Annotated in this window: 56 protein-coding genes (2 of these 56 running past the window's edge); 44 read left to right on the top strand and 12 right to left on the bottom strand. The window is 61.2% G+C overall.

Annotated features, from left to right (window positions below; all coding sequences use genetic code 11):
- The 11 genes from ICL81_RS00475 to infB all read left to right on the top strand — a co-directional run.
- Positions 1 to 545, top strand: the final stretch of a protein-coding gene (locus ICL81_RS00475; RefSeq protein ID WP_188033050.1) for a sensor histidine kinase. 961 nt of this gene lie to the left of the window's left edge; only the last 545 of its 1506 coding nucleotides appear in the window; its start codon lies beyond the left edge, outside the window; it ends in the stop codon at positions 543 to 545.
- A gap of 38 nt (positions 546 to 583) precedes the next feature.
- Complete coding sequence (locus ICL81_RS00480; protein WP_188033051.1) at positions 584 to 2350, top strand: proline--tRNA ligase; 1767 nt, start codon at positions 584 to 586, stop codon at positions 2348 to 2350.
- Positions 2351 to 2842: 492 nt separating this feature from the next.
- Positions 2843 to 3136, top strand: coding sequence for a WXG100 family type VII secretion target (locus tag ICL81_RS00485; protein WP_188033052.1), 294 nt, complete (start codon positions 2843 to 2845; stop codon positions 3134 to 3136).
- A 114-nt stretch (positions 3137 to 3250) separates the two neighbouring features.
- Positions 3251 to 3556 carry a hypothetical protein gene (locus ICL81_RS00490; RefSeq protein ID WP_188033053.1) on the top strand — a complete coding sequence of 102 codons (306 nt, stop codon included), beginning with the start codon at positions 3251 to 3253 and terminating at the stop codon, positions 3554 to 3556.
- Positions 3553 to 5550: an alpha/beta hydrolase gene (locus tag ICL81_RS12105; protein WP_188033054.1), complete on the top strand. Its 1998-nt coding sequence runs from the start codon at positions 3553 to 3555 to the stop codon at positions 5548 to 5550. The genes ICL81_RS00490 and ICL81_RS12105 overlap by 4 nt, the downstream gene beginning before the upstream one ends.
- Positions 5551 to 5578: 28 nt before the next feature.
- Entirely contained in the window at positions 5579 to 6295 is a 717-nt protein-coding gene (locus ICL81_RS00500) for a hypothetical protein (RefSeq protein ID WP_188033055.1), read from the top strand.
- Between the two features lie 200 nt (positions 6296 to 6495).
- Complete coding sequence (locus ICL81_RS00505; protein ID WP_188033056.1) at positions 6496 to 6924, top strand: hypothetical protein; 429 nt, start codon at positions 6496 to 6498, stop codon at positions 6922 to 6924.
- Between the two features lie 301 nt (positions 6925 to 7225).
- Positions 7226 to 11446: an FtsK/SpoIIIE domain-containing protein gene (locus tag ICL81_RS00510; protein WP_251381578.1), complete on the top strand. Its 4221-nt coding sequence runs from the start codon at positions 7226 to 7228 to the stop codon at positions 11444 to 11446.
- Between the two features lie 107 nt (positions 11447 to 11553).
- Positions 11554 to 12549, top strand: a complete 996-nt coding sequence (nusA, locus tag ICL81_RS00515; protein WP_188033058.1) for a transcription termination factor NusA — start codon at positions 11554 to 11556, stop codon at positions 12547 to 12549.
- Between the two features lie 140 nt (positions 12550 to 12689).
- Positions 12690 to 12947, top strand: a complete 258-nt coding sequence (locus ICL81_RS00520; RefSeq protein WP_188033059.1) for a YlxR family protein — start codon at positions 12690 to 12692, stop codon at positions 12945 to 12947.
- Positions 12948 to 13021: 74 nt separating this feature from the next.
- Positions 13022 to 15865, top strand: a complete 2844-nt coding sequence (infB, locus tag ICL81_RS00525) for a translation initiation factor IF-2 (RefSeq protein ID WP_188033060.1) — start codon at positions 13022 to 13024, stop codon at positions 15863 to 15865.
- A gap of 436 nt (positions 15866 to 16301) precedes the next feature.
- Here the strand turns inward: infB and ICL81_RS00530 are convergent, their stop codons facing one another.
- Positions 16302 to 17042: a DUF805 domain-containing protein gene (locus ICL81_RS00530; RefSeq protein ID WP_188033061.1), complete on the bottom strand. Its 741-nt coding sequence runs from the start codon at positions 17040 to 17042 to the stop codon at positions 16302 to 16304.
- Between the two features lie 179 nt (positions 17043 to 17221).
- Here ICL81_RS00530 and rbfA point away from each other — a divergent pair, with 179 nt between their 5' ends.
- Entirely contained in the window at positions 17222 to 17743 is a 522-nt protein-coding gene (rbfA, locus tag ICL81_RS00535) for a 30S ribosome-binding factor RbfA (RefSeq protein WP_188033062.1), read from the top strand.
- 404 nt (positions 17744 to 18147) lie between these two features.
- On the opposite strand, the gene ICL81_RS00540 is transcribed toward rbfA, so the two are convergent.
- Positions 18148 to 19056, bottom strand: coding sequence for an A/G-specific adenine glycosylase (locus ICL81_RS00540; RefSeq protein WP_188033063.1), 909 nt, complete (start codon positions 19054 to 19056; stop codon positions 18148 to 18150).
- 77 nt (positions 19057 to 19133) lie between these two features.
- Between ICL81_RS00540 and truB the strand changes: the two genes are divergently transcribed.
- From truB to ICL81_RS00570, 6 genes are all read left to right on the top strand, one after another.
- Positions 19134 to 20165 carry a tRNA pseudouridine(55) synthase TruB gene (truB, locus tag ICL81_RS00545; RefSeq protein ID WP_353055371.1) on the top strand — a complete coding sequence of 344 codons (1032 nt, stop codon included), beginning with the start codon at positions 19134 to 19136 and terminating at the stop codon, positions 20163 to 20165.
- A complete protein-coding gene (locus tag ICL81_RS00550; RefSeq protein ID WP_188033064.1) occupies positions 20162 to 20527 on the top strand; it encodes a hypothetical protein in 366 nt (121 codons plus the stop codon). The genes truB and ICL81_RS00550 overlap by 4 nt, the downstream gene beginning before the upstream one ends.
- Positions 20528 to 20577: 50 nt before the next feature.
- Positions 20578 to 21024: a hypothetical protein gene (locus ICL81_RS00555; protein WP_353055372.1), complete on the top strand. Its 447-nt coding sequence runs from the start codon at positions 20578 to 20580 to the stop codon at positions 21022 to 21024.
- A gap of 3 nt (positions 21025 to 21027) precedes the next feature.
- Complete coding sequence (locus ICL81_RS00560; RefSeq protein ID WP_188033065.1) at positions 21028 to 21969, top strand: bifunctional riboflavin kinase/FAD synthetase; 942 nt, start codon at positions 21028 to 21030, stop codon at positions 21967 to 21969.
- A gap of 89 nt (positions 21970 to 22058) precedes the next feature.
- Positions 22059 to 24200: a DEAD/DEAH box helicase gene (locus ICL81_RS00565; RefSeq protein WP_188033066.1), complete on the top strand. Its 2142-nt coding sequence runs from the start codon at positions 22059 to 22061 to the stop codon at positions 24198 to 24200.
- Between the two features lie 60 nt (positions 24201 to 24260).
- Positions 24261 to 25274 (top strand): ATP-dependent 6-phosphofructokinase, encoded by a 1014-nt coding sequence (locus ICL81_RS00570; RefSeq protein WP_188033067.1) that lies wholly within the window; start codon positions 24261 to 24263, stop codon positions 25272 to 25274.
- Between the two features lie 77 nt (positions 25275 to 25351).
- On the opposite strand, the gene ICL81_RS00575 is transcribed toward ICL81_RS00570, so the two are convergent.
- Positions 25352 to 25627, bottom strand: coding sequence for a mycoredoxin (locus tag ICL81_RS00575; protein WP_188033068.1), 276 nt, complete (start codon positions 25625 to 25627; stop codon positions 25352 to 25354).
- 216 nt (positions 25628 to 25843) lie between these two features.
- On the opposite strand from ICL81_RS00575, the gene ICL81_RS00580 reads away from it, so the two are divergent.
- The 4 genes from ICL81_RS00580 (at position 25844) to ilvA (ending at position 30004) form a co-directional block, all read left to right on the top strand.
- Complete coding sequence (locus tag ICL81_RS00580; protein WP_188033069.1) at positions 25844 to 27142, top strand: inorganic phosphate transporter; 1299 nt, start codon at positions 25844 to 25846, stop codon at positions 27140 to 27142.
- A complete protein-coding gene (locus ICL81_RS00585) occupies positions 27139 to 27435 on the top strand; it encodes a hypothetical protein (RefSeq protein WP_188033070.1) in 297 nt (98 codons plus the stop codon). The genes ICL81_RS00580 and ICL81_RS00585 overlap by 4 nt, the downstream gene beginning before the upstream one ends.
- A 122-nt stretch (positions 27436 to 27557) precedes the next feature.
- The gene (locus ICL81_RS00590) at positions 27558 to 28763 is read left to right on the top strand and encodes an AI-2E family transporter (protein WP_188033071.1); all 1206 of its coding nucleotides are present in this window, start codon (positions 27558 to 27560) and stop codon (positions 28761 to 28763) included.
- Positions 28760 to 30004, top strand: coding sequence for a threonine ammonia-lyase (gene ilvA, locus ICL81_RS00595; protein ID WP_188033072.1), 1245 nt, complete (start codon positions 28760 to 28762; stop codon positions 30002 to 30004). The genes ICL81_RS00590 and ilvA overlap by 4 nt, the downstream gene beginning before the upstream one ends.
- A 70-nt stretch (positions 30005 to 30074) precedes the next feature.
- On the opposite strand, the gene ICL81_RS00600 is transcribed toward ilvA, so the two are convergent.
- Complete coding sequence (locus tag ICL81_RS00600) at positions 30075 to 31742, bottom strand: BspA family leucine-rich repeat surface protein (protein ID WP_188033073.1); 1668 nt, start codon at positions 31740 to 31742, stop codon at positions 30075 to 30077.
- Positions 31743 to 31959: 217 nt separating this feature from the next.
- On the opposite strand from ICL81_RS00600, the gene ICL81_RS00605 reads away from it, so the two are divergent.
- From ICL81_RS00605 to ICL81_RS00635, 7 genes are all read left to right on the top strand, one after another.
- Positions 31960 to 32631 (top strand): response regulator transcription factor, encoded by a 672-nt coding sequence (locus ICL81_RS00605; RefSeq protein WP_188033074.1) that lies wholly within the window; start codon positions 31960 to 31962, stop codon positions 32629 to 32631.
- 3 nt (positions 32632 to 32634) lie between these two features.
- Positions 32635 to 34014, top strand: a complete 1380-nt coding sequence (locus ICL81_RS00610) for a HAMP domain-containing sensor histidine kinase (RefSeq protein ID WP_188033075.1) — start codon at positions 32635 to 32637, stop codon at positions 34012 to 34014.
- Positions 34011 to 35009, top strand: a complete 999-nt coding sequence (locus ICL81_RS00615) for a TAXI family TRAP transporter solute-binding subunit (protein WP_188033076.1) — start codon at positions 34011 to 34013, stop codon at positions 35007 to 35009. The genes ICL81_RS00610 and ICL81_RS00615 overlap by 4 nt, the downstream gene beginning before the upstream one ends.
- Before the next feature lie 275 nt (positions 35010 to 35284).
- Positions 35285 to 36031: an amino acid ABC transporter ATP-binding protein gene (locus ICL81_RS00620; protein WP_188033077.1), complete on the top strand. Its 747-nt coding sequence runs from the start codon at positions 35285 to 35287 to the stop codon at positions 36029 to 36031.
- A 53-nt stretch (positions 36032 to 36084) separates the two neighbouring features.
- Positions 36085 to 36990: a glutamate ABC transporter substrate-binding protein gene (locus tag ICL81_RS00625; protein ID WP_188033078.1), complete on the top strand. Its 906-nt coding sequence runs from the start codon at positions 36085 to 36087 to the stop codon at positions 36988 to 36990.
- A 77-nt stretch (positions 36991 to 37067) separates the two neighbouring features.
- Positions 37068 to 37724, top strand: a complete 657-nt coding sequence (locus ICL81_RS00630) for an amino acid ABC transporter permease (protein WP_188033079.1) — start codon at positions 37068 to 37070, stop codon at positions 37722 to 37724.
- The gene (locus ICL81_RS00635) at positions 37721 to 38629 is read left to right on the top strand and encodes an amino acid ABC transporter permease (protein WP_188033080.1); all 909 of its coding nucleotides are present in this window, start codon (positions 37721 to 37723) and stop codon (positions 38627 to 38629) included. The genes ICL81_RS00630 and ICL81_RS00635 overlap by 4 nt, the downstream gene beginning before the upstream one ends.
- Before the next feature lie 87 nt (positions 38630 to 38716).
- Here ICL81_RS00635 and greA read toward each other — a convergent pair whose 3' ends face one another.
- Positions 38717 to 39202, bottom strand: coding sequence for a transcription elongation factor GreA (greA, locus tag ICL81_RS00640; RefSeq protein WP_188033081.1), 486 nt, complete (start codon positions 39200 to 39202; stop codon positions 38717 to 38719).
- Positions 39203 to 39352: 150 nt separating this feature from the next.
- On the opposite strand from greA, the gene ICL81_RS00645 reads away from it, so the two are divergent.
- On the top strand, positions 39353 to 40000 hold the full coding sequence (locus tag ICL81_RS00645; RefSeq protein WP_188033082.1) for a hypothetical protein: 648 nt from the start codon (positions 39353 to 39355) through the stop codon (positions 39998 to 40000).
- Positions 40001 to 40009: 9 nt separating this feature from the next.
- Here ICL81_RS00645 and ICL81_RS00650 read toward each other — a convergent pair whose 3' ends face one another.
- Positions 40010 to 40414, bottom strand: a complete 405-nt coding sequence (locus ICL81_RS00650; protein ID WP_188033083.1) for a DUF4307 domain-containing protein — start codon at positions 40412 to 40414, stop codon at positions 40010 to 40012.
- 93 nt (positions 40415 to 40507) lie between these two features.
- Between ICL81_RS00650 and mca the strand changes: the two genes are divergently transcribed.
- The 3 genes from mca to recQ are packed head-to-tail and all read left to right on the top strand — an operon-like array spanning position 40508 to position 43538.
- A complete protein-coding gene (gene mca / locus ICL81_RS00655; protein WP_188022895.1) occupies positions 40508 to 41374 on the top strand; it encodes a mycothiol conjugate amidase Mca in 867 nt (288 codons plus the stop codon).
- Positions 41371 to 41637 (top strand): hypothetical protein, encoded by a 267-nt coding sequence (locus tag ICL81_RS00660; protein ID WP_188033084.1) that lies wholly within the window; start codon positions 41371 to 41373, stop codon positions 41635 to 41637. The genes mca and ICL81_RS00660 overlap by 4 nt, the downstream gene beginning before the upstream one ends.
- Before the next feature lie 8 nt (positions 41638 to 41645).
- A complete protein-coding gene (recQ, locus tag ICL81_RS00665) occupies positions 41646 to 43538 on the top strand; it encodes a DNA helicase RecQ (protein WP_188033085.1) in 1893 nt (630 codons plus the stop codon).
- 4 nt (positions 43539 to 43542) lie between these two features.
- On the opposite strand, the gene ICL81_RS00670 is transcribed toward recQ, so the two are convergent.
- Entirely contained in the window at positions 43543 to 44346 is an 804-nt protein-coding gene (locus ICL81_RS00670) for a hemolysin III family protein (protein WP_188033086.1), read from the bottom strand.
- A gap of 111 nt (positions 44347 to 44457) precedes the next feature.
- On the opposite strand from ICL81_RS00670, the gene ICL81_RS00675 reads away from it, so the two are divergent.
- Entirely contained in the window at positions 44458 to 45243 is a 786-nt protein-coding gene (locus ICL81_RS00675; RefSeq protein ID WP_188033087.1) for an isoprenyl transferase, read from the top strand.
- A 27-nt stretch (positions 45244 to 45270) separates the two neighbouring features.
- A complete protein-coding gene (locus ICL81_RS00680; protein WP_188033088.1) occupies positions 45271 to 46566 on the top strand; it encodes an amidohydrolase in 1296 nt (431 codons plus the stop codon).
- On the opposite strand, the gene ICL81_RS00685 is transcribed toward ICL81_RS00680, so the two are convergent.
- Positions 46563 to 46853 (bottom strand): hypothetical protein, encoded by a 291-nt coding sequence (locus tag ICL81_RS00685; RefSeq protein ID WP_188033089.1) that lies wholly within the window; start codon positions 46851 to 46853, stop codon positions 46563 to 46565. The genes ICL81_RS00680 and ICL81_RS00685 overlap by 4 nt on opposite strands.
- 364 nt (positions 46854 to 47217) lie before the next feature.
- On the opposite strand from ICL81_RS00685, the gene ICL81_RS00690 reads away from it, so the two are divergent.
- Positions 47218 to 47781 carry a purine-nucleoside phosphorylase gene (locus ICL81_RS00690; protein WP_188033090.1) on the top strand — a complete coding sequence of 188 codons (564 nt, stop codon included), beginning with the start codon at positions 47218 to 47220 and terminating at the stop codon, positions 47779 to 47781.
- 18 nt (positions 47782 to 47799) lie between these two features.
- On the opposite strand, the gene nrdI is transcribed toward ICL81_RS00690, so the two are convergent.
- The 4 genes from nrdI to ppa form a co-directional block, all read right to left on the bottom strand.
- Complete coding sequence (gene nrdI, locus ICL81_RS00695; protein WP_188033091.1) at positions 47800 to 48240, bottom strand: class Ib ribonucleoside-diphosphate reductase assembly flavoprotein NrdI; 441 nt, start codon at positions 48238 to 48240, stop codon at positions 47800 to 47802.
- Positions 48241 to 48301: 61 nt separating this feature from the next.
- Positions 48302 to 48967 (bottom strand): hypothetical protein, encoded by a 666-nt coding sequence (locus ICL81_RS00700; protein ID WP_188033092.1) that lies wholly within the window; start codon positions 48965 to 48967, stop codon positions 48302 to 48304.
- 88 nt (positions 48968 to 49055) lie between these two features.
- The gene (locus ICL81_RS00705) at positions 49056 to 49796 is read right to left on the bottom strand and encodes a glucosamine-6-phosphate deaminase (RefSeq protein WP_188033093.1); all 741 of its coding nucleotides are present in this window, start codon (positions 49794 to 49796) and stop codon (positions 49056 to 49058) included.
- Between the two features lie 157 nt (positions 49797 to 49953).
- The gene (gene ppa / locus ICL81_RS00710) at positions 49954 to 50448 is read right to left on the bottom strand and encodes an inorganic diphosphatase (protein WP_188022884.1); all 495 of its coding nucleotides are present in this window, start codon (positions 50446 to 50448) and stop codon (positions 49954 to 49956) included.
- A gap of 102 nt (positions 50449 to 50550) precedes the next feature.
- Between ppa and tilS the strand changes: the two genes are divergently transcribed.
- From tilS to ICL81_RS00750, 8 genes are all read left to right on the top strand, one after another.
- Entirely contained in the window at positions 50551 to 51588 is a 1038-nt protein-coding gene (tilS, locus tag ICL81_RS00715; RefSeq protein ID WP_251381582.1) for a tRNA lysidine(34) synthetase TilS, read from the top strand.
- 38 nt (positions 51589 to 51626) lie between these two features.
- Positions 51627 to 52181: a hypoxanthine phosphoribosyltransferase gene (hpt, locus tag ICL81_RS00720; protein ID WP_188033094.1), complete on the top strand. Its 555-nt coding sequence runs from the start codon at positions 51627 to 51629 to the stop codon at positions 52179 to 52181.
- Between the two features lie 216 nt (positions 52182 to 52397).
- The gene (gene ftsH, locus ICL81_RS00725; protein ID WP_188033095.1) at positions 52398 to 54446 is read left to right on the top strand and encodes an ATP-dependent zinc metalloprotease FtsH; all 2049 of its coding nucleotides are present in this window, start codon (positions 52398 to 52400) and stop codon (positions 54444 to 54446) included.
- A gap of 12 nt (positions 54447 to 54458) precedes the next feature.
- On the top strand, positions 54459 to 55043 hold the full coding sequence (gene folE / locus ICL81_RS00730) for a GTP cyclohydrolase I FolE (protein WP_353055373.1): 585 nt from the start codon (positions 54459 to 54461) through the stop codon (positions 55041 to 55043).
- Between the two features lie 2 nt (positions 55044 to 55045).
- Entirely contained in the window at positions 55046 to 56317 is a 1272-nt protein-coding gene (folP, locus tag ICL81_RS00735) for a dihydropteroate synthase (RefSeq protein WP_251381584.1), read from the top strand.
- Positions 56314 to 56862, top strand: coding sequence for a 2-amino-4-hydroxy-6-hydroxymethyldihydropteridine diphosphokinase (folK, locus tag ICL81_RS00740; RefSeq protein ID WP_188033096.1), 549 nt, complete (start codon positions 56314 to 56316; stop codon positions 56860 to 56862). Before folP ends, folK begins: the two co-directional genes overlap by 4 nt.
- Before the next feature lie 10 nt (positions 56863 to 56872).
- Positions 56873 to 57400, top strand: a complete 528-nt coding sequence (locus tag ICL81_RS00745; RefSeq protein WP_188033412.1) for a DUF3180 domain-containing protein — start codon at positions 56873 to 56875, stop codon at positions 57398 to 57400.
- 10 nt (positions 57401 to 57410) lie between these two features.
- Positions 57411 to 57671 carry the 5' portion of a PH domain-containing protein gene (locus tag ICL81_RS00750; protein WP_188033097.1) on the top strand. The gene runs 258 nt beyond the window's last position, so the window shows 261 of its 519 coding nt (coding positions 1-261); its start codon is at positions 57411 to 57413; the stop codon falls past the right edge of the window.

The following is a 57671-nucleotide window of genomic DNA, read 5'->3' on the forward strand; positions in this document are numbered from 1 at the left end:
GCGCCCGCAGCGAGGAAGCCAAGCAGGTGCTTGGCCAGGCAATGCGCCGCGTTGCTGCGATTGCGGTGGTACACGATACGCTTTCGACCGGTCTGTCACAGATCGTCGACTTCGACGTCGTCTTCGATCGCGTGCTTGGCCTCGCGGCCGAGGTCGCGTCGCTACACAACACGACCGTGCAGCTCAAGCGTGTCGGCAAGTTCGGCGAGCTGCCCTCTGAGTACGCGACCCCGCTCGCGCTCGCGCTCACCGAGATCGTGACTAACGCGGTCGAGCACGGCCTTGCTGGCCGTGAGGGCGAGGTGTTCATCAAGGCGGATCGCACCGAGGAACGCCTGGCAGTCGAGGTCATCGACTCCGGCACCGGCCTTCCCGGTGGCACCGTTGGTGACGGCCTCGGAACGCAGATCGTGCGTACCCTCATCGAGGGTGAGCTCGGCGGCTCGATCGTGTGGGGCGCTGATGTTGCTGGCGGCACCCGCGTCGCAATTGAGGTGCCGCTGCACTGGCTCGCAGCAGAGACGCGGCCGATTCCCACGCTGTAGCGTGGTGTGGGGGTCGTTCTGAGAGGTACGATAGACGGGTGATTACCCGGCTCAGCTCATTCTTTCTGAAGACCCTCCGCGAGGACCCTGCAGACGCAGAGGTCGCAAGCCACAAGCTCATGGTCCGTGCAGGATACATTCGTCGCCAGTCGCCGGGTGTATTCGGCTGGATGCCTCTGGGCCTGCGTGTTCGCCGCAAGCTCGAGAACATCATCCGTGAGGAGATGAACGCAGCTGGTGCGCACGAAGTGCACTTCCCTGCACTGCTGCCGCGCGAGCCTTACGAGGCAACCGGCCGCTGGGAAGAGTACGGCGACGCGCTCTTCCGTCTCCAGGACCGCCACGGCGCAGACCACCTGCTTGCTCCCACGCACGAGGAAGCCTTCACCACGATGGTGAAGGACATCATCTCGTCGTACAAGGAGCTGCCGGTCACCCTGTACCAGATTCAGGACAAGTACCGCGATGAGGCTCGTCCCCGCGCAGGCCTGCTGCGTGGCCGCGAGTTCAGCATGAAAGATGCGTACTCGTTCGATGTCTCTGACGAGGGTCTCGCTGCAAGCTACGAGAACATGCGCGATGCATACGAGCGCATCTTCACCCGCCTGAACCTCGACTACGCAATTGTTGCGGCTGACGCCGGTGCAATGGGCGGATCGCGAAGCGAAGAGTTCCTGCTCCCCATCGAGATCGGTGAGGACACCTTTGTGCGTTCGGCTGGCGGCTACGCCGCAAACGTCGAGGCATACAAGACTCCGGTTCCCGCTGAGATTCCGTTCGACGGCCAGCCCGAGCCCGTGGTCTATGATTCGCCGAACACTCCGACGATCGACACCCTCGTCGCGCACACCAACGCTGTGCTGGCACGTGTGGACGGCCGCGAGTGGACCGCTGCTGACACGCTCAAGAACGTCGTGCTCGCAGTGACCGATCTCGAGGGCAACCGCGAGGTCGTCGTTATCGGCCTGCCCGGTGACCGCGATGTCGACATGAAGCGCGTTGAGGTTGCATTCCCCAACTGCGAGGTTGAGCCCGCAACAGCCGACGACCTGAAGAAGCACCCCGGCCTCGTTCCCGGCTACATTGGTCCGTCGCTCGACGGCGCTGCTGTGCTCGGCGAAGAGGGTTCGACCGGCGTTCGTTACCTGCTTGACCCCCGCGTTGTTTCGGGCACCTCATGGGTGACCGGTGCAAACATCGCTGAAAAGCACGTTGCGTACCTCGTTGCAGGCCGCGACTTCACCGCAGACGGCGTTGCAGATGTTGCAACCGTTCGCACCGGCGACCCCGCACCCGACGGAAGCGGCCCGATCGAGACCGCACGTGGCATGGAGATCGGCCACATCTTCCAGCTCGGTCGTAAGTACGCTGAGGCGCTCGGCGCTAAGGTGCTCGATGAGAACGGCAAGCTTGTCACCGTCACCATGGGTTCGTACGGCATTGGCGTGACCCGCATCATGGCGATTCTCGCTGAGCTCAACCACGACGACCGCGGCCTCATCTGGCCCCGCGAGATCGCTCCCTTCGACGTGCACGTTGTTGCAACGGGCAAGGATCCCGCGATCCAGGAGATCGCGACCGAGCTCGCAGAGAAGCTCGATGCAGCTCGCATTGAGGTTATCTTCGACGACCGCCCCAAGGTTTCGCCCGGCGTGAAGTTCGGCGATGCCGAGCTGCTCGGTGTTCCCCGCGTCGTCGTCATCGGTCGCGACGCGGCTGAGGGCTTCGCTGAGGTTTGGGACCGTGCCGCTGGCACCAAGGAAAAGGTTGCCATCTCGGAGGTTCCCGCACTGTTCGGTGCGTAAGCCTTTCGGCTCTTACTAGGAGCGCGCTCACCCTTCGGGGTGGGCGCGCTCTTTGCTTAGTTCGGGCGGTCGCGGGTGCGGTTGCGTTGCTCTTGGGGTGATCTGTACTTCGGGTGAGTGAGATTGGCAGCGCGTAGCGCTCAACCCCTCGAAAAGGGGCGTTTCTCTCGAGACGGATAGTTGCATGCAACAAAAGCGGGTCTGTTCGAGAGAAAGGGGTGTTTTCGGCGTAATTGGCACGCTGAGGTGCGCAGGATTGGCTCAACGCTGAGGCGTTCTGCGCTGCTCACAGGTGGGTCGGAGTTCCCCGGAGACGAGTTATCCACAAATTTGACTTCGCGACTTCAAATGTCAGTGGCTTCCACTAACGTCGACGACATCAGCACTACTCCCTGGCGGGGATGGCCGGTGAGCATTGCTGAAGCGTCGCACTGACGCGAGACCACTTTTGGCTGACGGGGGCGTTGCCAAGCCACTTGAAAGGAACGCCCCATGGCAAATGTCACAGTCTCCTACGACGAGCTCAATGCAGCGGCCGGCCGGCTCGATGCTGGCAAGACCGAGATCATCGGCAAGCTGAGAGAAATGCAGCAGCAGATCCAGTCACTCGTGTCTTCAGGCTTCGTCACAGATAGTGCTTCGAAGCGATTTGAGTCTTCCTACGCTGAGTACACAGCATCAACGAACACCGTCGTTGAGAAACTCACCGAGATCCGCCAGTTTGTTCTGAGCGTTGCGCAGGCCCATCAGGAGATGGACGCGCAGATTGCAGCTCGCATTCAGTAGTTCCTCACTCTTTAGGGGTCGCTGGTGCATGCCAACCGTTGGACTACGGACGGCTGCACTGGTGACCCCGCAGGTGATTGTGAATGACAACTTCTTCCACATGGAGGTATTGAAATGGTTCTGCTCAACATCGGGCTGAACGACCTAACTGAAGCGGGAAACAAGCTGGTGTACGGCGGCAACCTGATGGTGCAAAACAACGTCCCCAGACCTCAAGACCTCGCGACCGGCGTGACAGGTATCGGCGGCGAAATTACAAGATTCTTGCTTGCGCTGCAGGTAGCGCGAGCGGCTCTTGCAGATGCTGCGAAGACCACCCACGGCGAGATCCGGGAATTGTGCGGTGAGCTGACCTCACTCGACAAGGAATTTGCAGGCGTTCTAGCGACGGGATTTGCGCTGAGGGGTGACGAGAAGTGAGCATCGTCCTTCCGAACATCCGCCAGCACCTCGGCCCTTCACCCATTAGCGGCAGCACGGCTGAGATGGAGGCGGTGCAAAAGTTCATCACTGACGTGGAGCGCGACGCGTCTGGCTACGACGCTGCGGTGCGTTCTGCGGCAGAGTGGCTTTCCCGTCAGTCGTCCGAGTCTGTTGAACGACTCCGCGTGAGACTACAAGACACACTTTCTTCCGGGGCCAAGCGGGTGATCACGAGCACTACCGATGCCAAGACTGCAATTCGCACCTACGCCGCCGAGGTTGAGGCCGTTCACCGGGAAGCCCGCGCGGTGATGATCGACACCGAGATGGCGTTCTCCTACATCCGCAGGGCGGAAGCGAAGCTCTCTGAGATCGCCTACGAGATCGGTCGGCCTGGCCTGGTGCCTACGTATTGGAAAGAAATCCCAAACCCATTCCCACAACCCCGGCTTGATTCTCGCGGTGATGCAATGGATACGGCAGAGCGGGAGGCGATGATCTCCCAAATGTGCAATATGTACGAGCACTCCTGGACGGTCGCGGCCAGCGAATGGAAGCAGGCGGTTGAAACTGCGACAGGGGCGCCCAGTAAGTGGGGTGCGCTTTGGGAGCGCAGACGAAATGCAGAAGACAAGTTGCGAAGGTTATTGCAAGACACCCCAATTGGGCACCTGATAGGGCTAAGTCAGAACTGCAAGGGCCTACAAGCAAAACGAACAATTGCACTTGGGTTGACCAGCGAAGTCTGGGGCGGGGTCGGAACCCCCGCCGAGTTCGAGATTGATTACCCGTCGTTAAGGGACCTCTTTGGCGGAGAACCTGGAGTGGCCTGGTGGGACTCACCGCCGGCACCCGAAGTCGTCATCTCCTGGTGGTTAGGTCTGACTGTCGAACAGCAAGAGTTTCTCATTCGCGAGCGGTCAATGGTTATTGGAAATCTTCCGGGCTTGTCATTCGTCACAAGAGATAGGGCGAATCGCGAAACCTTGCGAATTATTGCTGCGAACCCGGCAGGAATTTCGGCAGATACCGCGAGACTGTTATCCGGTCTTCAAACCGCCGTTGAAACGAAGCTCTCGGGACGTCTGGCCGGCGTCGAAAGGCACATCGTTTCCCTAAACACACTTGTTGACCCGCCTTGTGCAGCAATGAGCTTGGGAAACCTAGATCATGCGGAACGTATTACGTGGTTGGCAGCTGGCATGGAAAGTAATGCTCCCGCCGCGATTCGAAACTGGAACCAGGTGGGTCGCAACGTATTCGAAGAGCAGAATAGACACTCATCAACTGCTGGAGAACATGCTGTCGCTGTTTGGCTGGGGTATGACACCCCGGCCTTGGGTGATTCAGCGAGCTCCGCAGGAGTATTGGGGTCGGAGAAGGCCTTTGCCGGGGCGCAACGACTTGCAGGTGAAATTGATGGCACTTACCGGAATTCGAGTCATGCTTCGACGCGAAATCTAGTTGTAAATGTAGGTGCTCATTCCTACGGCGTGAACACCGCGTCGATCGCGCTCACACTCACGAAGAGACCAGTGGATTCGTTCACAACATTTGGTAGTGCAGGCGTAGACATGCGTTATGTGGCGAATCTTTCATCTTTGCATGTGCAAGAACGCGAGCCCGGTCAGCCCGCAATCTACGCAGTACATGCGGAGGGCGACGATATTGCTCCTGTAGGGGCCGCATTTTCGGGCCGTAAAACCTTTACGGAACAGCCGCAACGGATACTCGGCTTAGAAGGACCGGCAAGTATGCCTGGAGTACTGGTGTTTTCTGCTGAGGGCGTTGAAAGCCAAGGGCTTCGAAGTACGGACGGTCATGCGGTCATCGGTGATGGCAACGACAACGGGTTCATGGGACATAGCGCGTCTGACGGGCACGGGTATCTGGACCGAAGGACGCAGTCTCTTAACTCGTTTGCGCGCATTACGTCTGATCCAAAAGGAGCTGAAGTAACTGGCGGATTCAAAAGGTCAATCGGAAAGTGAAAGCAAGCTTACGAAAGAAAGAGAATCTATGACGAAAACACTCTTTAGATACCTATGCGTTGGGCTATCCGGGCTTGTTCTTTTTTCTACGGCTTCTTGCTCGGATGCTGGAAATGAGAAGTACTGGGGAAACGGCGCAACGTCAGTTGAACAGAGGCGTTGGATCGGAGCGCAATTTGAATTAGTAATTGGGGTGATCGGTATCGAACGTGGTTGGGTCCAAGGGTACGATCCGCAACTTGTGGAGTGGAGAAACGACGCTGCATCACGCGGGCGGATTCTTGATTCTTTTGGCCCAGGGACGTGCTCGAAAAGATTTAGTGACGATATTGAACGGATGAACTTCATCGGGCTACTCAAGAACAGCGAGTTTGTTGGTGACGCAAGTGACGCTCTACGAAACGTCGAATCCCTGCTAACAGCCTCTGGCTGGGTAGCGAAGTATTCAGAGGGTCCGAGCGTGGGGGAAGCTGTTGTTAGGGCAATCCGAGATGATGGCGCGGGAATCGATCTTCACTCTCTGAAACGCGGCTTGACGCTGTCGGTGACCTCGCCGTGTTCATCGATGCCCTACGACTTCGGCGGTCTAGACCGCGACACAGTACCGAGCGTTCTGGATCCGGTGGTGAATGACTTCCGCAGGCTTCCCAACACGAAGGAAGAGCGCGCGGCTTGGAGCCCAATGCAGAGAGACCCCAAGGAAGAACAGCTAAACCGCGAGCTCGAAGAGGAGCCGAAGCGATGACGCGTCAATTCAAGTTATGGCGGGCAGCTCTGGCGCTCCTTCTCTGCTCGAGCGCCCTGACATTTTCAGGCTGCAGCGCCGCCGAAGAAACGAGCGAGACACGATGGCCCACTGACACCGAGCTAGTAGATCTCAGACGGTGGATGGGAGGCACGTACGACTCCTTGGTTTCGGCGACTGGCATCAGCGACGGGTGGACTGTGAGCTCCTCAACCGGTGACGTTGCGTGGGACGGATCGCTGGAAAACAGGCTGCGTGCGCTTGATGCGTTGCGTCCGGTCGCATGTGAGATGCCCTACGGAATGACCGAGAGCCGGAACCGACTTCATGAGAAGCTCACGTTGGCTGGCGACGGGGTTGACTATGTGGAGTCAGCAGAACGCATGTTTGCGTTTCTCGAAGCAGACAGCTGGCTCGTGGTGTTTTACAACGAACCAGAGCCCGGCCAGTGGGAATACGAAGCATCGGTTGACGGAGAAGCCACAATCAGAATTCACGTCAGTGAAGAATCACTCTTCGTCACCGTGGATTCACCGTGTTCTTCTGCTCTTACGATGTTGGATCTCAACGAGATCGACCGTCAGCCGAGTGTGATGGACGCTGACTCGCAGCGAGGCGTCAGAACGTGAGATCGAATGACACAAACTGGAGTTTAGATCGATGAAGCTCCAGACAACGGTAGTGACGCATGACGGAAACCCTCGCGACATCAGTATCGAATTCGCGGCGACGAGTACAGCATCGGAGGTGAGCTCCGCGCTAATTCGCACAGGTATGACCGGCAACTCTGAGTTGGAAAGGATCGCGCTTCACAATGCCGCACCGCTCACGTTGAGTGTGCGCGCTGCTGGACAGGCAGGGGAGTGGATCTGCGATCCACATTCCCTCATGAGCGGGATGACAAACGCCTTGGGCGCAACCATACGCCCGATGCTTGAGCAAGCGGTCCGTGTCGATGCGGTGCGCGAGATACAGCCCGTAGGCGAAGCGGAAGTGCTCAACGGTGAGCAGCAGGGCGCAAAGTTCAGTCTTGTGCCTGGGGCAAACGTGATTGGACGTGAACCTGGGAGCAGAATTCGGCTGCTTGATCAGAGCGTCTCGCGGAAGCACGCGGTGCTGGAAGTAATGAACATGGGCAGCATGGAGCTACGTGACCTTGGTTCCGCGAATGGCCTTCTCATCGAAAATCAGCAGGTAAAGAGCGTCCGAATTGAAGCGGTCACCAATGTAGAAATAGGCACGATCAGTCTGCGGATCACGCCCTGGGGAGCGCGACCTGTCGCTGCCTATCAACAGGCGCATGAGCCGCACGTGCGAAGCCCCCGCGTGGAACAGAGATTCCCTGATTCGGAACGTGAGCTGCCGGCGGCGCCGAAACCGCCTGAGCCGATGCGCGTGCCAACCGTCGGCCTAATTGCGCCCATTTTGTTGGGAGGGGCGATGTTCGCGTTTACCAAGTCGCCACTCAGCCTTGTCATGATGGCGTTCTCCCCGCTGATGATGCTGGGAACCTGGCTCGACAATAGGTCTACTGGGAAGCGTAGGTTCAGGCGGCAAAACAAACAATTCACCGTTGAGCTTGGACTGGGGAAACAGGAACTACAGGACCTTGCGATAGAGGAGGTCGCAACAAGAAATGAGGAACACCCAAAGAAGCAGATAACAGATCACGCTGTGGCAGTGCGTGGTGAGTATCTGTGGACACGGAGGCCTGAACACGAAGCCTTTCTTTCGGTGAGGCTCGGAGAAGGAATGCTGCCGAGTCGAACACAAGTGAAGCTACCGAAGCGGAATGAAGCCCCGGCAGAGCTCTGGAGCCTGCTCAAGTCTGTGAATGATGCTCACGAGGATGTGGGCCCGGTTCCCGTCGTGGAGAAGCTCACCGTGTGCGGGGCGTTAGGGGTCGCTGGTGAGCTGGCCCATGTGACGCGAATTACACAGGCCCTGGTCACTCAACTCGTGACGCTCCACTCGCCGTTGGAGGTCGGGGTAGTGAGTTTCATCGATGAGCGGATGGAACAGGGTTGGTCGTGGCTGAAATGGATACCCCACACTCGTGCAGCTGAACAAGCACTCGGGCAGTGGCCACTGACTGCGGTGAGAGGTAGTGACGAGAAGAAGGCAACGCTTGACCTCATCTCAACCGTCGAGGAGATCATTGAGCTCCGAAAGGCGGAGACCCGGTCTAGCGGTAGCGCCCGTCTGCTCCCCGCACTGGTGATCTTGGTGCTCGGTGACCCGGGGACAGCGCGAGCACGTCTCATCGGGATCGCTGAGTGCGGACCCAGCGTGAGTGTTCACGTTATCTGGATGGCGGAGAGTTCAACCCAGCTGCCTGCAGCCTGCCGAACGTTTGTCACGGTAGATGCGCAAGGTGCCCGCGCGCACTTTGTTCAGGAACACAAGGTGGTCGCGCTCACGGGAGTCGAAGAGCCAGAACCCCAGGCAGCACACACGCTTGCGCGCATGCTCGCACCCATAGTGGACGCCGCCGGGATTGACCGGGTAAGCGTTGAACTGTCAAACAAAGTGAATCTCAGAGACATCATGCAGCAGGACATTCTGAGCGGGCCGGCCCCCATACAAGTTGCATGGCATCTTTCGGGGAGCCTGCACAGCAGCTGGGGAAGCCACCGTGCAGGCCAGACGGTGGCGCTCGCCGCAACTGTGGGGCAGGGGCCGGCGGGGCCGATCCGCCTCGATTTGAAAGCGGACGGCCCGCACGCCCTGGTCGGAGGGACAACCGGTGCCGGGAAGTCGGAGTTCCTGCAGACATGGATCATGAGCATGGCAGCGACGGTGAGTCCAGAGCGGCTGAACGTCTTGTTGGTCGACTACAAGGGTGGGGCGGCGTTTGCAGAATGCGTGGATCTCCCGCACACGGTGGGACTCGTGACCGATCTCAGCCCGCACCTCGTTAGGCGGGCACTCACCTCGCTCCGGGCGGAACTGCGGAAACGGGAAGAGCTCCTCGCGGAGTACGGAGCCAAAGACCTCGCTGCGATGGAACGCGAGGGGAACCCGGCCGCGCCTCCGGCACTGGTCATCGTTATTGACGAGTTCGCTGCGCTCGCCGCAGAGATCCCGGAGTTCATCGACGGCGTAATCGACATCGCTCAGCGCGGAAGATCTCTCGGACTGCACCTCATCATGGCGACCCAGCGTCCGGCTGGCGTGATCAATGACAACCTTCGTGCAAATACCAACCTGCGGATCGCGCTCCGGATGGCCGACGAAGCCGACAGCAGAGACGTGGTTGGCACAACAGAGGCAGCGCTCTTTCCATCAGAATTCCCGGGGCGGGCGATGCTGAAAACCGGACCCGGTCGTGTGACCCACTTTCAGAGTGGCTACCTGGGCGGGACCGCGAGCGAAGCCGACAAGCAGGAGATCATCATTCGCTCTTTTGGCACGAGCGAGGGTGAGCCGTGGCCGATCAGCCCGGAAGAACGGCGGACGCGGAAACGACGAAAGCAGGCACGAGATATCGAGCGGCTTCGTGATGCGATCATCGACGCGAATCGGGACGAGGGGATCGCGCCGCCGAGGAGACCGTGGCTTGACGAACTACCTAATCGATTGACGCTTCAACAGCTACAGCGGGTGAGAGTTGCCGAATCCGCGTTCGAGAGTTACAAACCTGGCGACAAGCCCCTGATTGGGCTGTGTGACGACCCCGAGCAGCAAGCGCAGTATCCGATCGCGCTGCACTTCGAGGCCGAGGGGAACCTTGTGTTGTACGGGGCGAGCGGCGCGGGCAAAACCACGGCGTTGGTGTCGATCGCCGCGGAACTCAGTGATGCCGACGGCGCTACCCCAGTCGAGATCTACGGGATCGACGCGAGCAACGGAGGGCTCGCGTTACTCGCGACGCTGCCAACGGTTGGTGCAGTTGCGCCGCTGCATGACGAGGAGCTGGTCGAGCGGATCCTGCGCAGGCTCACGGAGTACATCTCCGATCGCGGAAACCGATTCGCCGCGGCGCGTGCGGCCTCGCTCTCGGCCTATCGGACGGCGCGACCGGCGGATCGGTTACCCCGGGTGTTCCTGCTCGTTGACGGCATTGCGGCCTTCCGGCAGGTTACAGAGCGTGACAGCGAATCTGCCAAAGTTATGGATGCGCTCGAGAAAATCATGATGCATGGACGCTCGGTGGGTGTGCACGTGGTGTTGACGGCGGATCGGCCGGCAAGTATCCCGCATCGACTCTCATCCCACGTGCAGCAGCAGTTCACCCTGCGCCTCGCAAACGCGATAGATTACGCCGCCGTCGAGGTGAAAGGGGATGCGCTTGAGGACTCCTGCCCTGGGCGTGCAATGGCCGCTGGCGATACCCGGCTGTTTCAGCTCGCGCTACCCGTGGATGCGCTCGAATTACAAGAGTTCGACGCAGAAATACGTCGTCGAGCAGAGCGCCTGCTCGCCGCGGGCATTGAGCCGGTGGCTCCGGTGAAGAAGGCGCCGACCGAGCTCCTACTGAAGGACCTTGGGGACTGGGTGCCCGGGAGACTTGTGCGGGAGGAACGGGCAGGGATCGGATTGCGGGTGCGCGAACTGTCGCTCGCGACGAAGCCGACCCGTGGGCTGGCGGTTGTTGCGGGCGGGAGCGGGCACGGCGTCTCCGAAGCGGCACTCGCTTGTGTGGCCGCGGCCGCCACCGAATCACAAGAAACCGCGCTGCTCACATTCGCGCAGCCCGGGCTCGCGCACCGACTCCGTTGGGACCGAGTCGTCTCAGGTGCAGACGAGATAGCAACCGTGGCACGAGAACTCGCAGACGAGTGCGCAGTTGATCAAGCCAGCAAAGGACGAATCATCGTGATTGAACGATCCGCGCTCGCTGAAGGCACCGCCGCGCTGGCACCGCTCGCGGCGCTCTGCCAAGCCGCTAAGCGCGCCAAACACGCCAACATATTGGTGATTTGTGAGTTTGAATGCGGATCCGCGGGCGGAGTCTGGGAACTCGCGCAAGTGGTGAAACAGCCGACCTGGGGCGTGCTGTTGCGACCGGAGGAGAACGAGATGCAGCATCCGTTCGCAGGGCTGGGGCGCGTGCCGAAAGGGGAGTATCCTCCAGGCCGCGGGCTTGTGATCGAAGACGGCAAGACCTATGCGGTGCAACTCGCCCGCGCCGCACCAAGCATCGATTGACCAGGCAATGAACAGCGCGGTGCGGTAAGCTGAACGATCTGCTCGGGTGCGGTGGCGCATCCGAGTGACATCTGAATAGACATTTGAATATTTCATAGGAGGCCACGGTGAAGATCGAACTCGTCACTCTGCGACAGATCGAGCGCGAGAAGGAAATTCCCTTCGGCGAGCTGGTCGAGATCATCGAACAGGCAATCCAGCAGGCATACCTGCGTCACGCTGAAAACCAGAAGCTCCCCATCCCGGACGAGCGCGACGTGCGCGTTATCCTCGACCGCAAGAGCGGCGAGATCTCGGTGAAGGTTCCCGAGCTCGACGCTGAAGGCAGCGTCATCGGTGAAGCGTTTGTGACCGCAGACGAATTCGGCCGCGTCGCTTCGAGCGCGGCAAAGCAGGTTATCAACCAGCGACTCCGCGATCTTTCTGACGATGCAGTGCTCGGTCAGTTCAAGGACAAGGAAGGCCAGATCCTTTCGGGCGTCATTCAGCAGGGCCCCAACCCCCGCATGATTCACGTAGACCTTGGCGACGTCGAGGCAATCATCCCTCCTGAGGAGCAGATTGCAGGCGAAGAGTACACCCACGGTTCGCGCATCCGCGTCTACGTGACCGCAGTCGCAAAGGGCCAGAAGGGCCCGCAGGTAACCGTCTCGCGCACCCACCCGGGGCTCGTTCGTCGCCTCTTCGAGCGCGAGGTTCCCGAGATCGGTGAAGGCCTCGTTGAGATCGTTTCGCTCGCACGCGAGGCTGGGCACCGTTCAAAGGTTGCTGTCCGCGCAAAGCAGGCAGGCATCAACGCAAAGGGTACCTGCATCGGCGAGATGGGTAGCCGCGTACGCGCTGTCATGAGCGAGCTTGGCGAAGAGAAGATCGACATCGTCGACTACTCGCCAGAGCTTCCCCGTTTCGTTGCAAACGCACTTTCGCCCGCAAAGGTGACCGATGTGTTCATGCTGAACGAGTCGCTCAAGCAGGTTCGTGCACTCGTTCCTGACTTCCAGCTCTCGCTGGCAATCGGCAAGGAAGGCCAGAACGCCCGCCTCGCTGCGAAGCTCACCGGCGCGAAGATCGACATCCAGCCAGATTCGATCATGAACGACTAAAACCAAGCCCCTTTTCGGAGCCGCCACGCGTAAGCGCGAAGTCCCGAAAAGTAGCGGGTTCGAGGGCTGGCCTAGGATTCAACGTCCCAGACCAGCCCTAGGCCCCGAGCCTGAATGCATGCACTACGGAAGCTGGTAAGATGGACGCGGTTCGAACATGCGTCGGATGTCGTGCTCGTGCGGAGCGCGACGAACTTCTGCGGGTGGCAGTAAGCGACAATCAGCTCATCGTTGATGATCGTGCGGTGCTTCCCGGTCGTGGATCATGGGTACACCCCACCGCGAAGTGTTTGAGCCAGGCAGTGCAGCGTCGTGCTTTTGCACGTGCGCTGAAAGTGTCTGGGCAACTGGACACAACACCCCTAGAGAACAGGCTGAAAACGCTGATGGATAAGTAATGAACGGCTCACGATGAGGCCCGTCCGTTAATAATGGTTCTCGCCTGTCTGGCGTGAACCCAGACAGGAGAAAAGTGGCAAACCCACGCGTAAGCGAGATCGCCAAGAAGCTCGGCATCGAAAGCAAGACTGCTGTTGATGTTCTGAACAACGTACTGAATGAATACGTTAAGAGCCCGTCTTCGACGATCATGCCCCCCACCGAACGTAAGCTCAGCGCTTACGTCGACGAGCACCCCGAGCTCGTAAAGGCACCCTCGGCAGACGCTGCCGATGAAAAGCCCGCTGCCCCCAAGGGTGCAGCAAAGCCCGGCGCTCCCAAGCCCGGCCCCAAGCCTGCAGCGAAGCCCGCTGCAGCGAAGCCTGCTGCCGAAAAGGCAGAGAAGGCTGAGAAGCCTGCCGCTAAGGCAGCAGCGCCCAAGGTGGCTCCGAAGGCTGCGGCTCCCAAGGCTGCAGCTGACAAGCCCGCTCCCAAGACTGCTGCTCCCAAGGCGTCTTCGGCAAAGCCCGGCGCACCCGCGCCCAAGGCTCCCGAGGCAAAGCCTGCTGCTGGTAACCCTGCAGCGGCAAAGGGTGGCGCACCGAAGCCCGGTGCTCCCAAGCCCGCAGCTCCCAAGCCCGCTGGCCCCCGTCCGGGTAACAACCCGTTCGCGTCAAGCCAGGGCATGGGTATCCCGCGTCCTCCCCGCCCCGGTAACAACGCCTTCTCGGGTAACCAGGGTGGCGGCGCACGTGGCGGCAACCGTCCCAACCCGGGCAACATCCCCCGTCCCGCTCAGCGCCCCCAGGGTGGCGCTGGTGGTGGCCAGGGTCGCCCCGGCGGTCCCGGTCGTCCCGGTGGCGCAGGTCGTCCCGCTGGTGGCGGCGGCGGGTTCAACCGTCCCGGTGGTGGCACCGGCGGCGCTCCCGGTGCAGGTGGCGGCTTCGCTGGCCCCCGTCCCGGTGGTGGATTCGCAGGTCGCGGCCGTGGTGGCCGTGGCGCTGGCACCGCGGGTGCATTCGGTCGTGGCGGCTCCAAGAGCAAGGCACGTAAGTCGAAGCGGGCAAAGCGCGCTGAATTCGAGATGCGTCAGGCGCCGTCGATTGGCGGCGTTCAGGTACCTCGCGGCGACGGAACCACTCCGATCCGCCTGCGTCGTGGCGCTTCGCTCTCGGACTTCGCAGACAAGATCAACACCAGTGCTTCGAACCTGGTGACGATTCTCTTCCACCTCGGTGAGATGGCTACGGCAACGGAGTCGCTCGACGAGGCAACGTTCGAGATCCTTGGCGACGAGCTGGGCTACAAGATCCAGGTCGTTTCGCCCGAGGATGAGGATCGCGAGATCCTCGAAGGCTTCGATATCGATATCGATGCTGAGCTCGAAGATGAGGGCGATGACGTCCTCGAGAAGCGTCCCCCGGTTATCACCGTCATGGGCCACGTTGACCACGGTAAGACGCGTCTGCTTGACGCGATCCGCCGTGCAGACGTCGGCGGCGGCGAGGCTGGCGGTATTACCCAGCACATCGGTGCTTACCAGGTACGTACCACGCACGACGGCAACGACCGTGCCCTCACCTTCATCGATACCCCGGGTCACGAGGCGTTCACCGCTATGCGTGCCCGTGGTGCTCAGGTCACCGACGTTGCAATCCTCGTGGTTGCAGCAGACGACGGCATCATGCCCCAGACCATCGAGGCGCTCAACCACGCGCAGTCGGCAGGCGTTCCCATCGTGGTCGCTGTCAACAAGATCGATAAGGAAAGCGCGAAGCCTGACCAGGTTCGTCAGCAGCTCACCGAGTTCGGTCTCGTGCCTGAGGAATGGGGCGGCAACGCAATGTTCGTTGACGTTTCGGCGCGCAACAACATCGGCATCAACGAGCTCCTCGACGCTGTTCTGCTCACCGCAGACGCAGGTCTCGACCTCCGCGCGAACCCCAACAAGGCAGCACGTGGCGTCGCGATTGAGGCGAAGCTCGATAAGGGTCGCGGTGCAGTTGCTACCGTCCTGATCCAGTCGGGTACCCTCCGCGTCGGCGACGCAATCGTTGCGGGCACCGCATACGGTCGCGTTCGTGCGATGGCAGATGAGAACGGCGATGCTGTTCTCGAAGCAACCCCGTCGCGTCCCGTCCAGGTTCAGGGCCTCTCGAGCGTTCCCCGTGCAGGCGACAACTTCATCGTTACCGCTGAAGACCGCACCGCACGTCAGATCGCTGAGAAGCGTGAAGCTGCAGAGCGTAACGCAATGCTCGCTAAGGCACGCAAGCGCCTCAGCCTCGAGGACTTCACCAAGGCGCTCGAGGACGGCAAGGTTGATTCGCTCAACCTCATCATCAAGGGTGACGTTTCGGGTGCTGTTGAGGCACTTGAAGAGTCGCTCATGAAGATCGAGGTCGACGATTCGGTTCAGCTCCGTATCCTCCACCGCGGTGTGGGTGCGATCACCGAGTCGGACATCGACCTCGCAACGATCGACAACGCAATCGTCATCGGCTTCAACGTGCGCCCCGACGTCAAGGCACGCGAGCGTGCTCAGCGCGAGGGCATCGACGTTCGCTTCTACAACGTCATCTACAACGCGCTTGATGACATTGAGGCGTCGCTCACCGGCATGCTCAAGCCTGAGTACGAAGAGGTCCAGTCGGGCGTCGCGGAAATCCGCGAGGTCTTCCGCTCCTCGAAGTTCGGCAACATCGCAGGTGTTATCGTCCGCAGCGGTGTCATCACCCGTAACGCGAAGGCTCGCGTTATCCGTGACGGCGTCGTGCTCGCAGACGGCCTCGCTATCGAGTCGCTGCGTCGCTTCAAGGACGACGTCACCGAGGTGAAGGTTGACTTCGAGTGCGGTATCGGACTCGGCAAGTTCAACGACATTCAGGAAGGCGACGAGATCGAGACCACCGAGATGGTTGAGAAGCCCCGCGCTTAACAGGTGCGAGCGCCCGGTGAGGGGCGCGGATCTTCACTGATCCAAGCCCCTCCGCCGGCTCGATTGCTACAGCTGAGGGCTTGGCCCGGCATTACGCCGGACCAAGCCCTCAGCTGTTTGTATTTGGGGGAGACAGGCTATCGGCAGGTCGCAGTGTGACCCAGCCTGGCGATCCACCAGATGCCCCCGCGTAGCAAGGTCTTTCTGCCGCAACCGCGCATGCAACGCTAGCCGTTGTCAGAACAAGCATGTGGCGTGAGTGTCATCTCGCCACAGGCAACAGGTCAACAGATCAAAGGTCAACATCGCCACCGGTCCAGAACCCTGTGGCTGCGCGGTATCTTCCCCTTGAGATTAGGCGAGGGACGAACTACGAAGGGGCTGGCGGCAGAACCAACAGGTTCCGCGGCCAGCCCCTCAGCGCTGCGCGAAGAAACTACTTCGTCGAAGCGAAGCGACGACCTTCGGGTTTCGAAGGCAGGATCGTGAGGACGAGGTAGCCGATGCTTGCAATCCAGCCCACGTAGTTGAGGAAGGGGATCATCGAAGCGATGTTCAGCAGCCAGAGCGTACCGGGCATGTTTGCGTCGTGGAGACGGCGCCATCCGATAGCGATGCTCGGGATGAGGGTTGCGAGGCCGACGATGCCCATGAGGATTCCGCCGAGAACTGCGAGAACGATCGTGCCGCTGCCAGCGGCAACTGCTGCGCTGTTGTTCATCTCAGAACCGAATGCAGCGGCTGCGACACCCATGAACCCGATGAAGAACAGGATGCCGGGAATCAGGCCGATCAAGAACAGGAACAGCTGCGCGTACCAGTACTCGCTTCGCGACGCACGGCCGCTGAAGTTCGCGTAGTTCTTGAAGAAGCGACGCACTGCATCGCCGAAGGAGGCGCCGTACAGGGGGCGGGTGAGGTCGTCAGCATTGACCGCACCATCGAAGGGCTCGCCGGGGCCGGGAACGGGCAGCTGGCCGGGCGCAGCGTACTGCGGCGCAGCATACGGCTGCTGGGGCTGCTGTGGAGCGCCGTTGGGCTGCTGAGGTGCAGCGTACTGCGGCGGCACGGGTGCTGCGGGCGGCACGGGCGCCGCGGGCGGCACCGCACCAGCGGGCGGAACCTGCTGGTTATTAGGCTGCTCGTTGGGATCGACCGGGGGATCGGGGAAGCTCATTGATTCTGTCACTTTCGGTAGCTGGGGCTGCCTATGGGAAGCCCATGTAATTTAGCGTATGACATCGGCGAGGATGGCGCGAGGAAAAAGACGTATCGTCGCCATTTTGCGACCTGGAATGAGTGGTGCCCCAGGTGCGCCAAGAGCCAAGTGTCGCAAGATCATCTAAAGTGGTGAGTATGAGTAATCCACGTGCCGGAAAAGTTGCCGAGCGCATTCACCAGATCATTGCGCGTCGTCTGGAGAAAGGCCTGCGCGATCCGCGCCTCGGCTTTGTGACCATCACTGATGTTCGCGTCACGGGTGATCTGCAGCACGCGAGCATTTTCTACACAGTGTTCGGCGATGATTCGGCTCAGGCTGACACTGCCGCTGCGTTGAAGGCTGCTACAGGCATGCTGCGCAAGGAAGTCGGCAAGCAGCTGGGCACGCGTCTGACCCCGTCGCTCGAATTCATTCACGATGAGCTTCCCGATACCGCGCAGCACATGAACGAGCTGCTCGCTGAAGCAAAGCGTCGTGACGAAGCAGCTGCCGCACTCGCGCAGGGTGCGTCATACGCTGGTGAAGCTGATCCTTACGAGAAGCCCCGCGATGCTGATGAGGACACCGTCGGCGGCTTCGACGAAGACGCATTCTTTGCAGCATCTGACGATGACGACGATGATGAAGAAGACGAGGCAGGGGGAGACGCCCGCTAGTCACCCCGTCTCACGCTCTGATGCGCTCCGACCTCACTGGCCGGGGCGCATCACTGTTTTTCTGGGTTTCTATGGGCGCGGATCAGCGCCTCCCGAAACCTCCTGTTTCGGCCCGTCGCTTCGTCCCCGGACCTATGAGGCAGCCAAGCAACGAGCAGCTCCAAATCCTGCCCACCCCATGCAGGGTCTTGGTTGATTCAATAGGGCCGCCCGGCCACCTGGCCGCCCCATTCTTTTCACCGACGTAGGCGGTGGTTGGTGGCCCGGTTTCGGCCTGCCGAGGCCGATTTCGCGGGGTCAACCCCTCGAGAAGCGCCCGTTCTGACACAGAGGCCCGTTTCATGCGCATGAAAGGCCTCGTTTCGGGAGAAAGACCCTGTTTCGTGGGGTTAGCGCCGAAAACCCTACGGCAACCGCACGGAGCCTTCGTACTCGACGATGAGGCCATCCGCGATGAGGGAATCGTAGGCGCGCTGGGCCTGATCCGCGGCCCCGGCAGCGTTGCTCACACCCGCAGCATCAGCACGACCAACACCAGCCCCAACGGCAACCTCCCGGGCAACCGGCCCGGATGCGGCGCGCATCGCGGCCATGATGCGACCGCGCACCTGGCGGTCGCTGCCCTCGAATTTGGCCTGCTTGGGGCGCTTCGCCGGGGCGTTATCCGGGAATCCTGATCCGCGCCACTCACAAAACTCTGCGATCGGGCAGGCGGGGCAGGCAGGCTTGCGGGCGGTGCAGACCACCGCTCCGAGCTCCATGGCTGCGGCGTTGAACACGGCTGCCTCAACAGGGTCTGCGGGCAGTAAAGCAGCCATGTCGTCAAGGTCGCGTGCGGCTGGCATGCCTGCAGCAGCTCGGCCATGCACCGCGCGTGCAATCACCCGTCGGGTATTGGTGTCGACGACCGGTTCTGGCGAGCCGAACGCAAACGCTGCGACAGCGCGCGCGGTGTACGGGCCGATGCCGGTGAGCGACAGCAACACCTCTACGTCGCTCGGTACCTCGTCACCGTGCTCTGAAGCGATCTGGCAGGCGGCCTGGTGCAGCCAGAGGGCTCGTCGCGGGTAGCCGAGCCGCTTCCACGCGCGCACCGCTTCACCCGGCGCATCGGCCGCGAGGTCAGAGGGCTTTGGCCACCGCGCCATCCACTCTTCCCAATGGGGAATGACGCGTTCGACCTGCGTCTGCTGCGACATAAACTCTGAAACGAGAATTCCCCACGCAGACGTTGCCGGGTCACGCCATGGGAGATCGCGAGCGTTCGCTCTGAACCATGCGTTCAATACCTCAGAAATTTCGTTCGCAGCCATCGCTCCCAGTGTAATAAGGAGCGTAGGCTCACACCTCGCCGGAGAAAGCCCAGGCGACCGCGGGGTAGGCTATTCGGGTGAGTATTGCAGCGGAATATCCCCAGGGCGGCATCCTGCTCGTTGACAAAGCCGGGGAATGGACAAGTCACGACGTCGTCGCCAGGTCGCGGCGCGCGCTCGGTACCCGCAAAGTCGGCCACGCTGGCACCCTCGACCCGATGGCTACCGGCCTTCTCGTGCTCGGTTTTGGGCCCGCGACCCGTCTGCTGACTCACCTCGTCGGTCTCGACAAGACGTATGAGACCACGATTCGCCTCGGCGCGAACACCGTCACCGACGATCGCGAGGGCGAAGTCCTCGACATCGCAGATGCAGACGCTGTGAGCGCGATCGCAGCCGACAGTGCGCGGATCGCGGCCGGCATCACCGCCCTCACGGGCGCCATTGAGCAGGCCCCGAGCGCTGTCAGCGCCATCAAGGTCGACGGCGTGCGCGCGTACGACCGAGTGCGCGCTGGCGAGCAGGTTGAACTAAAGAAGCGCCCGGTGACGATCCACCGATTTGCTGCAGGCGAGCCGCAGCTCACGGAGACAGCCGTTGGCCCGGCCGAGACTGCAGACGCCACCAGCACCACCGACACGGCACACACCGTCATCGACATCGATGCCGTCGTTGATTGTTCTTCTGGCACGTACATCCGCGCTCTCGCACGTGATCTCGGCGCATACCTGGGAATTGGCGGCCATCTCACGGCGCTCCGTCGCACGGCGGTCGGCCCGTTCCAGGTTGCAGACGCCAACCCGCTCGCCGAGCTCGCTGAGGGTCGCATTCGCACAATTCTCGGCCCGGCTGAGGTTGCAGCGACCCTGTTCCCGACCATCGAGCTTGATGCACAGCAGACGCTCGACCTCGGCAATGGCAAGCGTGTGGAGTTCGGCACGACCGACCATGACGCACCACTCGTTGCCGCGATCGGTCCCGCCATCAACCCGGCGGCAGGCCCCACCGAGCCCGCTGGTGCCCCGCGGCTCGTCGGTCTCATCGAGATCAAGCGCGGCCGTGCCCGCGTCATCACCAACTTCCCGGTTCCCGAAGGAAACGCAGCATGATCCTCTGGTTCACCGTCGTCACGATCGCAGTCTCGCTTGTTGCGGCAGGCGTTTGTGCGGTCGCCGCTGCCAAGAAGCAGGGCCCGAACGACTACACGCTCGGCTCGATGCTGCTCGTTGCATTGCTTCTGCTCGTGCAGATCATCATTTCGATTGTCGCTCCGATGACGGGCAATCACGCGCTTGGCGATCCGCTCGAATTTTGGATGTACCTCATCGTCGCCTTCATCATGCCGCTCGGTGCCGGATTCTGGGCACTCATCGACCGCACTCGCTGGGCAAACCTCGTGCTTGCTGTGATCGGCCTCGCTGTGGCCGTGATGACGTACCGCATGTGGGTCATCTGGGCGCTCGGTGCCTAACCAGCCACACGCACTCAGTTTCGCGCGCGCACCTCAGCTAGACTGCTGAGGTGTCAAACATCGATCAGGTAACCACCGAATCTGGTGAAGCAGCTAAGTCAACGGAGCGCCTAGGCGGCCTGGGTAAAGTCCTTATCGCGGCCTACATTGTGCTCGCACTTGCTGCAACGTTCCGCTCGATCTACCAGATCATTTCGAAGTTTGATGAGGCGCCCGTCGCGTACTCACTGTCTGCGCTGGCTGGCGTTGTATATATCGTTGCGGCGATCGCGCTCATTAAGCGCCAGGGCGTCTGGCGTAATGTCGCGTGGGCTGCGCTCTCGTTCGAGCTCGCCGGCGTCATTATCGTTGGTGTGCTGAGCTACGCGGTCCCGCAGTACTTCGCGCACGCGTCGGTGTGGTCGCACTTCGGCTCGGGCTATGTGTGGATCCCCGTCGCTCTTCCGGTTCTTGGCCTGATTTGGCTGTGGCGTACGCGCCCAGACGCAAAGGCGTAATTCATGCTTACTGTTCCATCGGCCGATCAGGTTCAGCCGGACATGGTCAGCGGCGGCTCCGTGGTCGCTGTTGGCAAGTTTGACGGTATCCACCTGGGGCACCGCAGCATTCTCGCTCGCATGCGTGCGGTTGCTGAGGCCGAGGGATTGACCTCGGCAGTGCTCACCTTCACAGATCATCCCATGCGGTTCTTGAACCCTGAGGCTTGTCCTGTCGCGCTCACGAGCCCGAACCAGCGTCTCGAGCTGCTCGCTGAGATAGGTGTTGAGATCTGCGTTATGGTCGATTTCAATGCTGAGTTTGCTGCTATCCCGGCGGATCAGTTCATCTCAGACGTGCTCGTTCGTGAACTCAATGCGAAGCACATCATTCTCGGCGCAGACTTTAGATTTGGCCACCGCGGCCAGGGCGATGCTGCCATGCTCGTTGCCGCGAGTGAGCAGTACGGTTTTACGGTCGAAGTAGTCGATGGTGTGGCGTGTCCAGGCGTCGGCAACGTGTCATCATCGATGATTCGTGAAGCGCTGCAGGTCGGCGACATGCAGACCGCTGCTGCGATGCTCGGTCGTACGTATGCTGTCCGCGCGACCGTCGTGCACGGTGATGCGCGCGGTCGTGAGATTGGATTCCCTACCGCAAATCTCGGTGGCGAGGTCGAGGGCAAGGTGCCGGCAGACGGTGTCTACGCCGGTTGGGTCGTGCTCGACGGCAAGCGTTTCGATGCGGCAATTTCTGTGGGCAATAACCCGACGTTCACGCCGAATGCAGAGTCTCGTGTTGAAGCGTTCATTCTCGATTTCACCGGCGACCTGTATGGCAAGCCGATTGAAGTGCAGTTCTTGCAGCGCTTGCGTGGCATGGAGAAGTACGACTCGCTCGACGCGCTTCTCGAACAGATGGCAGAAGACGTCGTGCAGACGCGTAGGGTGCTAGAATCTGCGTAGACCGAGGTTTCGGTCGATCAGGTGTTGCGCCTCCGTGTTATTCACGTTGCTAGGCGCGCAACAGCACACCCCGCCGATCAGGAGATCCATTGGCAAGCAACGCTGGTACGCGCAAGTCTGCTGCGAAGAGTTCGTCGCGCTCGAATGGCCGTCGCAAACACACGCATAACGAGGGCATCATTCCGCTGCTCGCCCGTGCGGTGCGCGAGGTGGAGTCATCTGCTCAGCGTGGGAAAGCCACACCGCAGAACCGTGCGAAGTTCCAGGCGATTGCCCTCCTCATGCGCGAAGAGCGTGCCCGTGTGAAGTCTGACGAGCAGGTCAGCGCAGCAGAGCGCGCAGAGACGTTGAAGCGTCTCGACGGCGTCGCCTCGATCCTCGCGAAGACCGCGGCTCGCGATACGAGCCTCATCACCCTCCTCGAGCCGGCAGCAAACGTTCCCGAAGCAACTCGTGCGCTGAAGCGCAAGATGCTCGTGCAAGCAGGCATTGACGTTCCCGAGGAGGTGCCAGCGCCCGTCGAGACCGCCGTCGCAAAGGTCGTTCCCGCTGAGCTCGCAGAACGCCAGGTTGAGCCAGAGGGCATCGAAGCCCGCATGCTTTCCAATCCGTTCCTCGCCCCCGGCCTCACCGCACAGCGCGGCCCGACGCCCGTGGTTCGTCTCGCGAACTGGGAGCTGCTGAGCCCGCTACTCAAGTCGTTCGAACAGGGTGGCCAGGGTGCTGCGTGCATGGCGCTGCCCGATCCGCCCATTCCCGATCGCCTCGCGCCAAAGGGTCGAGAGCTGATGCAGCACCAGGCGAAGTTCCTCGCGAGCGTGCGTGATGGCCACCGCAGCTTCTTGCTCGCTGATGAGCCCGGTCTCGGCAAGACCGCGCAGTCGGTACTTGCGGCGTCGGTCGCAGATGCTTACCCGCTGCTCGTTGTCGTGCCCAACGTTGTGAAGATGAACTGGGCGCGTGAGGTTGAACGCTGGACGCCGCAGCGCAGCGTCACCGTCATCCACGGTGATGGCCGCGACATGGACGCGTTCGCTGACGTCTTCGTCGTGAACTACGACATTCTTGATCGCCACCTCAGCTGGATCTCGCGATTTGGCTTCAAGGGAATGGTCGTCGATGAGGCGCACATGATCAAGAACGTGCAGTCGCAGCGTTCAAAGGCTGTGCTGTCGATTGCTGAGAGCATCCGCGAGCGCACTCCCGGTGTAAAGCCGCTCACGATCGCGTTGAGCGGTACGCCGCTCATCAACGAGGTCGATGACTTCCGTGCGATCTGGCGTTTCCTCGGCTGGACCGACGCTGAAAAGCCCGGCCCCGAGCTCATGGCCAAGCTGGAGAACAACGGCTGGACCCCGGCCGATCCAGCGTTCTACCCCGCAGCGCGTGAGAGCGTGGTGTCGATGGGTATCGTGCGTCGTCGCAAGATTGACGTTGCAGCCGATCTTCCCGCGAAGCGCGTGGTTGACCTTCCCGTTGAGCTTGACGATGATCTCGGTCGCGGCATTCGCGATGCCGAGACGAAGCTCGCTCGCAAGCTCCTCGAACGCTTCACGACCATCAAGGGCGGCAAGCTCGGAGCGAAGCTGTCGGACGATGCGATCATTCGCATGGTCTGCATGCAGGAGCTCGAAGAGGCGAACGCTTCGGCAGACGGCCTGAACGTCTTCTCGATGGTTCGTACGATTGGCGAGGCCAAGGCGTCGCTCGCTGTCGATTACACTGCGCAGCTCGCGCGCTCGGTCGGCAAGGTCGTATTCTTCGCGAAGCATATTCACGTAATGGACCGCGCAGAGGCGCAGCTGGCCGAGATGGGTCTGAAGACTGTGTCGATCCGTGGCGATCAGACCGCGACGTTCCGTCAGGAGCAGATCGACGCGTTCAACAAGGATCCCGAGGTCGCGGTCGCAGTCTGCTCGCTCACCGCGGCAGGTGTCGGCGTCAACCTGCAGGCATCGTCGAACGTTGTGCTCGCAGAGCTCAGCTGGACCGACGCAGAACAGACCCAGGCGATCGACCGCGTGCACCGCATCGGCCAGGTCGAGCCGGTGACCGCTTGGCGCATCATCGCCGCACAGACCATTGATGCGCGGATCGCCGAACTCATCGACGGCAAGGCCGGTCTCGCGGCGCGTGCGCTCGACGGTGCTCCTGCACAGGAAGAGAACGCTGACCCGGTTCAGCTACTCGCGCTCATCAGCGTGCTTGAGCGTGCGATCGCTGAGGCGTAACTCCCACTGTCCTTAGGGAGACACTCCCTATCTGGGCTGTGTAATCGCTAGGCTGGCGCCATGAGAATTGGTGTCTTGTGCTCGGGTGGCGACAGCCCCGGAATGAACGCTGCGATCCGCGGAGCCGTCTTGCGCGGCACCGAGGTGCACGGTTTTGAGATGGTCGGCTTCATTGACGGTTGGCGTGGTTTTCACGAGAACGAGTTCGTCACGCTCGATCGCAGTGCTGTGCGTGGTCTGTCACCGCGCGGTGGTGTGTTTATTGGTACGAGTCGCCGGTCTCCGTTCCCGTCGAAAGACGGTACGGAAGAAGAATTCGCGGATCTGCGCACGAAGATGGACGAGTATGGCCTCGACGGCATGATCCTCATCGGCGGCGACGGAACTCAGCGCGTAGCTGGCCTTCTGGACCGCGTCGGGTTCAATGTGATCGGTCTCCCGAAGACGATTGACAACGATCTCGCGGGGACGGACTACACCTTCGGCTTCGACACGGCAGTCGGTATTGCGACCGAGGCAATTGACCGGCTGCGCACGACAGGAGAATCACACAACCGCTGCATGGTGCTCGAGGTGATGGGCCGAGATGCGGGCTGGATCGCCCTGCATGCCGGCATCGCAGGTGGCGCCCACGTCATGCTCATTCCCGAGCAGCCGGAGACGCTCGACCAGGTGTGTGCCTGGGTAACGCATGTCACCAACCGTGACCGTTCAGCGCTTGTTGTCGTCGCAGAGGGCTTCGATTTTGCGGGCGAAGAACCTGCCGAACTGCGCGGCGGCGCTCATGGCATCGGTGACCTTCTCGCTCAGCGCATTGAAGCTTGCACGGGCATCGAGACTCGTGCGACTGTGCTTGGCCACCTCCAACGGGGCGGATCACCTTCGGCATTCGACCGCGTGCTCGCCACTCGCACCGGAATTGCAGGCGCAGACGCGATCGCCGAGGGGGAGTGGGGCAATCTTATGGCGCTGCGCGGCGACGAGATTGTCGCTGTTCCCATCATGGAAATTGCCGGCAAGCTCAAGCGAGTGCCCGAGACGCGGTACTCAGCCGTGCGCGCAAACTTTGGGTGACCAGGAAAGACGTGTGGGGCGGATCTGAACTATCGGATCCGCCCCACACGTATGAGCGTCGGTAGACGCCGATAAATCTATGCGCCGAGGCGTGCCTGGACGTCTTGCAGCGAGGGGTTCGTTGCAGTCGTTCCGTCGGGGAAGACAACGGTCGGCACAACAGCGTTGCCGCCGTTGACAGCCTTCACGAGCTCTTCCGTGCCCTCGGTGTTTTCAATGTCAACAATCTCGTAGGGGATGCCGGTCTTGTCAAGCATGGTCTTCAGACGCTTGCAGTAGCTGCACCAGCTCGTCGAGAACATCGTGATTGCGCCGCTTTCGGGGGTGAAATCGGCAATTTCAGCTGCACTCATGGCGTGCTCCTTTCAGGGCGTTTCAAGCCAATTCCCAGTTTATGATTCTCTGCCTGTGAGCGCTTGGATTTTTTGGATCTTCGGACGTGCGCGCTCAGCTTGACCTCTGGTTACTGAGGTGGAAACATTAAGTGACGAGCGTATGACGAGATGGCTACATCGGCTGGCTTTCGCGCGCGTCGACATTTCGCATTACATGCAAACGAAAAGAGACCGGTGGAACTCACGATCGTCGTCTTGCTAGTCATCGTGCTAGCGCTTTTCTTCGACTTCACGAACGGCTTCCATGACACCGCAAACGCGATGGCTACGCCCATCGCAACCGGTGCACTGAAGCCGAAGACCGCAGTCGCTTTGGCTGCAATCTTGAATCTTGTCGGCGCGTTCCTCTCAACGGAGGTCGCCAAGACAATTTCAAACGGTCTCATCAACGAGGGCGATGGTGGCGTACTTATTACGCCAGAAATGATCTTTGCGGGCCTCATCGGCGCCGTTGTCTGGAACCTCGTGACCTGGCTGTACGGTCTGCCCTCGAGCTCGTCGCACGCGCTCTTCGGTGGCCTGATTGGTGCCGCGGTTGTGGGTGCTGGCTTCGGTGCAATTAACACTGGCGGCCTGGTCTCGAAGATCCTGTTGCCCGCGCTTGCCGCACCGCTCACCGCTGGCATCGTTGCGTTTGCCGCGACAAAGACTGCGTATGCAATTACTCGTCGTCATGACGGTAAGAAGGACGGCCGCGGCCGCTTCCGCTACGCACAGATCGTGTCTTCATCACTGATTGCGCTTGCGCACGGTACGAACGACGCGCAGAAGACCATGGGCGTCATCACCCTGACGCTTGTTGCTGCGAACATGCAAGATCCTGACACCGGTCCCCATCTCTGGGTCATCATCGCTTGTGCACTCGCGATTGCGATTGGTACGTACTCGGGCGGCTGGCGAATCATCCGCACCATGGGTTCGGGCCTCACCGATGTGAAGCCTGCGCAGGGCTTCGCAGCAGAGGTTTCGACCGCTGCAACGATTCTTGCTTCGAGCCACCTCGGCTTCGCGCTCTCGACGACTCAGGTCGCTTCGGGCTCGGTCATCGGTTCTGGTCTCGGCCGCCGTGGTTCGACCGTTCGCTGGCGCACCGTTGGCCGAATCGCTTCCGGCTGGCTCTTCACGCTTCCCGCAGCTGGCCTCGTTGGCGCACTCGCAGCAGTGATTGCTCACCTCGGCATGGTCGGCATCATCATCGACGCGGTCGTAGGTGCGCTCGTGATCGCGTTCATTTTCTTCCGTTCACGCCGCAACGCAGTGACCGCTTCGAACGCAATCGCTGACGTAGCTGAAGCAGGCCACGCCGTCCGTATTCGTAAGAGCAAGGTCAAGCGCGTTCGCACCAAGACCGGCACCATCCCGCCGCTCACTCCCGTTGCACAGAGCGCAGTGCGTTCTGACAAGGCAGCGCGTGAAGCTGAGAAGGCAGCACGTGCTACAGAAAAGCAGCAGAAGAAGGACGGCGACAAATGACCATCGACTGGATCGCATTCGTTCAGGTCTTCGGAGCAGCGCTCTTCGCGTCGGTCTTCGTAGTCGCCCTGTACTCGTTCGGTATTCGTTTCCTCGCAACGCCGAAGCCTGCGCCCCGTCTTGCCGACGGTTCGAAGGCTCCCAACGGCCCTTCACGAGACGCAGAGGACGACGACCTTGAAGAGGACGGCCGTCCAGGCTGGGCAACTGCCGGCGCATACGTGTGCTTCGCGCTCTCAGCTGTTGTCGTGCTCGTGGGTATCTACCTGATTGTCCCTGCGCTGCACGGCTAATCACACGATTTTTGGGGCGGATCGGCGAATGCTGGTCCGCCTCTTTTCGTTTTGCCGATCCGCGCCCAGTTGCTGTGAAATACATGCGCCACACGGAGTAGCACGTCAGTAGACTGACCATTGTGGAAGAACAACGTGGTGGATCCTCGGGCGAACCGGGAGACGAGCGCAACGCAACTTACGAGCTACCGCTCGGTATTCGTGTTGCCGCGGCCTGGTCATGGCGACTGATTATTATCGCTCTGGCCTCTGCAGCCCTGCTCTGGGGCATTGTGCAGGTACGCATTATTGTCGTGCCCGTCCTGATTGCAATACTGCTGACGGCGCTGTTGATGCCGATCGTGAGCTGGTTCGAACGACGTGGCCTGCCGCGTTGGTCGGGTGTGCTCTCCTCGCTCATCCTGCTGTTTGCGACGCTGTGGGTGTTGATTACCCTCATCGTTTCGCAGCTGAAGAACGGGCTTAACGATCTCGTGACCCGTTCTGAGCAGGTGTGGCAAGAGTCCCTGCTCTGGATCTCGCATAACAGCTGGGGGCTCCCGGTCGACGAGATGAAGAATTGGCTGCAAGATCTCCTCGCAAGCCTTTCGCAGTACCAGGGTGAGATTTGGAGCGGCGCCATGGGCGTCGCAGTCTCAGCCGGTCAGGTCATCACCGGTGCGTTGCTCACATTCTTTACGCTCATTTTCTTGCTCATCGACGGCCGTCGAATCTGGATCTGGGTGATTGGCTTCCTGCCGGCGAAGGCTCACTCGCCAGTTGACGCCGCTGGTCGTGCGGGCTGGCTATCGGTCGGTCAGTACGTCCGTGTGCAGATCTTCGTGGCATTCGTTGACGCGTTTGGCATCGGTCTCGGCGCTGCGATCCTTGGGGTTCCGCTTCCCATTCCGATCGCGATTCTCGTGTTCCTTGGCTCGTTTATTCCATTCCTCGGTGCAATCACGACCGGTATGCTCGCCGCGTTTATCGCCCTCGTTTACAACGGTCCGATTAACGCGCTGCTGATGCTCGGCGTTGTCATCCTCGTCAACCAGATCGAGGGCCACGTGCTGCAGCCGCTCGTCATGGGCAATGCCGTTCGGGTACACCCGCTCGGTGTTGTCCTAGCTGTATCGGCCGGTGCGCTTCTCGCGGGTATTCCGGGAGCGCTGTTCGCGGTTCCGCTCGCAGCTTCTGCGAACGCTATTGTGAACACACTCGTGCAGAAGAAATGGGACCCAAACATAGACCCGGCAGCGGAGTTTCATCGAAGAGACCACGTGAAGCACGAAGCTAAATCTCGGGCGAAATACATTGCGCGTCTGACGCGTGGAGGAGGAAACGCATGACCTGGCAGAACGGTACCCCCGAGCTCGCCGACTTCGAACGGACGCTCGGTGTGGTGCACCAGGTAACCCGTAAGACGCCGCTCGAATCTTCACGCTACCTCGCTGACATTCTTGAGGTTCCGAACGTGTTCCTCAAGTGCGAGAACCTGCAGCGCACTGGTGCATACAAGCTTCGCGGTGCGTACAACCGACTCTCGCAGCTCACTGCCGAGGAGCGTGCGCGCGGCGTTGTTGCCGCATCGGCAGGCAACCATGCGCAGGGCGTAGCGTTCGCGGCACGCGAGCTTGGCATCAAGGCGACCATCTTCATGCCGCTCGGTGTTGCACTGCCGAAGCTGCAGGCAACCCGCGGCTACGGTGCGAACGTTGAGCTTGTCGGCCAGACCTTTGACGCGACGAATGCGGCAGCGCAGGCGTTCGTCAAGGAGCAGGGTGCGATTTTCATCCCGCCGTTCGATGACCCCGCGGTCGTTGAGGGACAGGGTACGGTCGCACTCGAGATGCTCGAGGTTGAGCCCGGCATTGAAAACTTTGTCGTGCCGATCGGCGGCGGCGGCCTCATTGCCGGTATCGCGGTCGCTGCGAAGAAGTGGGCGGCTGAGCACGGCCGCACGATTCGTGTGATTGGTGTGCAGGCTGAGAACGCTGCTCCCTACCCCGTCTCGCTTGAGGCAGGCGAGCCTGTGACGATCCAGACGCGTCCCACCATCGCAGACGGCATCGCTGTCGCACGCCCTGGCACGTTGAACTTTGATCTGATCCGCGACTTCGTTGATGAAGTTGTGACTGTGAGCGACGACGATATCGCGCGCGCAATCGTCATGCTTATTGAGCGCACCAAGCTCGTCGTCGAGCCCGCAGGAGCCGCTGGTGTTGCTGCGATGCTTGCAGGCAAGATCAAGGTCGAGGGCAAGACTGCGACCATCCTCTCGGGTGGAAACATCGATCCGCTGCTGCTGCAGCGTGTTATCGGTCACGGCCTGGCGGCGTCGAAGCGTTACCTCAAGCTCCGCATTCTGCTCCCCGATGTACCTGGCCAGCTCGTGCGCACGGCTTCTATCGTGGCTGAGCACAATGCAAACGTTGTCGAGGTGCTGCACACTCGTCACGCGACCGAGCTTCCCATTAGTGAGGTCGAGCTCGAGCTGCACATCGAGACCCGTGGCTCAGAGCACGGCGTCGAGGTCGTTGAGGCGCTTCGCGCCGAAGGCTACACGGTGCGCGTAGGCGAGCGCTACTAGTCCTGTAACGCACTGTGGGGGTGATCCGAACCAAGCGTTCGGATCACCCCCACAGTGCGTTATTGCAGGTTTAGCTGTTTCGGGTGCGGCGTCGAAGCAAGAAGACGATCGCGCCGCCGGCTACGAGCACGGCCGCGCTCGCGATGCCTACGAGCATCGGTTCGCTACCGGTTCTTGCGAGCTTTGACCCGCCCGTCACCGTGGTGGTCGGGTCGACCGGCTTGATCGGCTTCACGGGTTCGGTTGGTGGGTCAATGACCGGTTTCACCGGGACGTCTTGCCACTGCGCATAGAGGGTCGTAGCGCCAGCGGGAAGAACAAAAGTGTCACCGATGGCGTAGGACTTTCCGGCACCATTGGCAAGCATGTTCCAGCTAGCCAGCTTGGCGTTCAGGAGTTCAAACGTTGACTCGGTCAGCGTGAATTTCTTGTTCGCTGTGCTCTGAATCGTGATGGGATCGCCTGCTCCACCGTTCGGGTTGAGCGTGAGAGTTGCATGCCTCTGCCAGAGGTATGTCTCAGTGTTGTCGTCCCGTTCTCTTGATTGGGTGCGCGTAATCAGCTCTTCGGTGGTGCCTTCCCAATCGCCCGAAACGTCCCACTTGCCGGTGAAATCCTCATCCTGCAGGGGAGAACCGAGAGCGCTCTCGTCAGCCAAAAGCATGTGGTTCGGGATGGTTAGCGACCGAAGCGGTGTGCGCGCAAACATATCCGTCTGGTCGACGCTTTTTCCAAGGGGTGAAACGCCTAAATCGCTCCAGCCACTCAGATCAAGCTCTGTGAGCGAACTTAAACCGGCAAACATTTCATTGACAGAGGCGAAGCCAGTGGTATCCCAGGTCGAGACATCGATGGTCTCGAGTGACGTCATGTCCGCAAACATCCCGCCCATGACTTCAAACTTTGACGTTTTCCAGCCAGACATGTCCAGAGACGTCACCGATGACACGCCATGAAACATCTCTCTAGTCTGGATCAGATTTTCGGTGTTCCAGCCACTGACGTCTAGGGCAGCTACGGAACTCATACCTTGGAACATTTGGGCTGCGGAGGTCAGAGCGCCTGTGGTCCAGCTGCCAACATCGAGCGTCGTGAGAGAGGAAACGTCACCAAACATTCTGAACGCGTCTTGGAGAACTTCCGTGTTCCAACCCGAAACATCAAGCGTCGTGAGCGCAGTCATGCCAGCGAACATTGCTGAGGCATTCTCTAGAGCCCCGGTGTCCCAATCGCTGACATCCAAGGAAGTTAGTGAAGTCGCGTTCCAGAACATCTGGTCGGCATTCACTACATTTGAGACATCCCAGTCGGAGATATCGAGAGATTCGAGTTTCCGGGTTGAGGCGAACATAAAGCCCATGTCTGTAACGCCACTCACGTCAACGTCATTGATGCCCTCAATCGTACGGACGTTGGCTGCCGAGAACATGTATCGAGGAGTTCCAACAATTGCAGTGTGTGTTGGGTCGGTAAAAATGATCTTGTCTACGTTCCAGAGGCTCTTGCTCCAGGGGATGCTGTCGCCAGGAGCAAAGGTAAACGTACCCGGGCCGATGGTGAGAATGTTTTCAGCGATGTTCCACTCAGGAGTGGCTGCTGGTGCTTCGCTGCGCATTGGCGCTGCACTGAACTCGACGTTTCCGGGAGCATTGAGTGCCAACACGGGTGTTCCCGCTGGGAAAGCAGCAATGCCGATCGCGAATACGATCGCTGCACCGCCTACTTTGACTTGCTTCATAAGTTGTACTGCTTCCTTCGTGAGTCGTTTCGCTTTTCGATGAATTGGAGATCAGAGAAAGTGAGTAGCCAAATCACATCATCTGCTCAGCAAAAACTCAAGGATTTAATTGAGAAAGGTATCTGAGGTCGAGTCATGCAGGAATCTTCTTATGCTGCAGCCGTATTCCCCTCTAAGGTGAGGGGTGAAGGGGGCACAACAGAGAGGTGTACTTCCGGTGGAAATTCTGGTTGTCGAAGATGACGAACGGGTGTCTGACGCGCTGAGCGCCTTCATCGGGAAGGCCGGCTACAGCACGGTGCAAGCCGCAGACGGCGCGTCTGCGATTGACGCAGTTTCGCCAGAAACGGCCGCGGTGATACTTGATCTGGGCCTGCCCGATATCGATGGCCTTGATGTGTGTCGGCGGATCCGCGCATTCTCCGGCGTCCCTATCATCATTGCGACTGCGCGAAGTCAGGTCGAGGAACGCATCCGTGGGTTGCATGCGGGCGCGGATGATTTCGTAGTGAAACCATATGACGTGCGTGAGCTTGTTGCCAGGATCGAAGCAGTGACGCGCAGGTCGCGCGCGGTACCGGTCGCCGCTGAACTTGGCCTGGTGATCGATGTGCACGACGTCTATATCGACATCACCAACAGGCACGCCACAGTGGCTTCGGCAGCGGTTGAACTCACACCGAAAGAATTTGAGATCTTGGAGGTTCTCGCGCGGTATCCGGGGGTTGCGGTTCCACGAGATCGCATCATCCGGGAAGTGTGGGGTACCGACTGGGCAGGGTTCAACCGATCGCTTGAGGTACACGTCGGGGCTATCCGTCGCAAGCTTGACCGAGAATCACTCATCGATACCGTGCGGGGGCTTGGGTATCGGCTTGCAGTGAGTTGATCGATGCGTAAGCGATTTGTTGTCGCCTTTCTGACGCCGCTGATCGTCGTGTTGATGACACTCGGCGGCGCATACGGGTGGAGCCTTGCGCGCACTGCAGAACAACAGCATTCCAACCAGCAGTTGGGCGATGCGTCCTACTTCCTTTCGGCGGCGCGGCAGGCGCTCTCCGACAACAACCCTGCCGCGCTCGAAGCCGACATGCGACGATACGGCGACCTCTACGACGCCGAGATTGCCGTGTTCGATCAGACCGGTGAGGTCTGGGCTACGACGAACGAACACGCTGTGGAAACGTCTGCAGAGATGCAGGCCGCGGTCGGCCTCGCGCTGTCTGGTAGACGCGGTGAGGTTGCGGTTGGCCCGCTGCCCTGGTCCCGCCAACCGGCGACGATTGTGGAACCCATCGTGAACGACGGATTTGTCGCCGGCGCCATCTACATTGGTGCGAGCGTGGATCAGACGAACCGCAGCATCTGGGGCCAGTGGCTGCTGCTTGGCGCGATTTCGCTCGTCATCGTCGGCCTCGCAACCCTGGTCATTTTCCAGCTCTCTCGCTGGGTACTTGCTCCGTTGCGGCGAGTAGACGAGGCGATGCAGGCCTTTGCCAGGGGTGAAACGGAGGCACGCATCGCGGACACAACGGGGCCGCCAGAACTCCAGTCCCAAATCAAGCTCTTTAACACCATGGCGGCCGAGATTGACCAGGTGGTCACCCGGCAGCAGGAGTTCGTGCTGAATGCATCGCACGAGCTGCGAAATCCGCTCGGTGCGCTGCTCATGCGAGTTGAAGTCTTGGCTACGGGGCTCGGCGAAGAATGGACTGCCGACATCGAAAAGACCCGTGAAGACGGCAAACGAATGACACAAATCTTGGACACGCTCCTGCGGCTGGCCCGCACTACCCAGTCTGAACCCACGTGCTTGCTGGTTGATCTCGGCGAGATCGCTCACAGCCGGGCCCATGCGTGGCGCGCTGTCGCAAGTCAGCGCCTCATTAAAATCTCGGTGTTTGCCGAATCCGGACTTATGTTGGTCGCTGATCGCACGGTCATAGAGAGTGCGCTCGACGCCGTGCTCGACAACGCGGTGAAGTTCTCGCCGCGCGGCGGGCGCATCGACGTGCGGGCAGAACGTACCGATGATGGGGCGCGGATCAGCGTCCGCGACTCCGGCCCCGGGCTCGAACCCGCTGACCTTGAGCGGGCAAAGACTCGCTTCTGGCGGAACACACGTGACCAGAACATCGCTGGCTCGGGACTCGGACTGTCAATCGCGAATCAGCTGCTGGAAAGCGCGAGCGGCCAACTCGTTTTGAGCTCGCCGGAGGGCGAAGGGTTGCACGTGGAACTGCTGTTCACTGCGGAAGGTGAACGCGAATGACCACACACTGGGTACGCAGATTGACCACGGCGGCGGCGCTGTGCGTGGGGCTATTGTTGTTCACGGCGTGCAGCGGTCCGCATGCCCCCGGTGTCATTGCTGGCGGCAATCCCGGCGGCGTCTACCACGCGTACGGCACGGCTTTGGCGAACGAGCTTTCGACGCACACTGAGCGTGAGGTGACGCTGGCTGAGACTGACGGGTCGGTCGACAACTTGCAGCGCATCGGCCGGGGAGAGGCGCTCCTTGGTTTCGCGCAGGGGGACACCGTTGCAGATGCGCTGGCTGGCGAGGGTGACTTTGCCGAGCCGCTCGAGCTCGCGGCGGTCTCGCGGCTGTATGACGAGTACGTGCACATCGTGGTGGCAGAAAACTCAAGCTTTGAAGCGCTCGCCGACCTTGCAGATGCGCGTATCTCCCTTGGCTCACCCGGCTCTGGCGTGCAGGTGATTGCGCATCGCATCCTCGAAGCCGCCGGCATCAGTGAGCGTGAAGTCGGAGCTGAGGCCGAGACGGAGGCCGACACCGACACCGACACCACACCGCGCTGGGTCACCCTGGGTACACAGCCCGCTGCAGAGGCGCTACGAGCCGGCGAGATCGATGCGTTCTTCTGGGTCGGCGCTATTCCGACCCCCGGCGTCGCTGACCTCGCAGCCGAGTTTCCGATCCGCATTCTGCCAGTGACGCCCGAGATTCTTGACCAGTTAAACGCGGATCACGCAGACGTGTACGGGCTGTCTGAGCTCCCGCGCGGCACCTACGGAATCGAAGATCAGACTCGCACCATGACAATTCCGAACTACCTGGTTACGGGGGCTGACGCGGACCGCGGTGAGATTCGAGAAGTGGCTGAGACGCTGTTTGCTGAGCGCGCCGCGATCGCGCGCAAAGTGCCCGTTGCGGCACTGCTCGATACACGTGAGGCCATCTTCACCGACCCCATGCCGTTGCATCCGGGGGTCGCAGATTACTTCAGATCGCAACGCCGTTGACCTCTGCGAACACCTCGAATTGACCATCAATCTCACCTGGCAACGAGCGAACCTCAAGTAACGCTCAAGGCGTTCCTCAAGATCAGCTCAAAGCTCTGAACTGGAGGAACAACCACCCCTAACGTGAGGGTCTGACCGGTTCAACGAAGAAGCGATCGACCCCCTGATAGCGCGAGGCCCAAAGTGTCTCGCGGTGCCTCTGCGTTGAACCGTCGAATGACCAACGTCTCCAGCGTGACCCGCTGCGGACGAACGAATCCAACGGTGGAGGCAAGATGAGCGCGGAAGAACCGCTTGTCGTCGTAGCGAACGTGCAGAAGCACTATGGCGAGTTTCAGGCACTGACTGATGTAGACCTGTCGGTGCACGCCGGCGAGGTCGTCGTGATCGTTGGGCCGTCAGGTTCAGGCAAGTCGACCCTGTGCCGCACGATCAATCGGTTGGAGACGATTACAAGCGGATCGATCCGCATCGACGGCACAGAACTCCCGGCAGATGGGCGCGGGCTTGCCCAACTGCGCGCCGATGTTGGCATGGTATTCCAGTCGTTCAACCTGTTCGCCCACCTCACGATTCTGGAGAATGTGACGCTGGGGCCGATCCGCGTCCGAGGCATGAAGCAAGCAGATGCCGAGCGCGAGGCGATGGAACTCCTCGCCCGCGTTGGCGTTGACAAGCAGGCGGCGAAGCTCCCTGCACAGCTCTCCGGCGGGCAGCAGCAGCGCGTGGCAATTGCTCGGGCACTTGCGATGCAGCCAAAGGTCATGCTCTTCGATGAGCCGACGTCTGCGCTTGATCCGGAGATGATCACCGAGGTGCTCGATGTCATGGTGCAGCTCGCGCAGCAGGGCATGACGATGATCGTGGTTACACACGAGATGGGTTTTGCGCGCAAGGCGGCTGATCGCGTGGTGTTCATGGCAGATGGCCGCATCATCGAGCAGGCGACGCCAGACGAGTTCTTCTTGAACCCGCAGAGCGACCGCGCCAAAGACTTTCTCTCCAAACTCATTACCCACTAAGCCCCGTGTGCTGGCCACCCCGCGGCCGGCGCACACCATGAAAGGAAGACATCATGCGACGTACACGTCTCATTGCAGGGCTCGGCATTGTCGCCGCGCTCGCGCTCACCGGCTGCGCAAGCGGCAGCCCGACCGATGGTGCGAAGGAGCCAGCAACTGACGGCTCGACCACCAGCAGCACACCGTGGGAGGTCGCGACTGACGTGTCACTCACGGGCAGTCCTACCTATGACGCGATGGTGAAGCGCGGTGGCGTTATTGTCGGCGTGAAGGAAGATCAGCCTGGTCTTGGCTACCTCGATGTAACCACGCAGGAGCGCACTGGCTTCGACGTTGACACCGCTCGCTGGATCGCTGCGTCGCTCGGGTTCGACGAAGACCAGATCGAGTTCAAGGCCATCGCTTCGGTGAACCGTGAGCAGTCGATCAAGAACGGTGACATCGACTACTACGTCGGTACATATTCGATCAACGACAAGCGTAAACAAGACATCGACTTTGCCGGCCCGTACTTCGAGACTGGTCAGGGCCTGCTCGTAGCGAAGGATGCCGAAGAGGTCACCAAGATCGAGGAGCTCGAAGGCAAGACCGTGTGTTCGGCGACCGGGTCGACTCCGATTCAGAACATCAAGGCCAACTTCCCCGGAATTAAGACCCAGGAGTATGACCTGTACTCGGCATGTGTGGAAGACCTCATCAACGGTCAGGTTGACGCGGTCACCACTGACCAGGCCATCCTCATTGGTTACGCAGCACAGTACCCAGATGACATCAAAGTCACAGGTGGCCTCTTTACTCAAGAGCTCTACGGCGTTGGCCTCCCGAAGGGTGATGACGCGCTTCGTTCGTGGATCAACACCGTACTGACCGATGGTGGCGACGTCTGGAAGGCAATCTTCGAGAACAACCTTGGCTCCTCCGGCATTGTTGTCGACCAGCCCAAGGTCGACGCCTACTAGGCGGCACCGGTTTCTTACTGTCCCTGAGTGTGGGGCGGGCTCGCCCCACACTCGACCTGTTTGAGAGAGGACGACCCATGGACGTCATCTTCGGCAACCTCGATCTGTGGGGTACCGCAACGAAGAACACCCTCATCGTGTTCTTGGGTGGTGGCATTATCGCGCTCATCCTCGGAAGCATCATCGGAGCCATGCGGGTATCGCCGGTTCCCATCGCCCGTGGGGTAGGCGCAGCGTACGTTAACATCATTCGAAATACGCCGCTGACCCTGGTGTTTTTCTTCTTCGTGCTCGGGTATCCCGCGCTCGGACTTCCCAAGCTCAGCACGATCGTATTGTGTGTCATCGCGATCGGCATGTATACGGCCACCTACGTCGCAGAGGTGCTGCGCGCGGGCATCTCGACGGTGCCGGTGGGGCAGGCCGAAGCCGCACGCGCCATTGGCCTCCCGTTCGGTCAGGTCATGACGCTCGTGGTACTTCCGCAGGCGTTCCGCTCGGTCGTGCCACCGATGATGAGTGTCTTTATCGCGCTACTGAAGAACACGACGATCGCGGCCGGATTCTCGGTCGCCGAACTCGCTGCGTTGCGGGCCACGATCAACGATGCGGCGGATCGCCCAGGCAGCCCAATGGAAGTACTCCTGTGGGTCGCAGCCGTGTTCGTGGCGCTCGTATTCATCTTGAGCTTTATGCAAAACCGACTTGAGAAGAAGTGGAGGATCGCGCGATGACCGCAATCTTGTACGACGTCCCAGGCCCGAAGGCGGTGCGACGCAACCGCGTGCTCGCGGTGATCACGGTCGCGGTGGTCGTGGCCATCATAGGTGCTATTGTCTACCGCTTCGCGCTGTCAGGCCAGTTCTCTGCCGCAAAATGGCAGGTCTTCACGTACACAACGGTGTGGGTGCAGATCGCGCAGGCCCTCGGGAAGACGCTTGCCGCGTTCGCCGCGGCCGCCGTACTGAGTATGGTCTTCGGGTTTGTGCTCGCGATCGGTCGACTCTCAGACCACGCGTGGGTACGACGGCCAGTGCTCGTCATCACCGAGATCTGCCGAGCCGTTCCCGTGCTCGTCATGATGATGCTGCTCTACTACGGCCTGCCAAGTGTCGGCATCCGTATGGATCCGTACTGGGCAGTCGTACTCGCGCTCATGGTCTACAACGGATCGGTGATTGCGGAGACTATCCGTGCTGGTGTTGAGGCGCTTCCGAAGGGGCAGGCCGAAGCCGGGTACTCGATTGGCCTGCGCAAGAATGGCGTGATGCGGTTGATCCTCCTGCCGCAGGCGATCCGCGCCATGCTCCCGGTGCTCGTCGCGCAGTTGGTTGTCACCATGAAAGACACCGCCCTTGGCTTCATCATCACCTACCCCGAGTTGCTGTACTTGGCGAAGCTCATGAGCAGCTCACCCGGGCGCCCGCTGCTGCAGTCGGCGTTCGTGATCGGTGGCATCTACATTGTGCTCTGCATCATTCTGTCTGCGTGCGCGAGCCTCGTTGAACGGCGCATGCGGCAGTCTCACTCGCGGGTGACGGCCGGTGGCACCGATGAACGTGATCCGCGCCACCATGAGCGCCCCGTGACCGAGGTGCTTGCTGTGCAGTACCTCGAGGATGAGCGCGATCGCTCCTAGAGCGCGGATCACCCCGACCCAAACACGAGAGACGCCCCGGTGGCTGCCAGTTGGCAAGCACCGGGGCGTCTCTGCGTGTGCGGGGGATTAGCCCTGGTAAGTCTCGACTGCGAGCACCTTCACGGGAATCTGGTTGCCGTTGGGTGCAGCGTAGCTGACCTCAGCGCCAACCTTCAGGCCAAGGATGGCCTTGCCGAGGGGACTCTCAGCGCTGTACACGTCGAGGTCAGAACCATCAGCGAGCTCGCGGCTGCCAAGCAGGAAGCGAGTCTCTTCGCCGAAGATCTCAGCGGTGATGATTGTGCCGATCTCAACGATGCCCTGCGCCTTGGGAGCTTCGCCAACGACGACGGTCTTGAGGAGCGCTTCGATGTCGCGGATACGCGCTTCCATCTTGCCCTGCTCGTCTTTCGCGGCGTGGTAACCGCCGTTCTCCTTGAGGTCGCCTTCTTCGCGCGCAGCTTCGATGCGTGCTGCGATGTCCTTGCGGCCGGGGCCCGACAGTTCGTCGAGCTCTGCCTGCAGTCGGTCAAATGCCTCCTGGGTCAGCCAGGTCTGCGTGGGGTCTGCCATGTGATGGGCTCCATTTTCGTGGGGAGTTGTGCCCGCTAAATGCGGGAGCGCGCCCGGTCTGCGAATTTCGCAGTGGACGCGCGGCATGCTCGGGGATGATTACCCGGGCTCCAACCAGGGTATCAGCGAGCGCCGATAAGGTGGGAAGTAATGTCCATGAAGCTTGCGATTGCCGATCACGCCACCCGAGATGACCTTCGAATTTTCCTCGAACGTCTCCAAAGAGCAGGGGAGAGCGAAGTGCGGATCACCACACGTGATGCCGTGCTCGCCGTCTACGGGTGCACCCAAGCACCGTCGTCCCTGCTCGATTCGTCGCCTGTTGTGCTCGTCATGCGAGCCTTCGCGTTGAAAGAGGCGCCAGAGGTTCCTGTCGATGTCGTCGTTCAGGGCCGTGCGTTGCTCGACAGGATCGCGCACATGGGCATGATCGGCTTGAGCCTCGACGTTCCCGACGTGACCGCAATGGCCGCGTGGACCGGCGTGCTGCCGCCCACCGCGGGCTGGGAGCCAGTGTGCGCTATCGATGCGCAGTCGCTCGCGACCGTCGCTGAGCAGGGCATCGAGCGCGTAAACGCTGCGCTGCCAGAGTCCCCGGGCGAAGCGGTCGTGCAGCAGGTGCGCCGTTCGGTGTGGGGCGCGGAAATTGCGCCTGGTCTGCCGGCAGCCGCAGCGTTTGCCGCAGAAACCATGGGTTTCCTGCGGGATGAAGAGACGCTGCGCGTCGTGAAGTCGCGCACCTGGACCCGCATGTCAGGCTCACGCGGGCACGTGTTGATTCGTACGTCGGCGCTGTAGCGCGCCGCGCTACTTCGCGTCGAAGACCCAGCACTCGTGCGCGGCAGCTGAGACGGCGGGGCCGGTCGTCTTGATCGTTGCCGTGACCTTGTGGTTCGTTGCCTGGCCAGTGGGGATCTCAACGATCTGCCAACCGACAGTTGCCTTGGCTCGGTTGAGCGCCTCAACCGAGCATGCGACCTTGGCGTCGGCAGGTGCGGTAACCGAGAAACGCGCTGAAGCGGTCTGGTCATCGATGATGTCCATGCCGATGTTCTGCATGTTCACCTGGTTGTTCTGCTGCCAACCGCCGAAGAGCACCACGGCGAGACCCGCGAGAATTGCAATGACTGCGATGGTCCAACCGACTCGGCGATCGATCCGCTTATTGCGGCCGGTGCCATAACGATCGGCGAGGGCGTCATGCGACGTCACGGGAACCTCCAGCTTGATAGATTTTGGTTGACTACAATGAGTCCAGTTGCCAGCGTAGCGGTCTCTCCCGGGAGAGACATGGAAGGGATGCGGATGACGCTCAGGCTTATCGCGGTGCATGCGCACCCTGACGACGAGTCAAGCAAGGGTGCAGCGACGTACGCGCACTACCTCGAACAGGGTGTAGAAGTGCTCATCGTGAGCTGTACTGGTGGTGAGCGCGGCGACGTGCTCAACGAGCTGGTTGCTCGCGATCCGCGCAGCCGGCGTGACCTCGCTGGCTTGCGCCGCGCCGAGATGGAGCGCGCGCAGGAAATCATCGGCTTCGAGCACAAGTGGCTCGGCTACGAAGATTCGGGCCTGCCTGAGTCGGGCGATCCGCTGCCCGAAAACTGCTTCGCAAAGGTCCCCACCGAGATTTCGGCGGAGGTACTGGTGAGCATCGTGCGTGACTTCAAACCGCACGTCATGATCACCTACAACGAGCAGGGTGGCTACCCGCACCCCGATCACATTCGCTGCCACGAGATCAGCAAGATTGCGTGGGATCTCTCCGGTGACGCAGAGTCGTTCCCCGAGGCAGGCGAGCCGTGGACGATCAAGAAGATGTACTACGAAGAGATCTTCAACTCAGAGCGCGTCAACGCCGTGTACGACTGGCTGGAGGCGCACGATCCTGAGTCGGAGCTGCTGCCGCAGTTCCGCGAGCTGCGTGAGTGGATGAGCAAGCGCGGCTACTCCGGTACCGCGAAGGTCGATGTGAGCCGCTTCTTCGAGAAGCGCGATGAGGCGCTCCGCGCTCACGCGAGCCAGGTCGCTCCCGACAGCAACTTCTTCTTCTGGCCGAACGACCTGCAGCGTCAGGCGTGGCCGTTCGAGGACTACCGCCTCGCTGCATCCCGCGTGATGACAAGCGAATTTGAGACTGATCTGTTCCAAGGAATTGAGGAGAACGCGTGAGCATCTACGCACTGACCACCTGGGCGCTTGAGAGCGAGCCGGAGTTCGACGCGAACGCGGTTTCGCCCGGCGTTGAGGGCTTCATCTTTACGGCGGTCTTCGCGGCTGCGGTCATCGTGCTCGGCTTCCTGCTGGTGCGTCGTATTCGTCGCAGCCAGTACCGTCACGAGGTGCGCGAGGAAATCGCGAACGAGCTGGCTGAGGCTGAGCGCAACGATGAGGGCACCGCTCCGGCTGAGCCCGACGCGAAGCCGACCGCGTAACCCAGCCCATGACTGACCTCGGGGTGCCCATCGGGCATGTTTCGGCGATCCCCGAGGCAGCGACCCCGCAGTCTGTGCTGCGTGACGTCTTCGGCTACGAGGCGTTCCGCGGCGAGCAGGCGGAGATCATCGATCACGTCGTCGCTGGTGGCGATGCGGTCGTGCTCATGCCGACCGGCGGCGGTAAGTCGCTGTGCTACCAGATCCCCGCGCTTGTGCGTGAGGGGACCGGCGTCGTGCTCTCGCCGCTCGTTGCGCTCATGCACGATCAAGTGATGGCACTACGCCTCGCTGGCGTGAACGCTGGCGCACTGAACTCAGCGATGTCGCCAGAGGAGCGTGCCGACGTGGAACGACAGTTCCTCGCGGGCACTCTCGAGGTGCTCTACATCGCGCCCGAGCGGCTTGCCGTGCCAGCGACCGTGGAATTCTTGCTGCGCGGCAATATCTCGCTGTTCGCGATCGATGAGGCACACTGTGTCTCGCAGTGGGGTCACGACTTCCGTCCTGACTACCTTCGTCTCGGCATGCTGGCTGAGCACTGGCCAGATGTGCCGCGGATCGCCCTCACCGCAACAGCCACCCCAGCAACGCACCAGGAGCTCACTGAGCGCCTCCACCTGGGTAACGCCAGGCACTTCGTTTCGAGCTTTGACCGCCCGAACATTAAGTACCAGATCGCGTCAAAGCAGAATGCGCGAGCGCAACTCATTTCGTTCGTACGTGACAATCACTCCGGCGACGCTGGCATCGTCTACGCGCTGAGTCGCAAGAAGGTCGAGCAGACCGCGACGGCCCTGCGCCAGGCGGGCATCGACGCGATGCCGTACCACGCTGGCCTGCCGGCCGAGCAGCGTCTGAATACGCAGCGCCGCTTCCTCAGCGAAGACGGCGTCGTAGTCGTCGCAACGATCGCGTTTGGCATGGGCATTGATAAGCCGGATGTGCGCTTCGTTGCACACATTGACCTTCCCAAGTCCATCGAGGGCTACTACCAGGAGACGGGTCGTGCAGGCCGCGACGGCGCCCCCTCGGAAGCTTGGATGGCGTACGGCCTGCAGGACGTTGTTCAGCAGCGCCAGATGATCGAGAACAACGACGGCGACCTCGCCACGAAGCTCAATCAGACCCAGCACCTCGGCCACATGCTCGCGCTCTGCGAGACGGTTACGTGCCGCCGCAGCTTCCTGCTGCGCTACTTCGGCGACACCTCGCGCCAGGTCGACGAGAACTGTGGCAATTGTGATGTGTGCCTTGATCCGCCAAAGCTCTGGGACGCAACCATTCCCGCGCAGAAACTGCTGTCGACCGTGATTCGTATTCAGCGCGAGCGTGGGCGCACGTTCGCTGCCGGCCAGCACATCGATGTCTTGCGCGGCACCGCCTCGGAGCGCGTGAGTCAGCTGAAGCTGGATGAAATTTCAACGTGGGGGATCGGCAAAGATCTCTCCGTTGCGCAGTGGCGCGGGGTCGTGCGACACCTCATTGCGGCCGGCATTATCGAATCCCGCGGTGAGTGGGGCGTGCTCTACCCCACGGAAGACGCTATCGCCGTCCAGCGCGGTGAGCGCACCGTCATGATGCGCGAGGAAGTGCTTGCGCGTGCGGCCTCGTCAGGCTCGTCACGTGGCGGATCCGGCGGCACCGCGAAACGATCCGCCGCGGCCGCCGAACTCGATCCCGAGCAGACCGAGGTCTTCGAGCGCCTGCGCATCTGGCGGGCTGGCGAGGCGAAGGAGCAGGGAGTGCCGGGCTACGTCGTCTTTGGTGATGCCACACTCGCTGCGCTTGCGAAGCACCAGCCGCAGGATGACGTTGGACTGCTCGCGATCTCGGGCATTGGCGAGGTCAAGCTTGAGCGCTACGGCGCAGCCGTGCTGCAGGTGATTGGCGGACGTTAACCCGTTACCGCAGATAGAACGGGTCGAGGGCGAGCAACAGCGCCGAGGTCCAGTGGCACATGAACGCAAGCACCGTCAGCGTGTGGAAGATCTCGTGGAAGCCGAAGACGCCTGGCACCGGGTTCGGGCGCTTGAGGGCGTAGACGACCGATCCTGCTGAGTAGAGCAGGCCACCGGTGACGACAAGAATCATTGCGGCAGGGCTCGCGCGGTAGATATCGCCGAGGTACATGACAGCGACCCAGCCGAGCGCGAGATAGAGCGGCACGTAGAGCCAGCGTGGGGCGTTGATCCAGAAGACGCGGAAGCCGATGCCGAGCAAAGCTCCAGCCCAGATGACGCACAGCAGAATCACGCCGGTGTTCAGCGGGAGTGCGAGGAGCGCGATCGGCGTGTACGTGCCCGCGATGAGGAGGAAGATGTTCGCGTGATCGAGGCGGCGGAAGAGCTGCTTCGTCGAATCCTTCCAATTGATGCGGTGGTAGAGCGCGGAGACACCGAAGAGTAGCGCGCTCGACAGCAGATAGACCGCCGCAGCCCACTTTGCGATGGGGCCGTGCGCGAGCGCGATGAGCACGATGCCCGCCGCGACCGCGATGGGAAATGTGCCAGCGTGAATCCAGCCGCGCCACGCTGGCTTCGGCTGGCCGTGTACGTCGAGGGCGACAGGTTTGTGCGCGGAGTGCTCGAGTGCTTCGGTGAGGAGGGGGAGCGAGAGCGTGTCAGGCTCTGGGAACCGGCGCTCCTCGTGACCAGGCGTGCCAGAAACGTCGTCGGGCTGTTGGTTCGAAGCGCCTGAAGTGGTCATGTGATGAGTGTAAGTTCTCTACAGTTTTCGATGGGCATATATGTTGGCGACCACCAGCCAATCTTCAGCTCAGCCGGGCTTGTCCAGGAAGCGGACAGATAGACTTTCCCTGTGACGAAAACTCCATCAGAGCCGCGTACCGGGCTGCTGTACCGCATTTATCAGCGGCGGCTCCGGCGCGAGATTGACGTGGCGCGTGTGCCAAAGCACGTCGCGGTCATCGTCGACGGCAATCGTCGCTGGGCAAAGCTGCGCCTGCAAGAGCGCGCGGCGTTCGGCCACCGCGCTGGCGCTCGCAAGATTCCTGAGTTCCTTGGCTGGTGCGAAGAATCGGGTATCGAAGTCGTCACCCTGTACTTGCTGTCGGCAGACAATCTGAAGGGGCGCGACAACGTCGAGCTTGATGACCTCTTCGGCATCATCGCGGAGCTCGCAACGCTGCTCTCTGAGCATCCCGGCTGGAAGGTGCAACACGTCGGTGCGAGCGAGGGCCTCGCACCCGAGCTCGCCGATTCGCTCGTCGCGGCAGAGAAGCGCACGAAAGACCGCACTGGCCTGCACATTAACCTTGCGGTCGGCTACGGCGGCCGCAGCGAGATCGCCGCGGCGATGCGCAGCGTGATTGCTGAGCACGAGGCAGCTGGCGGCTCGATCGATACGCTCGGCGAGCGCATGACACCCGAGCTCATTGGTGAGCACCTCTGGACGAGTGGTCAGCCCGATCCCGACCTGGTGATTCGCACCTCGGGTGAGCAGCGCCTCTCTGACTTCATGATCTGGCAGGCAGCGCACTCGGAGTTCTACTTCGTTGACGCGCTGTACCCCGACCTTCGAGAGGTCGACTTCCTGCGCGCGCTCCGTGACTTTTCCACACGCAACCGTCGGATGGGTGCGTAGATCTTCCCGCCCCGCTAGCCTGGCGGTATGACTGAGCACACGGTTCTTCGCGCCGCAGCAATGCTGACGCCAGCGGGCGTCGTCACTGACGCAGAGATTGCCTGGGATGCCGATGGGTGGATCACCTACGCCGGCCCCGCTCGCACCGATTCGGTGCCCGACCGTGTGCTCGCTGAGCAGCTTCTCATGCCGGGTCTGACGAACGGGCACACGCACTCCGCGATGACCCTCATGCGCGGTATCTCAGACGATGACGGCTTCATGCCGTGGCTCGAAGCAGTTCAGGCAGCTGAGCAGCAGCTCACGCCAGAAGACATCGCGGCGGGCCTCGACCTCGCACTCGTCGAAATGATCGAGACGGGCACAACCGCGTTTGCTGACCTCTACACCTGGGATGCCGCCCTGATCGAGCGGGTGCGCGCCTCGGGCATGCGGGTGTTCGCCTCTCTCGCGGCAACCGCGTTTGATCAGGCGCCCTTCCCAATGGTCTCACCGCAGACCGGCCGCGAGATTCTTGCGGCGACCGTCGCGTTGGCGACGCAGTACGGCGCGGATCCGCAGGTGCGCATCGGCTTCGGCCCGCACGCGCCGTACTCGTGCACCCCGGAGTTCCTGCGGGAGGTGCGTGACCTCGCCGTGCAACACGGGGTGCCCGTGCACACGCACATTGCAGAGTCGGTCGCCGAGGTTGAAACGATTCGCGCGGAGTACGACGCGACGCCCGTGGAGTTTCTCGCCGGGCTCGGTTTCTTCGATGCAGACGTGCACGCCGCGCACTGTGTGCAGCTCGCGGTGGGGGAGCCCGCAGCGCTCGCCGCTGCCGGCGTCTCTGTGAGTCACAACCCGGTGTCGAATCTCAAGCTTGGCTGCGGCATCGCGCCATTCGCCGACCTGATTGCCGCAGGCGTTGAGCTTGCGCTCGGCACTGACTCGGTGGCGAGCAACAACTCGCTCGACCTCTTTGAAGAGATCAAGCTCGCGGCCTTGTTGGCGCGGCGAGAGCCTGGTCAGACGGTGACTGCCGCGCAGGCGTTGCACGCGGCGACGGCAGGGGGATCCGCCGCCATTGGATTCCCAGACGCCGGTGCACTGGAAGTTGGCAAGCACGCAGATCTCATCGCGATCGATCTCGGGGCAACTGCGGCAGCCCCCATCGCGGCGAGCGGGGCGACTGCGTTCCTCGGCTACGGTGCCACCGGGGCAGACGTACGCGAGGTCTGGGTCGCTGGCCGCCACCTCTACACAAACGGAAAGCACCTCACACTGAATAAGCGTGAGGTGCTTGAGCGCGCCAGATTGGCGCGTGAACGTCTAATCGGTTAGGCGGCGATCGCGAGTTCGCGGCGCGTCAGCGAGATGCGTGCGCCCTCGCCAAGCGGCTCTACGTCAACGTCCCAACCGGCGCGCGAAATCGTCGCCAGGTCAGTACGTGCCTCATCGAGGTCAGCAGTTTCTACGATGTAGAGAGTGCGGCCCTCGGCGCGATACACCGATCGCTTTTCAGCCCACGCTGGAATCTGGACGACTCCTGCTTTGGTGTCCTGATCAAGTGCGTGGTACGGAGTACGTGCGATTCGCTGCGGAGCAGAAATGTTCTTGTAGGTGTGCATGAGAAGTCCTTTCTTCTTGTGCAATTGGGTTCGTGTGATTACGGAGAACCAGTGAGCGGTTATACCGCGTGAGGTTCGCCGAAACCGAGCCGGATGCTCGGTGGAGTCGAAAGTCAGGAGCCTGGTGAACGAGAGCGCGTGGGCCCGGGAGGCGGACCAGTCTCAGTTCGAGAAAATGTGCGAAAGCAGCGATTTCGAGTTGTAGGCGACTTCTGTAAGAGAGGAAGTCTGTGGAAGAATTCGAGCTGCGAAACGCAAACTCCGACTTAGCCTGTAAGAATAGAACAGGTCTTCGATGCGTGTCAAGCAAAATCTTTCCACGAAGAACACTTCGAAGCAGAATTTCAACTCAGAGGAGCTCCCAATGGCAGCACAGAACACCCTGCTCGTCTTCGCCCACAGCGATGAAGCGGCAGCGTTTGAGAACGTCCCGCACCTGGTGACCGGTGTGGGTAAGATCAACGCTGCAGTAGGCCTCGCAGATGTGCTCGCAGAGGGAGTCATCGACCGTGTCGTCGTGCTCGGCACTGCAGGCGTCGTAGGCGATGGCGACGACCGCCTCGACCTCGACACGATCTATCAGGTGACCGGTTTTGTGCAGCATGACTTCGAGCTTGAGTCGCCTACGATCGAGCCTGATGCTGAGGTGATTGTTCCCGCAGAACACACTACGGTCATGGCGACCGGTGATCAGTTCGTGAGTGACGATTCGCAGCGTGCGACCATTTCGGGCCTCGGCGCGAAGCTGTGCGACATGGAGGGCTACGCCTACGCAGCAATGTGTGAGCGATTCAACGTGCCGCTTCAGGTATTCAAGGTGCCCTCTGACTTCGCCGACAGCTCGACCACGCAGGACGAGTGGGACCAGATCGTCTTCCATAAGAGCGAGCAGCTGCGCGCGTTCTGGGACGAGCGTTTCGCAGCGTAACCGCTGCGGTCGTCGCGACTACTCAGCCGTGGCGTAGGGCGGAACGAGCCCGAGTTCGGCGATGCGACGCTCGACGAACTCGGGGATGCCCTGTTGTACCGTCTCGACGTCTTCAGGAGTGCCAAAAATCTCGAACCGATAGAGCAGCGGAATCTGGAGCTTGTTCGAGATGATGTCACCCGCGATGCCGAAGGCCTCGCCGAAGTTGGTGTTGCCCGCACCGATGACCCCGATGACCAGGTCACGATTTTCCTTGATGTTCAGAAACTCAATGACTTGCTTCGGGACTGCCTTTGTCGCGGGGCCCGCACCGTACGTTGGCACGATGAGTACTGATGGCTCGGTAATGCGTAGCATCCCCTCAACGCGGGGGCGGATCGGGATGCGACGCGCAGGAATGCCAAGCTTTTCAACGAACCGGTGGGTGTACCCGCTCACCGACGAAAAGTAGACAATCATGCTGCTCCTGACCTCGTGTGTCCCATCAGCCTAGTCCCGTTACTTGGAAGCCCCGGGAGCGTCAGTGACTTGCCGTACTATCTTCGTCATGCACCCGAATCTGGCGTTGTAGCTCGTCGACAAGCGCCGCGAAACGACCATTGCTTTCGGTGATCGCAGCGCGCAGCTGGGCGGTATTTTCTGCGGTCGGAGCCGTCTCCTGAGAGATCGCACAGTCACGCACGAGGTCGAGCTGGATCGCGATCTGTGCAACGTGTAGCAAGACCGGATCATCGTCGCTATTGGTGGCGAGGAATTCTGCCCACGAGCTCAGCGCTCGCGAGAGATCCTGGCGGTCACGCAATGCTTGGGTGCGTAGGGCCTCAAGCTCATCGTGGGTGGGCTGATCCGCCCCATCTCGCGTGGCGAGGGAGAGTGAACGCGCGACAACGATGCCGCGCGAAAGCTCACTGCGTTGCTCATCCGCAATGGCGTGCAGAAACTCCGTCAGCGCAAGTCGATTCACCGGCGCCCAGCGGCGTGCATTGGCGCGCGCGAGCGTGCTGCGCAGGACGAACGCCGTCAGCAGGAACGTGATGAGGCCACCGACAATACCGGAGAGGACGACGACCTCGCTCCAGAGCCCCGTGCGCACGTCGATCCACAGCACCACCAAACACGCGATTACCGCGAGCGCCGAGACAATATTTTGGCGGATCACCTGACGTCGTACCGTCTGTCGCGTCATCAGTCACTCCTTTGAAAAGCCGAACCCCTCGCAGGCCACCATATATGGGGCTGCGAGAGGTGCGAAGGAGGCTGAGCGTGGCGGGGCGTTATGCTCCGACGAGCTCGGCTGGCAGCTGCGAGGCTGCCGCGGTGTCGAGGCACCAGATGACGTTGGGGTGGCGCTGCAGGATGCTCGCGGGCATGTCGGTCGTGACATCGCCGGTGATTGCAGCGGCAACGGCCGCAGCCTTGGACTCGCCGGTAGCGATCACGAGTGCGATGCGCGAATCGAGGATCGTGCCGAGACCCTGGGTGATTGCTTCGGTCGGAACCTCGTCGACCGAGTCGAAGAAGCGCGCATTGTCTGCGATCGTCTCAGGAGTGAGGCTGATGCGGTGTGTGCGTGAATCGAATTCGGTGCCGGGCTCATTGAAGCCAAGGTGACCGTTGCGACCAATGCCGAGAATCTGCAGATCGATACCGCCAGCGGCCTTGATCGCATCGTCATACTCGGCGGCATCAGCGTCAGTGGCCGACGACGGCGGAACACGGACGAACTCAGGGGTCAGACCTACCGGGATTACGACCTCGTTCGTGATGACCGAGCGGTAGCTTTCGGGATGCTCGGGTGAGATACCTGCGTACTCATCAAGGGCGAACCCGCGGACCTGGGAGACGTCGAGCTGCGACTCAGCAACCGAAGTTGCCCACGCGCGATACAGCGGGAGGGGAGTCGAACCGGTTGCGAGACCGATGACTGCCTGTGGATTGCGTTCGATCGCTGCGACGACGTGCGACGCTGCGAGCGCACCAAGCTCCTGCGGATCTGCGATGACGTGAATCTCCATATGGAAACGAGGTCCTCTCCTGTGTGAACTTCACACGAATTGCTGCGTAAAGCTTATGGGAAATGCAGGCGATGCAAGCCGTATGCGCGCTGATAACCCCAAGATAAAACGCAAGCGCCCGGAGGCGGGTAGCCTCCGGGCGCTTGGCTGGCTGGGCTTAGTGGCCCTCTGCCTGCAGGCGCTCCTGCGCCTCGATGATGAGCTTCTCAGCGTCTGCTGCCGAGCCCCATGCGTCAACCTTGACCCACTTGTTGGGCTCGAGATCCTTGTAGTGCTCGAAGAAGTGCTCGATCTCCTTGCGGGTGTACTCAGGGATGTCAGCGACGTCCTGAATGTGTGCCCAACGGGGATCCTTGACCTGAACAGCGATGACCTTGTCGTCGCCGCCAGCCTCGTCGCTCATCTTGAGAACGCCGACGGGGCGAACCTTGATGCCGACGCCGGGGAAGACCGGGTAGTCAAGCAGTACGAGGACGTCGAGCGGATCGCCGTCTTCGCCAAGGGTCTCCTCGAAGAAACCGTAGTCGGTGGGGTAGACGAAGCCGGTGTAGAGCACGCGGTCGAGGTATACCCGGCCAGTCTCGTGATCTACCTCGTACTTGTTACGGCTTCCCTTGGGAATCTCGATGACTGCGTCGAATCCGGCGGCCATGGGCGCTCCTTCAGACTGGTCTGGGCGGTGAACCGCCGTGGTGTGCAAATGTGCAAAAGCGTTCCAATCGTACCCGACGCGAGGTGCGAGTACCTTAGAAGCATGCCTCTACTTGTGCGTTCCGCCGCCGGAATGCGGATCCGTGCCGCGATCCGCCCGGTGCTGCGCGCACACGCAAATGGGACATTCATTGTCGCGCTGTCTGGCGGAGCTGACTCGCTCGCACTCCTCGTTGCGTGCGCAGAAGAGGTCGCCTCGGCGGCATTCCGGGGGAGTGGGGTGCGGATCCGCGCTGCTGTCATTGACCACGGTCTGCAGGCGGATTCCGCCGAAATCGCCGAGCGCGCCGCTGCGCACGCGCGCAGCTACGGTGTTCCGGTCGATGTGCGCCGGATCGACGTGTCGACCGCACCTGGGTCTGGTGGCACTGAGGCGGCCGCGCGATCCGCCCGCTATGACGCGCTTGTCGCGATTGCTACGGAGCGCGCGGCAACGGTCGTGCTCACCGCGCATACCCGCGACGACCAGGCAGAACAGGTGCTGCTCGCGCTGGCCCGCGGTTCTGGGACGCGTTCGCTCGCGGGTATCCCTGCCGAACGCGAGCTCGCACCTGGGGTACAGATTATGCGCCCGTTGCTCACAGAATCCGCGGGAATCACGCGTGCCGACACCGTGGCGTCATGCGCGGATCATGAGCTTGACCCCTGGCAGGATCCGCACAACAACGACACGGTCTTTGCCCGCGTGCGTGCGCGCCGGGTCGCGCTCCCGATGCTCGAGACAGAATTTGGCCCTGGCGTGGCTGCTGCGTTTGCCCGCACCGCCGATATCGCGCGTGAGGATGCCGATGCGCTTGATGCGCTCGCGAGCGAAGCCCTCGTTGCGATAGCGGCGGCGCGCGGTGCAGACGATTCCGGAGATGAGCTTCCCATTGCGGCGGTGGCGGATCTCTTGCCCGCCGTCCGCAATCGCGTGATTCGCGGATTTGCCGCGGCACTGTGCGGTGCGCAACTCACGCGTGAACACACGCAACAGGTGGTTTCGCTTGTCACTGACTGGCGGGGGCAGAGCGGTGTAAACGCTGCGGGTGTTTCCGTGCAACGTGTCGCAGGCAACCTCGTGTTCCTGCCGCACGGCTGATGCTGCAGATGTCCAGCTCGGGCGAGTAATATATATGCATGGATTCAAAGCAACTGGGTGACGATCTCACAACCGTTCTCCACACGGAAGCGGAGCTCCACCAGCGCCTCGCTGAAATGGCACGCGAAATTGAAGCAGACTACGGCGATGAGCCGCCGCTGCTCGTCGGTGTTCTCAAGGGAGCTGTCATGGTGATGGCAGATCTCGCACGCGAACTGCGCTTCCACGCGCAGATGGACTGGATGGCAGTCTCGTCATACGGCAAGAGCACGAAGTCGAGCGGTGTCGTCAAGATTCTGAAGGACCTTGACGCTGACATCACCGGTCGAGACGTGCTGATCGTTGAGGACATCATCGATTCTGGCCTCACCCTCGCGTGGCTGAAGGAGAACCTCGAGAGCCGTGGCGCAAAGTCGGTGCGTATTTGCACCATGCTGCGCAAGCCCGAGGCGCTCAAGGTTGACGTTGACGTTGCGTACGTCGGCTACGACATCCCCGTTGAGTTCGTCGTTGGTTACGGCCTTGACTATGCGGAGGATTACCGCAACCTGCGTGACGTCGCGATTCTCGCGCCGCACGTGTACGAGGACTAATGTAACTGCGCTCCCCGAAGCGGGAAGCAGTGCAGTAGTAGTGAGCGGGTGGGGCCGATGACCCCCACCCGCTCTGTCATTTCTCACATCCTGCACCCAGACACGATCCGCCCTGAGCGGAAACGGCGACGAGATGAAGCCGACTGTCAGCGGTTCGGGATACGCTAAACGACGTGCCGAGACCCGCCGGCACAACGATCCCGGAAAGGCCCGGACTTGGCTAACAACGCAAACCAGGCACCCGCAAAGCGGAAGAGCATCTTCCGCGGCCCGCTCGTCTACTTGATCCTTGCACCGCTCATCGTGTTGCTGGGTTGGTCGCTGCTCTCGGGCAGCGATACCCGTGAGGTATCGACTGATCGCGGTCTTGCGATGATCGCAGACGGCGCGGTGAAGAAGGCCGAGATCGTTGACGGCGATCAGCGCGTGAACCTTGAGCTCACGAAGGCTGACAAGAAGACCGGCACCGAAAAGGTGTACTTCTACTACGTTGAGCCGCGCGGTGACGCTATTGTCAGCGCGATCGATGAGGCATCGCCCAAGGACGGCTTCACCGATAAGGTGCCGAAGCCGAACCCGCTGTGGTCGCTGCTGGGCTTCCTCCTTCCGATGCTGCTGATTGGCCTGCTGCTGTGGTGGATGCTGTCGTCCATGCAGGGTGGCGGCCGCGGGGTCATGCAGTTCGGCAAGAACAAGGCAAAGCTCGTCTCGAAAGACACCCCGAAGGTCACCTTCGCTGATGTCGCTGGTGCAGACGAGGCTGTTGAAGAACTCGGTGAAATCAAAGACTTCCTCCAGGACGCGACTCGCTTCCAGGCCGTCGGCGCCAAGATTCCGAAGGGCGTGCTGCTCTACGGCCCTCCCGGCACCGGCAAGACGCTGCTCGCTCGCGCTGTCGCTGGCGAGGCCGGCGTTCCGTTCTACTCGATCTCGGGTTCTGACTTCGTTGAGATGTTCGTCGGTGTCGGCGCAAGTCGCGTGCGTGACCTCTTCAAGGAAGCAAAAGCGAACGCGCCCGCGATCATCTTCATCGATGAGATCGATGCGGTTGGTCAGCGCCGCGGCCAGGGAATGGGCGGCGGTCACGACGAACGTGAGCAAACCCTGAACCAGCTACTCGTTGAGATGGATGGCTTCGACCCCAAGGCGAACGTCATCATGATCGCGGCGACGAACCGTCCCGACATGCTTGACCCTGCGCTGCTCCGTCCCGGTCGTTTCGACCGTCAGGTCGGCGTAGATGCGCCTGACATGAAGGGCCGTCTGCAGATTCTGCAGGTGCACGCGAAGGGCAAGCCGCTCTCGAAGAACGTTGATCTCGATGTTGTTGCACGTAAAACACCTGGTTTCTCTGGTGCTGACCTGGCAAACGTGCTGAACGAGGCCGCGCTTTTGACCGCGCGCTCGAACGCTCAGCTTATTGACGACCGTGCGCTTGACGAGGCAATCGATCGCGTCATCGCTGGTCCCCAGCGCCGTACTCGCGTCATGAAAGACCAGGAGCGTTTGGTCACGGCGTACCACGAAGGTGGACACGCACTCGTTGCTGCTGCGATGAACCACACCGATCCCGTCACAAAAATCACCATTCTGCCGCGCGGTCGCGCACTCGGTTACACCATGGTGATTCCGCTCGAAGACAAGTATTCGGTTTCGCGCAATGAGCTGCAAGACCAGATCGCGTATGCGCTCGGCGGCCGCGTTGCGGAAGAGATCGTGTTCCACGATCCCACCACCGGTGCAGGCAATGACATCGAGAAGGCGACATCGACCGCCCGCAAGATGGTCACTGACTACGGCATGTCTGCAAAGCTCGGCCCGATCAAGCTCGGTCAGGCACAGCAGGGTGCGTTCCTCGGTGACTTCGGTCAGACCCGCGACTACTCGGAGGGTGTCGCGGTGACGATCGATAGCGAGGTTCGCGACATCCTTGAGCAGGCACACAACGAGGCCTACGAGGTACTGAACCTCAACCGCGAGATTCTTGATGACCTCGCACGCGAGCTCCTTGAGAAGGAAACGCTTGATCACAACCAGATCGCTGAGATCTTTAAGCACGTGAAGAAGCTTCCCGAGCGCAAAACCTGGCTGTCGCACGAGGACCGCCCGGTGTCTGATCGACCACCGATCGAGGTACCCGAAGCGCTGCGTTCTGACCAGCCGATTGCGTCGACTGAAGCGCCCGCAGAAACCGAAACTGGTACGGCAACTGCCGCAACAGACGGTACTGTCGAAGGCGAAGCTTCAGCTGAGGTAAACGACTAAGGACGCATTCCGGTGACTGCACCAATCGACAGAGCACGGATCGCGGCGGCAGTTCGAGAACTGCTCGCCGCGATTGGTGCTGACCCCGAAAGCCAAGAACTTGAGGCGACTCCGACCCGCGTGGCCGAGTCGTACGCCGAGTTCTTTTCGGGTGTCGGCGAAGACCCTGAACAGTTCTTAACCGATGCCATCCCCGTTGAGGGTGGCATCGGTGAGATCGTCATCATGCGCGATATTGAGCTGCGTTCGATGTGCGAGCACCACCTGCTCCCGTTCCGCGGTCGAGCACACGTGGCGTACCGCCCCGGCACCAAGATCGTCGGGCTCAGCGCCCTTCCGAAGGTTGTTGGCAGCCTCGCGTCACGCCCCCAGGTGCAGGAGCGCCTCGGAGAGCAGATCGCGCAGGCACTCGAGAACGGGCTCGCTCCAGAGGGCGTGCTCGTTGTGCTCGAAGCACATCATGGCTGCGTCGCAGACCGTGGCGTGCGTGAGTCACACGCAGTGGCGATTACTGTTGCTGCACGTGGAACACTCGCGGAGCCAGCGGCCCGCGCAGAAGCAATCGCGCTTATCGCGCCTGGCCGTAAGGACTCGTAACCATGACCGAAGCGCTCATCATGGGGGTGCTGAACGTCACGCCCGATTCCTTTAGCGATGGCGGTTCGTACGTTGACCTCGAAACTGCGGTCGCACGAGCTGAACTGCTCGTTGCACAAGGCGCTGACATCATCGATGTGGGCGGTGAGTCTACGCGCCCAGGTTCGACGAGGGTCACTCCTGCCGACGAGCTTGCTCGTGTGATGCCTGTGATCCAGGCGCTCACCGCGCGCGGGTTTTCGGTCTCGATTGACACACTGAACGCCTCGACCGCTGCGGCAGCAGTCTCGGTCGGCGTTGACTATATCAATGACGTCTCAGGCGGTCTCTATGACCCCGAGATGCTTACCGTCGCAGCCAACGCGAGCGCGAAGCTTGACGTCACGTTCATCGCGGGGCACTGGCGCGGCATCCCAGACCCGAACCATAGCCGCTCTGACTACGACGATGTCGTGGCAGAGGTGCGAGAGGCCCTCGGTAGGTGTGCACACAATGCCATCAACGCTGGCGTTGATCCGGAAAACATCGTGCTCGATCCCGGCTTCGGCTTCGACAAGACAGGCGCTCAGGCATGGGAACTGCTCGCCAACCTGTCTCAACTGACAGATCTCGGCTTCCCTGTGCTCATCGGTACGTCACGAAAGAGGATGCTCGGCGAAGTGCTCGCTGAGGTGCCCGAGGCGGCTCGTGACCTTGGGCTCGCCCACGATCGCGACCTGACGACCGCCGTGTCCTCGGTGTTCGCCGCGCAGGCTGGGGCATGGGGTGTGCGCGTGCACGACGCGGCAAGTTCAGCGCAGGCGTTCGCGGTGTTGCGGGCGTTTGAAGCGGCGCCGATCCGCGCAACGGAGCCTGCACTGACCGTGGCCGAAGCTCAGCAGACCAAGACGGCCAGCAAACCGCTCGACCGCGTGACGCTTACCGGCCTTGAGGTGTTTGCGCACCACGGCGTGTTCGACTTCGAACGCGAACAAGGGCAGCGGTTCTTGATTGACGCAGACGTTGCGGTTGACCTGCGTGCGGCTGCATCAGGCGACGACCTCGCGGCAACCGTGCACTACGGCGAGCTCGCCGAAGCGATCGTGGCAGCGGTTGAGAATGATCCGGTCGACCTCATTGAGACAGTCGCCGAGCGCGTCGCTGACGTTACCCTCGGCTTCTCGGGCGTGCACAGCGCTCGCATCACGGTACACAAACCACAGGCTCCGATTGACGCGGTGTTCGCCGACGTTTCGGTGAGCGTAGAACGATTCGCGAAGGGTGTTGCACGTTGAACGCTGCTGTCGATGCCGTCATCCCCGTCGAGGTAGTGCTCGCCTTTGGTGCGAACCTTGGTGATCGTGGAGCGACGATCCGCGCAGCCCAGCGCGAGATAGCCGCGAGTGCAGAAATCATGTCATTCGATGCCTCGCCCCTGCGTGAAACGATCGCGATGACGTTGGCTGGCCCCGACCCGGACGCGCCGCGGTACATCAACGGTGTCGCTCGCCTCACGACCACGCTTGCTCCGCTTGACCTGCTCGACCTTGTTCAAGGCATCGAGACCGCGCACGGCCGCGTACGTGACGTACGGTGGGGCGATCGCACCCTCGACATTGATGTGATTACGTATGGCGAACAGGTGAGTGCTGATGAGCGTTTGGAGGTGCCGCATCCGCGCGCGCACCTGCGCGACTTCGTACTGTCACCGTGGGTCTTGCTCGACGCATCGGCTGTGCTTCCAGGGCGCGGATCAGTCGCTACCCTGCTCGCGCAGACCGGCGACACGACGTCCCCGCTTGATGAGTCGCTGACCGATTCCCACAACGAGGAGGCGTAACGTGCGACCCATGCAACGACTGAGTCAACTGGCACTCTGGGCAGCGCTGAGCATTGGCGCTGCAATTGGACTGTTTGTGCAGTTCTTCCTTGCCTCGCGAGGACTTGCTCCGCTGTCGCCGCCCCTGTCGATGCCGCTTATGCTGGTGTTGCTTGTGGCGCTCCTCCTGATCTTCGGGCTTCGCCTGCGGCAGCAGATCCGCAGGGGAACCGGCGCGGTCAACCCGTTCCAAGCCGTGCGCGTGCTGGCACTCGCGCGTGCTGGGCAGCTCGTGGGCTCGGTCTTCGGGGGCTTCGGCATCGGCTTGCTGCTGTCGCTCATTGGTCGCACGGTGCCGGCATCGGTATCTGTCTGGCTGCCGATGCTCCTGACGGTCATCGCGGGTCTCGCGCTTGCGATTTGCGGTGTCATCATTGAGCGGATCTGCCAGATCCCGCCTGGAGACGACCCCGAAACCACCGACAGCAGCTCGCTGAGTCGTGGTGCCGAGGGCGCTGGAAACGATCAGCCTGCGTTCCGTGACGGTGGTGCTGACTAAGGTAGAAAGCATGACGCACAACGCCATGCCGCCAGAAGTTCAGCAAGATACCCCCCAAGACGGGTGGCATCGAATCTCGTCACGCTATGTGTGGTCAGATTTGATCTTCAACCTGCTGTGGGTCGTTGTGATCGTTGCGGTCGTCGCCGTGATCGTGCGTTTCTCCGGTGATGAAGAAGCATCGAATGGTGCCCTCATCATTGGCGGCATCCTCGTGGCATTCAGTATTTTGAGCGCATTCTTCTCATTCCGCCGTATGCGTTCGATCGGT

The sequence above is a fragment of the Leucobacter sp. cx-328 genome (genome assembly GCF_014530035.1).
GTDB lineage: Bacteria > Actinomycetota > Actinomycetes > Actinomycetales > Microbacteriaceae > Leucobacter.

Coding starts and splice junctions, on each gene's coding strand:
- ICL81_RS00680 (WP_188033088.1), top strand. CDS start 45,271: ATGACTGAGCACACGGTTCTTCGCGCCGCAGCAATGCTGACGCCAGCG.
- ICL81_RS00600 (WP_188033073.1), bottom strand. CDS start 31,742: ATGAAGCAAGTCAAAGTAGGCGGTGCAGCGATCGTATTCGCGATCGGC.
- ICL81_RS00540 (WP_188033063.1), bottom strand. CDS start 19,056: ATGGCTGCGAACGAAATTTCTGAGGTATTGAACGCATGGTTCAGAGCG.
- ICL81_RS00625 (WP_188033078.1), top strand. CDS start 36,085: ATGCGACGTACACGTCTCATTGCAGGGCTCGGCATTGTCGCCGCGCTC.
- nrdI (WP_188033091.1), bottom strand. CDS start 48,240: ATGATTGTCTACTTTTCGTCGGTGAGCGGGTACACCCACCGGTTCGTT.
- ICL81_RS00705 (WP_188033093.1), bottom strand. CDS start 49,796: ATGGAGATTCACGTCATCGCAGATCCGCAGGAGCTTGGTGCGCTCGCA.
- ICL81_RS00530 (WP_188033061.1), bottom strand. CDS start 17,042: ATGAGCTTCCCCGATCCCCCGGTCGATCCCAACGAGCAGCCTAATAAC.
- ICL81_RS00745 (WP_188033412.1), top strand. CDS start 56,873: ATGCAACGACTGAGTCAACTGGCACTCTGGGCAGCGCTGAGCATTGGC.
- ICL81_RS00575 (WP_188033068.1), bottom strand. CDS start 25,627: ATGAGTGCAGCTGAAATTGCCGATTTCACCCCCGAAAGCGGCGCAATC.
- ICL81_RS00615 (WP_188033076.1), top strand. CDS start 34,011: ATGACCACACACTGGGTACGCAGATTGACCACGGCGGCGGCGCTGTGC.
- ilvA (WP_188033072.1), top strand. CDS start 28,760: ATGACCTGGCAGAACGGTACCCCCGAGCTCGCCGACTTCGAACGGACG.
- ICL81_RS00500 (WP_188033055.1), top strand. CDS start 5,579: ATGACGAAAACACTCTTTAGATACCTATGCGTTGGGCTATCCGGGCTT.
- tilS (WP_251381582.1), top strand. CDS start 50,551: ATGCCTCTACTTGTGCGTTCCGCCGCCGGAATGCGGATCCGTGCCGCG.
- ICL81_RS00620 (WP_188033077.1), top strand. CDS start 35,285: ATGAGCGCGGAAGAACCGCTTGTCGTCGTAGCGAACGTGCAGAAGCAC.
- ICL81_RS00690 (WP_188033090.1), top strand. CDS start 47,218: ATGGCAGCACAGAACACCCTGCTCGTCTTCGCCCACAGCGATGAAGCG.
- ppa (WP_188022884.1), bottom strand. CDS start 50,448: ATGGCCGCCGGATTCGACGCAGTCATCGAGATTCCCAAGGGAAGCCGT.
- recQ (WP_188033085.1), top strand. CDS start 41,646: ATGACTGACCTCGGGGTGCCCATCGGGCATGTTTCGGCGATCCCCGAG.
- ICL81_RS00630 (WP_188033079.1), top strand. CDS start 37,068: ATGGACGTCATCTTCGGCAACCTCGATCTGTGGGGTACCGCAACGAAG.
- hpt (WP_188033094.1), top strand. CDS start 51,627: ATGGATTCAAAGCAACTGGGTGACGATCTCACAACCGTTCTCCACACG.
- ICL81_RS00550 (WP_188033064.1), top strand. CDS start 20,162: ATGATCCTCTGGTTCACCGTCGTCACGATCGCAGTCTCGCTTGTTGCG.
- ICL81_RS00610 (WP_188033075.1), top strand. CDS start 32,635: ATGCGTAAGCGATTTGTTGTCGCCTTTCTGACGCCGCTGATCGTCGTG.
- ICL81_RS00585 (WP_188033070.1), top strand. CDS start 27,139: ATGACCATCGACTGGATCGCATTCGTTCAGGTCTTCGGAGCAGCGCTC.
- ICL81_RS00700 (WP_188033092.1), bottom strand. CDS start 48,967: ATGACGCGACAGACGGTACGACGTCAGGTGATCCGCCAAAATATTGTC.
- folP (WP_251381584.1), top strand. CDS start 55,046: ATGACCGAAGCGCTCATCATGGGGGTGCTGAACGTCACGCCCGATTCC.
- ICL81_RS00490 (WP_188033053.1), top strand. CDS start 3,251: ATGGTTCTGCTCAACATCGGGCTGAACGACCTAACTGAAGCGGGAAAC.
- rbfA (WP_188033062.1), top strand. CDS start 17,222: ATGAGTAATCCACGTGCCGGAAAAGTTGCCGAGCGCATTCACCAGATC.
- greA (WP_188033081.1), bottom strand. CDS start 39,202: ATGGCAGACCCCACGCAGACCTGGCTGACCCAGGAGGCATTTGACCGA.
- ICL81_RS00510 (WP_251381578.1), top strand. CDS start 7,226: ATGCTTGAGCAAGCGGTCCGTGTCGATGCGGTGCGCGAGATACAGCCC.
- ICL81_RS00560 (WP_188033065.1), top strand. CDS start 21,028: ATGCTTACTGTTCCATCGGCCGATCAGGTTCAGCCGGACATGGTCAGC.
- ICL81_RS00635 (WP_188033080.1), top strand. CDS start 37,721: ATGACCGCAATCTTGTACGACGTCCCAGGCCCGAAGGCGGTGCGACGC.
- ICL81_RS00670 (WP_188033086.1), bottom strand. CDS start 44,346: ATGACCACTTCAGGCGCTTCGAACCAACAGCCCGACGACGTTTCTGGC.
- ICL81_RS00685 (WP_188033089.1), bottom strand. CDS start 46,853: ATGCACACCTACAAGAACATTTCTGCTCCGCAGCGAATCGCACGTACT.
- ICL81_RS00570 (WP_188033067.1), top strand. CDS start 24,261: ATGAGAATTGGTGTCTTGTGCTCGGGTGGCGACAGCCCCGGAATGAAC.
- ICL81_RS00645 (WP_188033082.1), top strand. CDS start 39,353: ATGTCCATGAAGCTTGCGATTGCCGATCACGCCACCCGAGATGACCTT.
- ICL81_RS00485 (WP_188033052.1), top strand. CDS start 2,843: ATGGCAAATGTCACAGTCTCCTACGACGAGCTCAATGCAGCGGCCGGC.
- mca (WP_188022895.1), top strand. CDS start 40,508: ATGACGCTCAGGCTTATCGCGGTGCATGCGCACCCTGACGACGAGTCA.
- ICL81_RS00520 (WP_188033059.1), top strand. CDS start 12,690: ATGGACGCGGTTCGAACATGCGTCGGATGTCGTGCTCGTGCGGAGCGC.